We start from the raw sequence: 51370 nt of genomic DNA on the forward strand, positions 1-51370 counted from the left end.
GCGCACACCCCACTCGACAACCCGGCCGCCGTCGCCCAGCTCCTGGACCGGCTGGCCGAGACCGGCGCACACGACCAGGCCGCCACGCTCCTGCGCCGTGACCCCGCCGGTCACGCCGCGCTCGACGACCCGGCGTCCGTCGCGGGGCTCCTCGACGGGCTGCACGCGGCCGGCGCCGACCAGCAGGCCGCCGCGCTCGCCGACCGCGCCGCCGCGCACACCCCACTCGACAACCCGGCCGCCGTCGCCCAGCTCCTGGACCGGCTGGCCGAGACCGGCGCACACGACCAGGCCGCCACGCTCCTGCGCCGCGACCCCGCCCGCCACGCCGCCCTCGACCGTCCCGCCGCGGTGGCCTGGCTGCTGGACAGCCTGGGCAGGGCGGACGCGCACGACCAGGTCACCGCGCTCGCCGAGCACGCCGCCGCCGGCGTCCCGCTCGACCACCCGGCGCTCGTGGCCCGGCTGCTGCAGGCACTCGGCGACGCCGGCGCGGCCGGCCAGGCCGCCGTGCTCGCCGGCCGCGCCGCCGCCGACGCCCCCCTCGACGACCCCGCCGGCGTGGCCCGGCTCCTCGGTGGGTTGCGCGGGTTCGGCGGCACGCCCGGACCGGCCGCGACGCTGCTGCAGCGCCGGCCCGCGGCCCACGTGTCGATCGACGACCCGGCCGCGGTGGCCGGACTGGCGGACAGGCTGCGCGAGGCCGGCGCGCACGACCAGGTCACCCTGCTGGCCGATCGGCTGCCGGCCGAGGGACGGTTCGACCTCCAGCGCGGCGACGGCGCGCAGTACCTGTTCGGGCGCGAGCCCGACGGCCGGCCGGCGGAGCCCTGGGGCTGGGCCGACCTGTACTGACCCCGTGCTGAACCTGGACTGACCTGGGACGACTAGAGCCGCTTTAGTCAGCGACCCCATGCTGGCTGCACGCACCGGATCGCGGCAGAAGGGACGTCCATGGCCGACAGCATCGTCTTCACCGGTCTCACCGAACTGGTCAATCTCCGCTACGAGGGCAACTCCCCGGACACGCCCGAGGTCGGGGACGCCGACTCCTACGACACCGTGCTGCTCGACGGTGAAGGCAACAAGGTCGGCACGCTCTCCGGCCGTGGCAAGGTCGCGTACCAGCGGCCCGGCGACAACCACGTGATGATCCACTACACGGAGGAGCTCGTCCTGGCGGACGGCACCGTTTCCATCGAAGGCTGGATCGACGCCAACGACATCCAGGCGGGCCAGTGGGTCACCCTGGGCGCCACCGGCGCCAGCGGCCCGTACAAGGGCTGGACGGGCGTCCGCATGCTCCGCATCAAGGAGCCGCACAAGGTGATGGACGCCGCCGTCTTCCTGTTCGGCTGAGCCTCCGCCGTCATGTCCGGTCGGTGCGCCCGACCGGCCGGACCGGCTCAGCGTCCATCAGCGCTCACCCTGGTCTTCCGGGCCCGGTGGCGGGCTTCCGCGCGCCCGGCCCATCAGAGGAGGTGCCGCACCATGACCGAAACACTCATGGAGGAGTGCCGTCTCGAAGGCGGCCCGGTCCACCTACCGGACCGCCTTCGCACGGCGCTCGTCCCGGTCGGAGACCTCAAGGTCAAGCTCAGCTTCTCCAACGGCTGGGAGCACTTCGAACGGGTCGCCGAGTTCACCGAGAACGGAGTTCCGATCTTCCGCTGGACCATGTGCACGAAGGTCGCGGAGTAGCCCGCAGCACGCGGCCCGGCAACGGAAAAGGCCGGCACGGAAGGGGATTCCTCTCCGTGCCGGCCTTCGATGCTGTCCGGCCCGCTCGCCGGGTCACCGGCCCGCGCGCGTCACCAGGTGACCGGCAGCGAGGACACGCCGTCGATCGCGCACACGCCGTTGATCGCGACCGTCTCCTTGTAGGGCAGGTCGTCGACGTCGACGGCGAGCCGCAGCGTGGGAATCCGGCGCACCAGCGTGCGGAAGGTGATCTCCAGCTGCGCCCTGGCCAGGTTCTGCCCCAGGCACTGGTGGATGCCGTAGCCGAAGGACACGTGGTGCCGGTCGCCGCGGCGCACGTCGAACTCGTCCGCGTTCGGGAAGGCGTCCTCGTCGCGGTTGGCCGAGGTGAGCGAGAACATCACCCCTTCACCGGCCTTGATGGTGACCCCGCCGATCTCGATGTCCTCCGTGGCGACGCGCGGCAGGCCGTCGGTGGTCGGTTGGAAGCGCAGCATCTCCTCGACCGTCTTGACCACCAGGTCCGGGTCGTCGCGGAGCTCGGCGAACGCGTCCGGGTTGCGCAGCAGGGCGATGGTGCCCAGCGCGATCATGTTCGACACGGTCTCGTGCCCGGCGACGAGCAGGAGCATGGCCATGCCGACCAGCTCCGGGTGGGTGAACACCTCGGTCTCCCGGTTGCGCACGACCAGGCGGCCGAGCAGGTCGTCGCCGGGGTCGCGTTCCTTGCTGGTGACCAGGTCCTCCATGAACTGGTTCAACGCGACGCCCGCCGCGAACTGCTCCTCCGGGGTACTGGTCACCAGCAGCAGCACCGCGGTCTGCGCCTGGAAGTACTTGCGGTCCTCGTCGGGCACGCCGAGCAGCTCACTGATCACCATGGCCGGCACCGGCGCGGCCAGCTCGTGGTACAGGTCGGCCTTGTTGCCGGCGGCGAGCATGGCGTCGATCCGCTCGTCCACGATCTCCTGGATGCGCGGGCGCAGCCCGGTGACCCGCCGCATGGTGAACTCGTTGACCACCATCCGCCGGGGCGCGTTGTGCTCCGGCGGGTCGAGACCGATCAGTGCCTTGCTGGCCCCGGCGAACCCTTCGCGCAGCTGCTGCTGCAGCATCCTGTGCTGCGGGAACTTCGGGTCGAAGCGGTCGGAGCTGAGCCTGGGGTCGGTGAGCAGCGCACGGACGTGCTCGTGCCGGGTGACCAGCCACACCTCCTGCTCGATGCGGTGCAGCATTACCCGGACGATCGGCTCCTCCGCGCGCAGCTGGGCGTACTCCTCCGGCGGGTCGAACGGGCAGCGGCGCGCGATCGGGAACTCCAACGGTTTCGTCATGCATGACCCCTCAGATCGGCAACCAGTACAACGCCGGCAGGGCCGGACGTCTGCGCGGCCCGCATCGCCGAACCGAGCCAGGTCGATGCCCCCCGCGCCGTCAGCATGGTGCGGCCGGCTAAAGCGGCCCTAACCCCGCCGGCTAAAGCGTCCCTAACCCCGCCGGTCCCGAGTGGAGCGCCGCTTTAGCCGACGCTCGCATCCTGGCGACCCGAAACCCCGAGCGCGGGCGGACGAGACGCCGCCCGGGCGAGCCCCGCCGGAGCCGACACGTGATCGAGCAGCTGTTGCCCGCCCCGGTGAGCGCGGCCGAGGCGTTCGGCGACGTCCCCGGCGAGGACCCGTTCCCGGGCGAGGAGTGGCTGGTCGAGCGGGCCGTCGAGGGCCGCCGCCGCGAGTTCGTCACCGCCCGCCGCTGCGCCCGCGAGGCGCTGCGCGGGCTCGGCCTCCCGCCGGCGCCGATCGGGGCGGGTCCGCGACGGGAGCCGCTGTGGCCGGCCGGGGTGGCCGGCGCCATCACGCACTGCACCGGCTACCGGGGCGCCGCGGTCACCCGGATCGGGGACCTCGCCGGCGTCGGCATCGACGCCGAGCCGGACGCGCCGCTGCCGGACGGCGTCGACGAGGCGGTGACCACGGCCGGTGAGCGCAGCATGCTCGCCGCGCTCACCGCGGCCGACCCGACCGTCCACTGGGGACGGTTGCTGTTCAGTGCCAAGGAGTCGGTGTTCAAGGCGTGGTATCCGCTGACCGGCCGGATGCTCGACTTCGTCGAGGCGGCGCTCACCATCGATCCGGTGTCCCGCACGTTCCGGGCGAGGGTGCTGGTCGACGGCCGCCGCACCGACGGCGGACCGCCGCTGATCGACTTCGAGGGACGGTTCCTGGCCGCGCGGGGGCTGCTGCTGACCGCCGTCACCGTCCCGTGAACCGTGCCCCTGCTCACTGTTCCTGGTCGGCCTTCAGGGAGGCGGTGAGGCTGAGCCAGGCGGCCCGCTCGGCGGCCGTCAGGCACCGCTCCGGCCGGTCGTGCTCCGGCGACGCCGGAAACACCGCCGCGTCCCGCGCGCCGTGCCGCGTCTCAGGGCCGGTCCCAGTGTTCGATTCGGCCTCCTGGCGGTGCCACTCCGCCGGCATCCAGATGGACGCGCCGAACAGGCTCAGCGCGGTCACCGCCCACGTCCCGCCACGCCGGATCCACCGCACGGCGGGAGACCTCCAGATCGCGGCGAGCGACGAGCGGATCGATGACATCAGGCGCTCCTGGGGAGGGAGCCCCAGTACAGGGAGCCGCGCTTGAGGAACGCTAAAGCGCCGGCGGCCCGAGGTGCCCGGGGGAGACACCTCGGACCGCCGACGGGTCAGGCGATGCCGGTGCCCGGCACGTCGAACACCCAGCCGTTGTTCCAGAACCAGTGCTTCAGCGAGGCGTCGGTACCGCGGGCGAACACCTGCAGCTTCCCGGCACCGTCCATCGTCACCGCGGGTGTGCCGGTGACCCCCGAGCCCGGCGCGTCGAACACCCAGCCGCCGGACCAGTACCAGTGCTTCAGCGAACCGTCCGTGCCGGCCGCGAACACCTGGACGGCGCCGTTGCCGTCCACCATCGTCGCCGGGGACCCGCCGACACCGGTGCCGGGGACGTCGTGCACCCAGCCGTTGTTCCAGAACCAGTGCTTCAGCGACGAGTCCGTGCCACGGGCGAACACCTGCAGCTTCCCGGCACCGTCCATCGTCACCGCCGGCGTACCAGTGACCCCGAGCCCGGCACGTCGTACTGCCAGCCGTTGCTCCAGTACCAGTGCTTCAGCGAACCGTCCGTGCCGGCCGCGAACACCTGCAGCGCGCCGTTGCCGTCCACCATCGCCGCCGGGGAGCCGGCGATGCCGGTGCCGGGCACGTCGAACACCCAGCCGTTGCTCCAGAACCAGTGCTTCAGCGACGAATCGGTGCCGCGGGCGAAGATGTGCACCGAGCCGTTGCCGTCGACGAGGGTCGACGGGCCCGCGTCCGTCCCGTAGAGCCGGTCGACGATGAGCTGCGCGTCGTGGACCTCGGCGCGGTACGCGGCCGGGAACGCCGAACGCTGCACGCCCTGGCAGATGTCGCCGATGTCGCCGCTCGTCCAGCCGTTGTTCGGGTAGATGCGCAGCATGGCGTCGAGGAACGCGTTCGTGGCGTAGACCGGGTCGATGAGCTGCGCCGGCGTGCCCCAGCCCTGCGACGGGCGCTGCTGGAACAGCCCGAGGCTGTCGTGGTCGACGGCCTGCGTGTAGTTGTGCAGGGTCGTCTCGGTGATGGCGGTGGCGACCGCGATGACCGCCGCGCGAGCGGGAAGGCCACGGCCGCGCACGACGCTGACGATCGCCCGGGCGCACGAGATGTTGTAGCCGTTGACGGCCCCGCCGAGCCGGCTGCCGTTCATCTGCGGGGCGAGCTGCTGGGCGAGGCTCGTGTCGGCCGCGGTCGTTCCTTCCGGGGTGCAGCCGGTGTACGAGGGCGCCGCGAGCCGGCCGGAGACGGGCCCGCCGGCCGGGCCGGGCAGCGCGCCCGGTGGCACCGGGTCGGCGTGTGCGGTGCCGGCGCCGGCGAGGAGCAGGCCGGCGACGACGGCGGCGGCCGCGACCGTTCGCACGGTGCGTCTGACGAGTGTCATGAGGGGTTCCTTCGATGTGTCGGGGCAGGGAACGGCGCGGTCCGAGGTGCTCGAGCTGCACCTCGGACCGCTTGGTGGGTCAGGCGATGCCGGTGCCGGGGACGTCGTGCACCCAGCCGTTGTTCCAGAACCAGTGCTTGAGCGAGGCGTCGGTGCCGGTGGCGAAGACCTGCAGCTTCCCGGCGCCGTCCATGCTCACCGCGGGTGTGCCGGTGATCCCGGTGCCGGGCACGTCGAACTGCCAGCCGTTGGACCAGTACCAGTGCTTCAGCGAACCGTCCGTCCCGGCCGCGAACACCTGCAGCGCGCCGTTGCCGTCCACGAGCGTCGCCGGGGACGCGCCGATGCCGGTGCCGGGCACGTCGTGCACCCAGCCGTTGTTCCAGAACCAGTGCTTCAGCGACGAGTCGGTGCCGCGGGCGAAGATGTGCAGCTTGCCGGCCGGGTCCATCGTCGCGGCAGGCCTGCCGGTGATCCCGGTGCCGGGCACGTCGTACTGCCAGCCGTTGCTCCAGTACCAGTGCTTCAGCGACCCGTCCGTTCCGGTGGCGAACACCTGCAGCGCGCCGTTGCCGTCGACCAGCGTCGCCGGGGAGCCGCCGATGCCGGTGCCGGGCACGTCGAACTGCCAGCCGTTGTTCCAGTACCAGTGCTTGAGCGAGGCGTCGGTGCCGCGGGCGAAGATGTGCAGCTTGCCGGCCGGGTCCGCGATCACCGCGGGCCTGCCGGTGATGCCGGTGCCGAGCACGTCGTACTGCCAGCCGCCGGACCAGTACCAGTGCTTCAGCGACCCGTCCGTGCCGGTCGCGAACACCTGCACGGAGCCGCTGCCGTCCACCATCGCCGCCGGGGAGCCGGCGATGCCGGTGCCGGGCACGTCGAACACCCAGCCGTTGCTCCAGAACCAGTGCTTCAGCGACGAGTCGGTGCCGCGGGCGAACGCGTGGACCGAACCGTTGCCGTCGACCAGCGTCGACGGGCCGATCGCGTCCGGGGCGACGTTGTCGCCGCAGTTCCGGCTCCGCTCCATGTACGAGTTTTCCCGGGCGTCGTCGGTGATGTCGGTCGGGGACCCGTTGATCCAGGCGTGGACCGCCCGCCAGTTCCCTTCGCTGTTCTGGTTCTGCTGCTCGTAGTGCAGGTGCGGGCCGCTGCTCGACTTGCCGGTGTTGCCCGTCCTCGCCACGTACTGGCCCTGCTCGACGCGTTGACCGTCGGCGAACTGGTACGAGTTGACCTGCAGGTGCAGGTACAGGGTGCGCCAGCCGTTGTCGTGCATGATGCTGACCTGGTAACCGCCGGACTCGCTGTGGCCGCGGTAGGCGATCCCGCCGGCGGAGGCCTGGTATTACACCCGCGGCGACCGGGCCGAGCCGGGCGCCGACGAGTGGGACGGCTGGGGGTTCGTGGCCACGGACGACATCCCCCTCGAGGAGCACCCGTCCCCCGTCATGCCGGAGTGCTGGTTCGCCGTGACGCCGAAGGCGTCGCAATAGGGCATCGCGGCTATCGCCGGCGTATGCGAAACCGCATACGCCCGTGCAACGGGTGCCCGGCTTCGATGGCGGTATGACTGAACCTCTGACAGCGCCGTCCCGCCGTACGGGCAGGATCGTGCTGCTGATCCTGGCGGTCGCCGGCCTGGTGTGCGCCGTCTACGCGGCGCGGATGCCGCTCACGATGGCCGCCCCGCGGTGCCTGGCCGGGCAGTGGCACGGGTGCTACGACACGGAGAACGGTGTCGTGCTCATGACGCTGGCCGGGTTGCCGCCCGCCGTCCTGGTGGCGTGGCTGCTGGCGTACCGGCGGCGGGCGCCCGCCGGGACGTCGCCGTGGCGGATGTCGCTGGCCGAGGTGGGCATGGTCTACGGGACGGTGCCGTTCGTGTGGATGACCATGATGCCGGGCCCCGGGGCGGGTGTCGTCCCCGGCCGGGTGAGCCTGGTCCCGCTGCGCGACCTCGTCACGATGGGACCGATCGGCATCGGCGGGAACCTGCTGGTCTTCGCGGCGCTGGGGTGCTTCGCGCCGATGCGGTTCGCGGCCCTCGCCTCCGTGCCGAGGGTCCTGGCGCTCGGGGCGGCCTGCTCGGTCATCGTCGAGACCGCCCAGTTCGTGCTTCGGCTTGACCGGGTGTCCTCGGTGGACGACGTCCTGGTCAACGCGACCGGCGCCGCGCTGGCCGCACTGGTGTCGCGGCCCTGGTGGCGATCTGATTCGCGCGCATCGCGCGGCTTATAGGCTGCCGGCATGCGCGTACTCATCGTGGAGGACGAGCCGTACCTGGCCGAGGCCGTCCGTGACGGTCTGCGGCTGGAGGCGATCGCCGCGGACGTCGCCGGGGACGGCGACACCGCCCTGGAGCTGCTCAGCGTCAACTCCTACGACATCGCGGTCCTGGACCGGGACATCCCCGGCCCGTCCGGCGACGAGGTCGCCCGGCGGATCGTCGCCTCCGGCAGCGGCATCCCGATCCTGATGCTCACCGCCGCCGACCGCCTCGACGACAAGGCGTCCGGGTTCGAGCTCGGCGCCGACGACTACCTCACGAAACCCTTCGCCCTGCAGGAGCTCGTGCTCCGCATCAGGGCGCTGGACCGCAGGCGCGGGCACAGCAGGCCACCGGTGCGGGAGATCGCCGGCCTGCGGGTGGATCCGTTCCGCCGCGAGGTGTACCGCGACGACCGGTACATCGCGCTCACCCGCAAGCAGTTCGCCGTCCTCGAGGTGCTCGTCACCGCCGAAGGGGGCGTCGTCAGCGCCGAGGAGCTGCTGGAGCGCGCCTGGGACGAGCACGCGGACCCGTTCACCAACGCCGTGCGCATCACCGTCTCGGCACTGCGCAAACGGCTCGGCGAGCCCGGGATCATCGCCACGGTCGCCGGGGTCGGGTACCGCATCGACACCGCACGACCGTGAACAGGGCACCGGGCGTGAGCGTCCGCCTCAGACTGACCCTCAGCTACGCGGGATTCCTTTTGCTCGCGGGCGTGCTGCTGCTGGCCACCGTGTGGGTGTTCCTGCTGCGCTACGTGCCCAACCCGTCAGGTGCCGCACCCGGTCCGCGCGTGCCGTTGCTGCGCGGCCCCAGCCGCGACGACCTCCTGGCGGCCTTCGCCCCGCGGGCCGCGCAGGTGCTGGTGTTCCTGCTGGTGTTCGGGCTCGCCGGAGGGTGGTTCCTCGCCGGTCGCATGCTCACCCCGCTCACCCGCATCGCCGACGCCACCCGCAAGGCCACGAACGGCTCGCTGTCCCACCGGATCCGGATGCCCGGCCGCAACGACGAGTTCCGCGAGCTGGCGGACGCCTTCGACACCATGCTCGCCCGGCTCGAGGCGCACGTCGCCGAGCAGCGGCGGTTCGCCGCCAACGCCTCCCACGAGCTGCGCACTCCCCTGGCCATCTCGCAGGCGCTGCTCGACGTGGCCCACAGGGACCCGACGCGGGACCCGGCCGAGCTCGTCGAGCGGCTCCGGGCCGTCAACACCCGGGCGATCAACCTCACCGAGGCGCTGCTGCTGCTCGGCCGCGCCGACCGGCGGTCGTTCCCCCGGGAACCCGTCGACCTGTCCCTCCTGGCGGAGGAGGCGACCGAGACGCTCCTGCCCCTCGCGGAGCGGCACGGCGTCACCGTCGAGACCACCGGCGACGTGGCACCCGCCCTCGGGTCACCCGCGCTGCTGCTGCAGCTGACGACGAACCTCGTCCACAACGCGATCGTGCACAACCTGCCGGAGCGGGGCACCGTGCGGGTGACGACCGGCGTCCTGCCCGGCGCGGTCGTGCTCGCCGTCGAGAACACCGGCGGGACGCTCACCCCGGAGTCGGTGGCCACGTTCGTCGAGCCGTTCCAGCGCGGCACCGAACGCGCGCACACCACGCACGAGGGCGCCGGCCTGGGCCTGGCGATCGTCAGGAGCATCGCCACCGCCCACGACGGCACCCTCACCCTCACCGCCCGCGCCGGCGGCGGCCTCCGCGTCACGGTGCGGCTGCCGCCGGCCGACCGGCCCGAAAGACCCTGACGCGCCGGCGTCAGGCGCGGTACGCGGTAGACCACGCCGTCACCGCCGGGAACGAGCCCCAGTTGTTGCCGGCCGGGACGTGTTGTCGTGCGCGAGCGCCGTCGGCACGATGTCGGCAGCGGTGACCGGAGAGTGCGGCGCCAGAGCGACGCAGGGCTGCATTCACAATATGGAAGCTCCTTGCAGGATCGCCGCGAAGATCTGGAAACTAGCGCATCGGCGGTTGCGCCCCGGTGACCGTTGAGGCTAGATTCGCTTCCGGGATGCCGGATTCAGCTGGCAAAACGGGTTCGTGCACATACTGCAACAACATTGCAGAAGGTGGGGACGGCAGCGGTGAACGGTCCAGCCACGACCGCCGCGATCGAGGCAGTGGCAACCCGCGCGTTGGACCATCCGTACAAGATCTGGGGCTTCGGCGAAGGCATGGCGCTGCTCGGCGTCCTCGGGGCCGGGGAGCGGCTGCGGCGACCGGCGTGGATCGACGCGGTGGCGGACCTGGTCGGTCCTTCGCTCTCCCGGCCGGCCGGGCCCACCGATCACCTGATCCCGGTCGACGTGCTCGTCGAGCTGGCCCGGCTGCGGCCGGCGGTCACCGTGGACGCGGCCCTGCACCGGTTCCGGACCGCGGTGCTCGGCGCCGCGCGGCCCGTGGCCGGCAGGCCTGCCGTGCACCGGCCCGACCTGCCCGGCCTGAGCACGACGATCTGGGTCGACTGCCTGCACACCGACGGTCCCGGGCTCGCCGCGACCGCCGGCCACCGAGTCGCGGCGGAGCAGGTCGAGGACGTCGCGGCGGTGCTGCAGGACGGGACCGGCCTGTTCAGCCACGGCTACGACGCCGGCGACGGCACGGCCAACGGGGTGCACTGGGGCCGCGGGCAGGGCTGGGCACTGCACGGGCTGCTCGCCGCCGGGGCACCGCTGCGGGGCCGGCTCGACCGGCTCCTGACCGCACTGTCCGGCCATGAGCGCGACGGCACGTGGCGCACCATCGTCGACGACCCGGACGCGCCGGTCGAGCTCAGCGTCAGTGCCCTGGTCGCCGCCGGCACGCTGCACGACCCGGCGTGGGCGGCGCTGGGTGCGCGGGCGCTGAACGCCGCCGTCGCCGGGCTCGACGCCGGCGGCGGGCTGCCCGTCTCGGCCGCCACGCCGGTCGGCCCGCCGGCCGTCTACCTGGACCGCGACACCGGCGTCTTCCCGTGGGGTCAGGGACCGCTGCTGCTCGCCCTGCTGTCCGCCGATCAGGAGGCGCGATGAAGATCGAGACGGTGGAGGCGTTCGTCCTGCGGGTCCCGCCCGCCGAGACCTACTGGGGCGCCCGGACGTGGAGCGCCGACCGGGGAGCGGAGCTCGGCACCTATCCCGTCACGGCCCGCCGGCGGTATGCGTACTCCAGCACCATCGACACCGTGCTGGTCCGGGTCGTCACGTCCGACGGCGTCGCCGGCTGGGGCGAGTGCAAGGCGCCGGTGGCCGCCCCGGCGACCGCCGCGCTCGTCACCGAGCTCCTCACGCCGATCGTGGCCGGCAGCCGCGTCGACGAGATCGCAGTCACCTGGGAGCGCATGTACGCGGCGATGCGGGTCCGCGGCCACGACAGCGGCTTCTGGCTCGAGGCGCTGTCCGGGCTGGACATCGCGCTGTGGGACGCGTGGGGGCGGACCCTGCGGCAGCCGGTGCACGCGCTGCTCGGCGGCGCGTTCCGCACGAGCGTGCCGGTGTACGCGTCAGGGATCCCGGCGGGACCCGACACCGGGCGGGTGCGCGCCGAGGCGGACCGGCTCACCGCCGGCGGGTACACCGCGATCAAGGTGGCGATCGGCACCGACCCGGCCGCGGACGTCGCCTGCGTCGCCGCCGTCGCCGAGGCGCTCGGCACCGGTGGCCGCGTGTACGCCGACGCCGCCGGCCAGTACGACCAGCGGCAGGCGCTGCGGGTCGGCCGGGCGCTCGACGAGCTCGGCGCCGGCTTCTTCGAGATGCCGGTCCCGCCCGAGCACATCGACGGCTACCGTGACCTGGCGCTTCGCCTCGACACGCCGCTCGCCCTGGACTCGCTGGCGACCCGGCACCGGGCGCTGGACTTCCTGCGGGTCGGCGCGCTGCACGTCCTGCAGCCCGACGTCTGCCGGGCCGGCGGCATCACCGGCGTGATGCGCATCGCCGCCCTCGCCGACGCGTTCGGCGCGGTCGCCACCCCGCACGTCAGCATCGGCTCCGCGGTGCACTTCGCCGCCAGCCTGCAGTGCGCCGCCGCCATCCCCAACTTCGAGGTCTGCGAGCACTGGATCGGCACCAACCCGCTCGGCGTGCCGGTCGCGCCCGACCTGGACCTGCCCAGCGCCGGTCACCGCACCGTCACCGGCGGCGCCGGTCTGGGCATCACCGTCGACGAGCAGGCCGTGCGCGCGATGGCCCGTCAGGCCAGGTGACTGACCCGGCCCGAGGTGGCGTGCTGCTCGTAGGCGCTCTCGGCGTGGATGACGAGGTCGAGGCCGCCGCGCTCGTGCTCCGGGGCGACGCGGAAGCCGACGGTCCGGTCGATGGCCTTCGCGACCACCCAGGTGACGGCGAACGCGTACACGGCGACGACCAGCACCGCGAGGGACTGCCGGCCCAGCAGGTCCAGCCCGCCGCCGAAGATGAGCCCCTCGTCGCCGCCGGTGACCGTCGCGGTGGCGAGGACGCCGATGAGGACGGTGCCGATGAGGCCGCCGATGCCGTGGACGCCGACGACGTCGAGCGAGTCGTCGTAGCCCATCTTGTACTTGAGGCCGACGGCGTAGCAGCAGGCGACGCCGGCGATGGTGCCGATGGCGAGGGCGCCGAGCGGGTTGACGGCACCGCACGACGGGGTGATCGCGACGAGGCCGGCGACCGCGCCGGAGGCGGCGCCCAGGGTGGTCGGGTGCCCGTCGCGCCAGCGTTCGACGATCAGCCAGCCGCCGACCGCGGCGGCGCCGGCGACCTGCGTGTTGAAGAAGGCGGTGGAGGCGACGCCGCCGGTGGTGAGCGCGGAGCCGGCGTTGAAGCCGAACCAGCCGAACCACAGCAGCCCGGCGCCGAGGATGACCAGCGGCAGGCTGTGCGGCCGCATCGCCTCGGTGCGGAACCCGAGCCGTGGCCCGAGGACGATCGCGAGGGCCAGGGCGGACGCGCCGGAGTTGACCTCGACGACGGTGCCGCCGGCGAGGTCGAGGATGCGCAGGTGGGTGGCGATCCAGCCGCCGCCGAACACCCAGTGCGCGATCGGCACGTACACCACCAGGACCCAGATCGCGACGAACGCGATCCATGAGCCGAACTTCGCGCGGTCGGCGATCGCCCCGCTCAGCAGTGCCGCGGTGATGATGGCGAACATCAGCTGGAACCCGGCGAACGCCATCGTCGGCACCGAGCCGGTGAGGTCCTTCGGCCCGATCCCGGCCATCCCGGCGTGTTCGAGGGAGCCGATCAGGCCGCCGTGGTCCTCGCCGAACGCGAGGGAGTAGCCGGCGAGCAGCCACACGACGGTGACGACGGCGAGGCAGGCGAACGACATCATGAGCATGTTGAGCGCGCTCTTGATCCGCACCATGCCGCCGTAGAACAGTGCCAGGCCCGGCACCATCAGCAGCACCAGTGCCGCGCTCACCAGCAGCCAGGCGGTGTCACCCGCGCTGAACCCCTCCGGCATCCCGGACCCCTCCCCTTCCGCATGTGGTCCGTGATCGCCGTTGATCGCGTGGCATGCAGCGTCGCGGCCCCGCGTTTCACCCGTTGTTCAGCATCGTTTCGAACATGTTTCCTGCGTGACACGCACGACCTGAACGAAACGTCAGGCGACCCGCCGGGTGTACAGGTATCCGTGCAGCTGCCCGGCCAGCTCCCAGGCGAGCGGCTCACAACCGTCGGCGGCCGCGTGCTCGATGACCGCGACGATCTGCGGCAGCTCGGCGTCCAGCCACGCGAGCGCGACCTGGACGTCGCCGCCGAAACACGCGTACTGCACCCCGGGCGCGGCCGGGGCGGCGAGGTCCGGGCGGTGCAGCCGTACCGCGTCCGCGATCCGGATCGCGAAGAACTGCCGCAGCCGGTGCAGCGCCGCGGTGCGCACCTCCGCGGGGTCGGCGGTCCGCGCGCGGTGCCGGCCGAGCTCCCGGGCCGGGGCGAAGAGCCGGTGCCGGCCGGTCGGCGACGTGCGGAGCAGGCCGGCGCCGGTCAGCTCGTCGAGGATCTCGCCGGTCTGGTCCTCGGCGCGGCCGAGCAGCGCGCAGACGGCCGGAAGTGCCAGGTCCGCCTCCGGTGCCAGGGCCAGCAGCCGCAACGCGCGCGCCGCGGGCGGGGAGAGCGTCGCGTAGCCGGCGGCCGGGTCGGCGCCGGGCGACTCCCGCGGCCGCCGCTCGGCGGCCACGGCACGCGCGGCGGCGCCCGCCATCGGACCGGCGGCCCTCGGCCGGGGCACGGCCGGCGCGTCCGGCCTCCCCGGCCGCGTGGACAGCGCCGGGTCGCGGACCCAGTGCTGGCGGAGCACCCGCTGCCGGCTCTCGGCCAGCTCGGGGCCCGGGTCGATGCCCAGGTCCTCGTCGAGGCGCCCGCGGACCACGTCGTACGCGCGCAGCGCCTCGGCCTGCAGTCCGGTGGCGGCGAGCGCCACCACGTAGTGGCCCCACAACGGCTCGTGCAACGGGTGCCGCGTGGTGAAGGCGCGCAGTATCGGCAGCGACCGGTCGTGCCGCCCGGCGGCGTCGGCGAGCGCCGCGTGCCGCAGCACGGCGGCGATCCGCTCGTCGGTCAGCGCGAGCGCGAGGGGGTGCCCGGCCATGGCGGGCACGTCGGCGACCGGATCGCCGCGCCACAGCCGCAGCGCCCGTTCGAGCAGGTCGATCGCCCGCTCTCCAGCGGCGTCCCCAGCGGCGTCCCCAGCGGCGTCTCCCGCGTCGGCGACGAGCCCGCGGAAGCGCAGCAGGTCCAGCTCGTCGCCGCCGGCCCGCAGGACGTAGCCGCCGTACGCGCCGCGGGCGACCTCCAGCGGGCGCAGCGCCGGCCGGAGCCGGGCCACGTAGGTGTGCATGAGGTTCCCGGCCGACGCGGGCTCGCTGCCGCCCCACAGCAGCTCGCTGAGCTCCGCGCGGGACACCACCTCGTTGGGCGTGACCGCGAGCCGGGCGAGGACGGTCCGCTGCCGGTCACCGCCCAGCGGCCGGGTGCCGAGCTCCATCGGGCCGAGCACCCCGAGCACGGGCGCGTCGCCGCCGCGGGCCGGTCCGCCCGGCGGCTCCGGACGCGCCGCGGCGTGGCGGAGCCGGTCGGCGTCGGGTCCGGTGAGGCCGAGCGCGGCGAGCAGCGACCGCACCGAGGCGGGCTGCGGGTGCCGGGTCCTGCCCTGCTCGAGGTCGCGCAGGGCGGCGATGCTGATCCCGGCCTTCGCGGCCAGCTCCCGCTGCGACAGCGCCGCCGCCACCCGGGCGGCGCGCACCAGCTCACCGAATGCCGCCCCCGCCAGATCCCCGACCAAGCAAGCCCCCGTGGTCCGATCGCAGCCGGGCCGATCCTAGTACGGTGCGCCGCCGCGGCGCTGCCCCGTCACAGGCGGTCAGAGCTGGGCGGCGGCGGCCCCACGGTGGGATCACAGTCGATGCGGGCCGGCACGTTTGCTACACAGGTGCCGTGCAGCTTGAGAGGCGGGTGCCCGGCCCGATGGAGGTCCACCGCGGCGGCGGTGCGCGACCGGCTGCCGCCCCCGCGCAGCTGCCGATGGACGTGCACGGGTTCACCGGCCGGGACGCCGCCGTCGCCCGGCTGGACACGCTGCTCCCGCCGCCGGGCTCGCAGCCGACGGCGGTGCGGGTCGGCGCGGTCTGGGGCATGGCCGGCGTCGGCAAGACCGCGCTCGTGCTGCACTGGGCGCACCTGCGGGCCGCCCGGTTCCCCGACGGCCAGCTGTACGTGAACCTGCGCGGCTTCGACCCGGACCGGCCGGCGACCGACCCGGCGGAGGCGGTCCGCGGCTTCCTCGACGCGCTCGGCGCGGCCGCCGGGACGTTGCCGGCCGACCTCGACGGGCAGGCGGCGCTGTTCCGCAGCATGATGGCCGGCCGCCGGATGCTGGTCGTGCTGGACAACGCCCGCGACGCCGAGCACGTGCGGATGCTGCTGCCCGGCTCCCCCGGCTGCGTCGCCCTGGTGACCAGCCGCAACCGGCTGACCGGGCTGGTCGCGTCGCACGGCGCGCTGCCGCTGCCGCTCGGCGTGCTGGACCGCGAGGCCGCGCACCGGCTGCTGACCGACCGCCTCGGCGGCGACCGGGTGGACAGCTGCGCCATCGGGGCCGTCGGGGCCGTCGGGGCCATTGAGGCCATTGAGGCCATGGACGCGATCGTCGACGGCTGCGCCGGGCTGCCGCTCGCGCTGTCCATCGTGGCGGCCCGCGCGGCCGGTGAACCCGGGCTCACCCTGGCCGGGCTCGCCGGGCAGCTGCGGGCCGCCCGCGACCGGCTCGACGCGCTGCGCGAGGACGACGCCGACGTGCGCGCCGCGTTCGCCTGCTCGTTCCAGCGGCTGAGCCCGGCCGCGGCAAGGCTGTTCCGGCTGCTCGGCCGCCATCCCGGGCCGGACGTGACCGTGCACGCCGCGGCCAGCCTCGCCGGCGCCCCGCCCGAGGACGTCCGGCCGCAGCTGGGCGAGCTGTGCCGCGCCAACCTGCTCACCGAGCACACGGCCGGGCGCTACGCGGCCCACGACCTGCTGCACGCCTACGCCGTCGAACTGGCCGCCGAGGACGCGGACGGCGCGCCGGTACAGCGGCTGCTCGACCACTACGTGCACGCGGCCTACGCGGCGGCGGTGCTCATCACCCCGCACCGCGGGAAGTTCACGCTGGACCCGCCGCTGCCGGGCACGCACGTCCCGCGGCTCGCCTCGGCCGAGGAGGCGCTGGCCTGGTTCGCCGCGGAACGCGCCGGGCTCGTCGCCGCGGTCGAGCTGGCCGCCGCCGCCCGGCTCACCCAGCAGACGTGGCGGCTGGCGTGGGCGTCGACCGTGTACTTCTCGCGGCAGGGCCACTGCCACGAGTGGGCGGCGATGCAGCACGCCGCCCTGCGGGTCGCGGTCGAGGCCGGCGACGTCGCCCGGCAGGCCGAGGCGCACCGGGCGCTGCTGCGGGCGTACGGCCGCCTCGGCGTGGACGCCGACGCCGACCGGCACGCCGAGCTGGCCCTGGCCCTGTTCGCGGCGGCCGGCGACCCGACCGGGCAGGCGCACACGCACCTCAACATGGCGACCGTCCTGGGCCGGCGCGGCCTGAACCGGGCGGCGCTGCACCACAACGAGCAGGCCCTGGTCCTGTACCGCGCCGCCGGTGACCTGCTCGGTCAGGCGGAGGCGCTGAACTCGGTCGGATACCAGCACGGCCTGCTCGGCGACCACCGGCGCAACCTCGAGCACGGCCGGGAGGCCCTCGCCCTGCTCCGCCGGATCGGCGCCCCGACCCGCGAGCTCAACACCCTCGACAGCATGGGTCACGCCCACCACCACCTCGGCGACCTGCCGGCGGCCATGGCCTGCTTCCGGGAGGCGCTGGTGCTGATCGAAGCGACCGGCGACCGGGTCAACGAGGCCGAGATCCGCCTGCACCTCGGCGACGCGCTGGACGCCTCCGGTCAGCGGGACGCCGCCCGCGAGGAATGGCGCCGGGCGGTGCACATCCTCGACGCGATCGGCCACGCGGACGCGGCGCTCGGCCGAGCGAGACTCGACCGGGCCACACCGTAGGCCCGCGGCCGGTACGCTGAGGCGCATCGTGACAGTCACCGATGTCCTGGAGCGCCTCGCGCGCCGACGGGTCCGCCGGTATCTGCTGCACGCCCTCGGGCTCATGGAACGCAACGCGTTGCACCGCGACGACGTCGACTGGCCGTCGGCCCGCGCCGACGCCCTCGCCGGTTGCGCCGGGGCGGTCGAGTACGCCGCCACCCACGAGACCCTGCGGCGGGTGCTGCGGCAGGCGGGCGGCCCGCACAGCGGCCTGCGCCCGCCCGGCGCGCACACCACCGGCACGGCGCCGCCCCCGCCGACCGGCGGGCTCGTCGACGGCGTCGCCCACCTGCGCCTGCCCGCGTGCGGCGGCGACTCCCGCGGCTACCGCGACACCGGCAACCAGGTGGTGCGTGAGCTGACCGCCGCCGGGCCCGCCGGGTGGGTCGTGGACCTGCGCGGCAACCAGGGCGGCAACATGTGGCCGATGCTCGCCGTGGCCGTGCCGCTGCTCCCTGACGGCGTCCTCGGCCACTTCGTGCCCCCGCACGGGCCCGACCAGGTATGGGCGCTGCGCCGGGGCCGGATCGTGCTCGCCGGCCGGACCCTCGCCCGCACCGGCAACCCGCCCGTCGACGCGCCGGTCGCGGTCCTCACCGACGGCTCCACGGCAAGCTCCGGCGAGGCCGTCGCGGTCGCCTTCCGCGGCCGCCCCCACGTGCGCACGTTCGGCACCCCGACGCTCGGCATGACCAGCGCCAACGAGACCCACCAGCTGCGCGACGGCACCCGGATGCACCTGACGGCCTCCTACTTCGCCGACCACCACCGCACCGTCCACCGCGGCCCGCTGCAGCCCGACGACCCCGGCGTCCCCGACCCTCTCACCGCCGCCGTGACCTGGCTGCGGCAGGCGCGCGCGTAGCCGGGCGGCAACCCGGTCGCACCGCTCGTGCACCCGGCCGCCCGTCAAACCTCTGACGGCGGCGCCGATAGGGCGTCCATGACCGACTCCGGCCGTCTCCGACGCACCTACCGTGTCCTATCGCTCCTGCTGCTCCTGGTGCAGGGGGCGTTCCTCGCGGTCGGTGTGAAGCCGGCCGGTGCGGCGGGACCGAACGCGGTCGTCACCGACGCCGGGTGTGTCGGCACGTACGCCCCCCGCACCGACGACGGGTCGTCGGGGCCGGTGCCGCTCGGGTTCCCGGTCAACTTCTTCGGCACCACGTACAACGACTTCTACGTCAACAACAACGGCGACGTCACGTTCGGCAGCCCCTACACCGGGTTCTCCGGGTTGAACCTCGCCGCGTTCGGCAGCCCGATCATCGCGGTCGCGTTCTTCGACGTCGACACCCGCCCGGGCGGGACGACGCCGGTGTCGTACGGCCCGATCACGTACGCCGGGCGTCCCGCGTTCTGCGTGAACTGGGTCAACGTCGGCTACTACAGCAACGGCTCGGACCGGCTCAACAGCTCGCAGCTGGTCATCGTCGACCGGTCCGACACCGGCGCCGGCAACTTCGACATCGTCATGAACTACGACCGTCTCGCCTACGAGCCGGCCGGCGGCCTGACCGTCGGCTACTCCAACGGCACGTTCACCTACGTGTACCCGGGTTCCGGGGTCGCGGGCGCGCTCGCCGACGCGAACACCTCCACCGGCCTCGTCCGCAACTCCGGCGCCAGCGCCCAGCTCGGCCGTTACGTGCACCAGGTCCGCGGCGGGCAGCCGAGCGCGCCCGGCGCGCAGAGCATCACGTTCCCGGCGGTCGGCGAGGTCACGTACGGGGTCGCCCCGTTCACCGTCAGCCCCACCGCCTCGTCCGGCCTGACCGTCGCCCTGACCGCGGCCGGCGCGTGCACCGTGTCCGGTTCGACGGTGACCGTCACCGGTGTCGGTTCCTGCACGCTGACCGCCGCCCAGCCCGGCGACGGCACCTACACCGCGGCGGCGCCGGTCTCCAGGACGTTCCAGATCGCCAAGGCACCCGTGTCCGTGTCCCTGTCGGGGCTCGGCCAGACGTACGACGGCACCGAGCGGAAGGTCACCGTCACCGCCGACCCCGACCCGGGCAACGGCACCGTCGCCGTCACCTACGACGGCTCCGCGACCGCGCCGACCAGCGCCGGCAGCTACGCCGTGCAGGCCGCGTACACGTCGCCGACGCACACCGGCACCGCGTCGGGCACCCTCGTCGTCGCCAAGGCGCCGCAGACCATCACGTTCCCGGAGATCGTCGACCGCAGGTACGGCGGCGACCCGATCCACCTCGCCGCGACCAGCGACTCCGGCCTGCCCGTCCAGTACACCGTCACCGGCCCCTGCGCTGCGGACGGCGGCACCCTGACGGTCACCGGCGTCGGCCAGTGCACGGTCACCGCGACCCAGGCCGGCGACGCCGACCGGCTCGCCGCCCCGCCGGTCGCCCGGTCGTTCGCCGTCGCCAAGGGCGCCGTCACCATCACCCTCGGCGGGCTGTCGCAGGTGTACAACGGCACGTCCCGCGCCGTCACCGCGTCCGCCGTGCCCTCGGCCGCCGGCACGGTCCGCGTCACCTACAACGGCTCCGCCACAGCGCCGACCGCGGCCGGCACCTACCAGGTCGTCGCCACCGTCAGCGGCGCCAACTACGAGGGCACGCTCACCGCGACGCTGACCGTCGCGAAGGCCGCCCAGGACGTCGACTTCGCCCAGCCGGACGCGGCGACCTACGGCGACACGCCCCGCGCGCTGCGCGGCACCAGCTCCGCCAAGCTGCCGGTCCGGTTCACCGCCACGGGCAGCTGCGAGGTGCGCTCCGGTGCGCTCGCCTACACCCGCGGCGGCGAGTGCGTCGTCACCGCACACCAGGACGGCGACGCGAACCGGCTCGCCGCCACCGACGTGGTCCGCTCCGTCGAGGTCGCCCGCGCCGTGCAGACCGTGACCCTCACCGCCCCGCGCCGCCTCACCGTCGGCGGCGACGCCGGCACCGTCACCGCCGAGTCGAGCGCCGGGCTGCCGGTCCAGGTCACCGCCGCCGGTACCTGCGAGGTGCGCACCGTCGACGCCGGCACCGCGCTGGCGCCCACCCACGCGGGCACCTGCACCGTCACCGCCGCCCAGGCCGGTGACGAGTCCTACCTGCCGGCGGCCGCCGCGACGGCCACCACGCCCGTCGACCGGGGCGCCGCGACCCTGCACGTGCGGGCCCTGTCCCAGGTCGCCGACGGCGGCCCCCGCGCCGCCGAGGTGAGCACCACCCCGGCCGGGCTGGCCGGCACCGCCGTCACCTACGACACGCGCGGCCAGGCGCCGAAGGCGGCCGGCACGTACCGGGTCGTCGCCACCCTCGACAACCCCGACTGGACCGCCGCGCCCGTCGTCGCGAAGCTGACCGTCGCCCAGGCCGCGGCCGTGCCGGTGAAGGACCCGGCGACCGGCGCCCGCCCGGCGCTCGCCCCGAACACCGCCATGTCCACCGTGGACGGCAGGTCCGCCCCGGTCACGATCGCGCCCGCCACCGGCGGCGGTGTCACGCTCACCGGCGGCGGCTTCACCGCGGCGGTCGCCGCGGTCGGCGCCGACAGCAGCCGGCAGCCGCTCGACGCCGACGGCAAGCTCGTCGTCGACCGCAAGCACCAGGTGGCGGTGTCGATGACCGGGTTCGCCCCGAACACCCGCACCGACGTGTGGCTGTTCTCCGACCCCGTGCTCATCGGCCAGGTCACCACGGACGCGAAGGGCGCCGTGGAGGCGAAGCTGCCCGTCCCGGCGACCCTGCCGACCGGTCAGCACGCGCTGCAGGTCAACGGCGTCACCGCCGACGGTGCGCAGCGGTCCCTGAGCGTCGGTCTCCTGCTCGTCGACGACCCCGCGGCGGCGGCGCCCACGACCGCGCCCACGAAGGGCGCCACCGGCACCACGCCCGGCGGCACCAAGTCCGGCGGCACCGACCGGCCGGCGGTCGCCGCACCGGCCCTGCCGGACGCGGTCGACGCGCTCGCCCAGTTCCCCGCATACATCCCGGCCGCGCACGCCGACGCCGTCGTCACCACCGCGGTCGCCGGCTTCACCCTCCTGGCGATCACCGCCAGCGCGGGCGGCGCCGCCCTCGCCGGCGGCGGGACCACCAGGGCCGGCTCCCGCCAGGGCGGCGGGCAGCGCAAGGCCGGCAAGATCGCGTCCGGGTCGGCGAAGCACTTCAAGGAGAAGTGGGCCGGTGGCGGCTGGGGCGACACCTCGTTCAGCTGGCGGATGCTGCCGACCGGCTGGCTCGACCGGCGCAGCCTCGACCTGCCGCAGCGCGTCGCACCGAGGTCCCCGCTGCTCGCGCGGATCCTGACCGACGGCTCGTACCTGCGCGCGATGCTCGGCGGCGGCTGGTGGGCGATGCCCGCCGGCGGCGCGGCCCTCGGTGTCGCCGCGGCCGTCCAGAGCCACGGCTCGCCCCTGCCCGGCGCCGGGATCATGCTCGCGCTCGTCGTGCTCGGCATCTTCGACGCCTTCGCCGGTCTCGCCGCGGCCCTCGGGTTCGCCACGGTCGTCGTGGCCTCCGGCGGGGTCTCCTCCACCGACACGCTGCGCCTGCTGCTGGGCGTGTGCGCGATGTGGTTCGCGATCGCGTTGCTCGCCGGTGTCGTCCGGCCGTTCCGCCGCCCGACGCCGCAGACGGGGCTGGACTGGTGGACCCGCGGCGCGGACGTGTTCATCGCCTCGCTCATGGGTGGCTGGGCCGTCCAGAAGAGCCTCGGCGCGCTGAGCGGCCTCGCCGGGCACCAGCTGCCGATCGCCGCGCACGCCGACCGGTTCGCGCTCTTCGCGCTCGCCGCCATCGCCGCCCGCATCGTGCTGGAGACCCTGGCCGGCTGGGCCTACCCGGCGCGGCTCGGTGCCGTGCGCCCGGAGAAGCTGCAGAAGGCCGGGAAGGTCCAGCGGCTCTGCGCGATCGGCCTGCGCACCGGCATGTTCATCTTCGTGGCGGTCCCGTTCCTCGGCACCCCGTGGCAGCTGTGGGTCGGCGCGGCGCTGTTCCTCGTGCCGCAGGTCCTCAGCGTCTACGAGGACGCGTTCCCGAACCTGCCGAAGCTGTTCGGGGTCCTGCCGAAGCGGATCGTCAAGACGGTCTTCATGATGCTCGTCGGCACCGTGTCCGGCCTGGCGCTCGCCTGGCTGATCGAGGACCCGGCGTCGCGGATCGTCAACGGCTTCGTCCTGCTGTCCCTGCCCGGTCTGGTGTTCTCCCTCATCGAGCTGTTCGGCCGCGAGGGCGAGGAGCGTTCGCAGAGCTGGCGGCGCGAGCTCGCCGGCGGCGCGGTCGTGGCGGTCGGCATCGCGGCGGCGTTCGGTGTCTTCTCGTGACCCGATATGCTGCGGCCGATGTCCGGGGGGCCGTCGACGCGGTGCCGTCATCCCCGCCGCGCCGAGCCGAAAGCCGGGCCCATGACCGAGTTCCATCCCGTTCCCGAGCCGCGCAAGACCCTGACCCACGCCAACTGTGTGGTGTCGGCACCGTTCGGGTATCGGCCGCTGCACCTCGACCTGCACGTGCCGCCGGGCGACGGCCCGTTCCCCGTCGTGCTGTGGATCCACGGCGGCGCCTGGACGTCCGGCAGCCGGGTGTGGACCGTCGACCAGCGCTTCCACGAGCGCATGGTGGCCCGGGGCTATGCCGTCGCCGACGTCGACTACCGGCTGGCGATGGAGGCCACCTGGCCGGCGCAGCAGGCCGACGTCGACGCCGCGATCCGCTGGCTGCGCCACCACGCCACGGCGCTGCGGCTCGACCCGGCCCGCCTCGCCGTGCTGGGTGAGTCCGCCGGCGGGCAGATCGCCGCGGTCGCCGCGCTGACCGGCACCGGCGACACCGCGGTCCAGGCGGCGATCATCTGGTACGGCCCGGCCGACCTCGCCGGTCTGGCGCGGCAGGAGGACCCGTTCGAGTTCCCGGCGATCCTGCTCGGCGGCCCGATCGCGGAGCGCCGGGCGGTCGCGCGGCTGGCCAGCCCGCTGCACAACGTCCACCGGGACGCGCCGCCGTTCCTGCTCGTGCACGGCACCGAGGACGAGATCGTGCCGTTCGCGGAGGCCGTCCGGTTCGCCGGCGCGCTCCGGTCGGAGGGTGTCCGGTGCGACGTGATCCCCGTCGAGGGCGCCCGGCACGTGTTCGCCGGCGCCGCCGTCGAGGTCGGCAGCCTCACCGAGGCCGGCGCCGACTTCCTCGACGACGTCCTCGGCCGCTGACCCGGTGCCGTCGCTCGCCGGGCAGGTCGCCGCGCTCGTGGGGCGGGCGCCGATGCCCGCGGTCGCGGTGGCGGTCTTCACCCGCGAGCGGCAGCTCGCCGAGGTCGTGCACGGCGTCGCCGACCTCGGCACCGGCCGGCCCGTAACCCCGCGGGACTGGTGGGACCTGGCGAGCCTCACCAAGGTCCTCGTCACGGTCCCCGAGGTCCTCGACCTGGTGGCCGCGCGGCGGATCGGGCTCGACGACCCGCTGCGCGCCGCGTGGCCGGACGCCCGGGCCGCGCCGTTCGCGGACGCGACCGTCGCGCAGCTGCTCAGCCACGACGCCGGCCTGCCCGCCACCGTCCGGTTCTTCGAGCGTCTGACCGGACGGGACCGGATCGTGGACGCGGCGCTGGGCACCCGCCCGGAACGCGCCGCGGGCGCCGGCGCCGTCTACAGCGACGTGGGCTTCGTCGTGCTCGGCGCGATGGTCGAGGCGCTCACCGGGCGGTCCCTGGCCGAGGGGCGGCACGGCCCGCGGTTCGCGCCGCTGCCCGGCCCGGCCGTCGCCACCGAGCGGTGCGGCTGGCGGGGGCGGCTGATCACCGGCGAGGTGCACGACGAGAACGCCGCGGCGATGGGCGGCGTCGCCGGGCACGCGGGCGCGTTCGCGACGATCGGCCAGGTGGCCCGGGCCGGCCAGGACTGGCTCGCGGAGCGGGTCACCACCCCGGCGCTGCACGCGGCCGCGCGCGATCGCTGGTCGTCGAACGAGGACGGGGAGCGCTTCGGCCTCGGCTGGTGGCTCACCCCCACCCGGGGGCTCGGCGGGCCGCGCGCCGGCGCGGACGGCTACGGCATGTCGGGGTTCGTCGGCAACCGGATCTGGCTCGAACCCGGCCGCGGCTACGGCGTCGCCGTCCTCAGCAACCGCGTGCACCCGGCCCGCGGTGACCGGGCGCCGTTCAACGCGTGGTGCGCCCGGCTCCTGACGACCGTCGCGGACGCGCTCCAGCACGACGTCCCGGGTGACGGCTCAGGTGACAGCTCAGGTGACGCTTCAGGGTGACGCCAGGCCGCTCCGGTAGGCGATGACCACGAGCTGGGCCCGGTCGCGGGCGCCGAGCTTGGTCATCGCCCGCTGCACGTGGGTCCGCACGGTGAGGACGCTGAGGTGCAGCTCGCCGGCGATCTCGTCGTTGGACCGGCCGTCGGCGGCCAGCTTCACGACCTCCAGCTCACGGTTGGTCAGGTCGCCGATCCCGGGCGCGGCCGGCAGCGGCGGCGCGGGTCGCGGCGCGGCGAGGAACTGCGCGATGAGTGCCTTCGTCGCGCCCGGGGACAGCAGGCTGTCGCCGGCGGCGACGGTGCGGATCGCCTCGAGGAGGGTGTCGGTGGTGACGTACTTGCCGAGGAAGCCGCTCGCGCCGGCGCGCAGGGCGCGGGCGACGTGCTCGTCGTTCTCGAACGTGGTGAGGATCAGCACCCGGGTGCCGGCCATGCCGGGGTCGGCGCAGATGGTCTCGGTGGCGGTGAGGCCGTCGGTGCCGGGCATCCGCACGTCCATCACCACGACGTCGGGGTGGTGCGCGCGGGCGAGGTCGACGGCCTGCGCGCCGTCCGCGGCCTCGGCGACGACCTCCAGGTCCTCGCACGAGTCGATGAGCAGCCGGAACGTGCCGCGCAGCAGCGCCTGGTCGTCGGCGAGGAGCACGCGGATCGTCACGGCGCCACCCGCGGCGGCAGCGGCAGCGCCGTCACGACCTCGAAGCCGTCGCCGTCGTTGACGCGCAGCTCGCCGCCGACGGCGTGGGCGCGTTCCCGCATCCCGATGATGCCGAAGCCGGACCCGTTCGGCGGTGCCGCGCCGGCTCCGGTGGCGTTGGCGACCGTGATCGTGAGGGTGCCGCCGCCGTACCGCAGCCGCAGCGAGGCCGTCGCGGGCGCGGCGTACTTCGTCGCGTTGGTCAGGGCCTCCTGGATGATCCGGTAGGCGGTCAGGTCGACCCCGGGCGGCAGGTCCCGCGGCTCCCCTTCGGTCGCGAGGTCGACGGCGAGCCCGGCGGACCGGCACCCGTCCAGCAGCTGCGGCAGCTGGGCCAGGCCGGGCGTGGGTTCGAGGGGGTCGGCGTCGCCGCTGTGGCGCAGGACGCCGACGGTGTCGCGCAGCTCCAGCATGACGGCGGAGGTGGTGACCTTCAGGTCGGCGAGCAGCTTCCTGGTCAGGGCCGGGTCCGCGTCGAGGAGGTGGGCGGCGGTGCCGGCCTGGGCGTTGGCGACGGCCATGTGGTGGGCGACGGCGTCGTGCAGGTCGCGGGCGATGCGCATGCGTTCCTCCGTGACCCGCAGCCGGGCCTCCTCCTCGCGGGTCCGCTCGGCGTGCTCGGCGCGGGCGTGGACGGCGTCGAGGTAGGCGCGCCGGAGCCGGGACAGCCGCCCGGTCGCCAGCGGCAGCAGCAGCCAGAGTGCGGGTCCGATGACCCGCAGCACCACGGTCTCGTCGAGGTCGTCGACGCCGACGGCGGCGCACACGACCAGGACGGTGGTGACGCCGCCGTACGCCCACGCCGTCCGCGCCGGGCTCGACGCCGCCAGCCAGTACAGCGCCGCCATCACCGGCGCGAGCAGCAGCGGCGTCAGCAGATAGCCGAGACCGCCCATGACGACGGCGCCGGCCGCCGTCACGACCACGGTGGCCCGCGGGTGCTCGCGCGCCCTGAGCAGCGCCAGGCAGGCGAGTGCCGCGAGGACGTCGGCGATCCACATGTCCTGCGGGCGGCCCTCGCCGGGCCCGACGAGGTGCACCCCGAGGACCGCGCCGACGAGGAGCGCGACCGCGACGGCGGCGTCGGTCAGCCGCGGATGCCGCTCGGCATACTCGAGGCTGACCATCGCGCGCGCTCCCGTCGTGTACCTGCTTGCCAAGGTCGAGTATCTCCCGGTGCGGCCCTCAGCCTTCGCGGCTTCCCACCAGTTCGGGCGGCACCGGGTGCCGGTCGAGGCGCTCACCCTCGACGTCGACCCGGGGCAGGACCCTGTCCAGCCCGCGGGGCAGCCACCAGGCGCGGTGACCGAGGAGCGCCAGGACCGCCGGCACGATCGCCATGCGGACGACGAACGCGTCGAACAGCACGGCGGTGGCCAGGCTGAGGCCGATCATCTTGATGAACTGGTCCTGCTCCGTGATGAACCCGCCGAAGACCGCCATCATGATCAGCGCGGCGGCGACGACGACGCGGGCGCTGTGCCGGAACCCGGACCCGATCGCCTGCCGCGGGTCCTCGCCGTGGACGTACGCCTCCCGCATCCGCGACACGAGGAACACCTCGTAGTCCATGGCCAGCCCGAACACGATCCCGATGAGGAAGATCGGCACGGCGCTCATGACCGGGCCGGTCTGCGCGACGCCGAGCGGTCCCGCGGCGAGGCCTTCCTGGAACACCAGGACGAGGACGCCGAGGGCCGCGAGCACCGAGAGCAGGAACCCCAGCGCCGCCTTGACCGGGACCAGGACCGACCGGAACACGACCAGCAGGACCAGCACGGCGAGCCCGACGATGGTGGCGAGGTACGGCACCAGCGCGCCCTGGATCTTGGCGGCGAGGTCGATGTTGACCGCGGTGGTCCCGCTGACCTGGAACGTCGCGCCGGTGCCGGCGGTCAGCCGGGACCTGGCCGCGCGCAGGTCGCGGACGAGGTCCATGGTCGCGGCGGCGGTGGGCGCGGTGGCCGGGACGGCGTCGAAGATCGCGGTGTCCCCGGCGTCGTTGAAGTGCGGCGGCGACACCGACACCACCCCGGCCGTCCCGGCGACCCGTCCGGCGACGGTGGCGACCGCCGCCTGCGGGTCGGCGGCGCCCTTGACGTCGACGACGAACATCAGCGGGCCGTTGAAGCCCGGCCCGAACGCCGTCGCGAGGGCGTCGTACGCGCGGCGCTGCGTGCTCGACGCCGGCCTGGACTCGTCGCCGGGCATGCCCAGCCGCAGCCCGGCGGCGGGGGCCGCGAGGGCCCCGAGCAGCACCACGCCGAGGATCAGGACGGCGACGGGGCGGCGCAGCACGAACCGCGCCCACCGGGTGCCGCCCTCGCCGGTGGCCTGGTCCGCCGGGGACTTCCGGGCCGCCCGGGACAGGACCCGCTCGGGCGCGTACCCGAGGACCGCCGGCACGAGGGTGAGCGCTACCAGTACCGCCACCACCACGGCGGCGACGGCGGTCAGGCCCATCTTGGTCAGCATCGGGATGCCGACCACCGACAGGCCCGCCAGGGCGATCACCACGGTCAGGCCGGCGAACGCGACGGCCGACCCGGCGGTGCCCACGGCGAGGGACACGGCGTCCTGCGCCGCGAGCCCGCGGGCGCGTTCCTCCCGGTAGCGGGAGACCACGAACAGCGCGTAGTCGATGCCGACGGCCAGGCCCAGCATGAGCGCGAGGGTGCCGGTGGTCGCCGACAGGCCGAACGTGTGGCTCAGCGCGAGGATCGACAGCATGCTCACCGCGACGCCGAGCAGCGCGGTCAGTAGCGACAGGCCCGCGGCGACGAGCGAGCCGAGGGTGATCAGCAGGACGACCGCGGCGAGCGCGACGGCGATCAGCTCGGCGGTGCCGGCCGGGCCGCCGCCGCCTCCCTCGAGGGCGCTGCCGCCGGCGTCGACCGTCAGCCCGGACGTCCTGGCCGCGGCGGTGGCGGCGGTGATCGCGGCGCGGCTGGCGTCGGTGACCGACGTGGCGCCGACGGTGTAGGCGACGTTCACGTAGGCCGCGGACCCGTCGGCGCTGACCCCGTCCTCGGCGAACGGGTCGCCGACCATCGCGACCTGCCCGCCGTCGCCGAGCTTCCGGACGGTCTCCTCGATCGCCGCCCGGTACGGCGCGTCGGTCACCTTCGCGCCGGACGGGGCCACGAACACCACCGTCGCGCCGCCCGCGTCGGCCGTGATCCCGGGGAACCGCTCGCGCAGCACGTCGAACGCGAGCTGCGACTCCACGCCGGGCACCGAGAAGTCGTCGTCGGGGACCGCGGGCGCGTTCAGCGCCGCCACCGTCACCCCCGCGAGGACGGCCAGCCATGCGAGGACCACCGTCCCCCGGCGTCTGGTGCACCACCGGCCGAGCCGAGCCAACATCGCCGCCACGGGACCGTCTCCATTCTGCCGCTGCCGGAAGGCCTCACGGTCCCGCGCGGGACCGTCCCGTGTCGTCGTGCGGGTGCTGGCTCCCGGCTACGTAATCCGAACCTGCCGGCCGGGCGAGCACTCCTGCGGCTGCAGTACGAGCGTTGTCCGACAATTCCGTGCCGGGTTCCGGCATCATTGACACCCGTCAGTGCCACTCGGTAGCGTGTCCGCGACGTAATTCCCATGTGATTTCTCGTCCAGAAACGTTTGCGACGCGTTTTGTGTCATGCGTGGAAACGGAGCGAACCGTTCACATGAACGACGAATGCCACAGGTCCGTAGGCATTGGGCAGCACGAACACGGAATGTCGGGGCCGGTGTTCGCCGTCGGCGGACCGACCGCCTATGACGATGTGGTGCGATTCACCGCCGCGGTCAGGGCGTTGCACCCGTTGCCGGAAATGCCGCACCCGGATTTTCTGCTGTTCCAGACACTGCATCTGACCGCTGAACTGCTCTGGTACAACATGCATTTCGACATCATTCGCGCGGCCGACGACCTGGGCTGCGGCGAACACCGGTCCGCGCACCGTCTGCTGCGCCGCGCCACCGACCTGCAACGGCTCACCGTGACGCATCTCAACCAGGTCCGGACCGGCATTCCGCAGGCGGAGTTCCTGCAGATCCGGGCGAGCCTGCCGGACGGCGGCAGCGGCCTGGACTCCCCCGGCATGCGCAACCTGCAGAAGGCGTGCCGGCACCTGTGGCGCTGCTTCTCCACGGCCCTGTCCGACGCCGGGCTGGCGTCGGAGACGGCACTGCTGGAGGCCGGCTCGACGCACCCGGACCTGCGGGAGATCGCGCTGGAGATGCTGGAGCTCGACGACGCGATACTCGGCTGGCAGCAGGAGCACCAGCGCATGGTGTGGGCCCGCCTCGGCGGCCACCCGACGCTGCGCTCGCTGCCGGTGGACGGCGCTTCCGGCGGGCCGGTCAGCCTGACCGGACGGTCCGTCGACGTGCTCGACCGGTTCGTCGCGCACATGCGGTTCCCGCTGCTGTGGCAGGCGGTGCAGCAGTACCAGGAATCCATGGCCGGGCACAAGGCATAGGAGGACCGATGACCAGCACCGCCTGGCAGCCGCCGCAGGAGCTGCCGTTCCACTGGCACGTCTACGACGTCGGGCACCTGCTGCCCGGCGGCTGGGCCACCGCACTGCTCGACGTGGCCCGCGAGCACGCCGTCCACCGCGTCTTCCGGCCCACCATGACCACCGCCCGGGAGGTCGCCGACGCGCGGATCCCGATGCACAGCGTCGACGGCGAGGTGCTGCGGCGCACGCTGCCGTGGACGTTCGAGCTGTACAGCGGCTGGTTCAAGGAGCTCGCCGAACGCACCGTCGACGAGAAGCTGCAGGAGACCGCCACCGACAACCGCGCCCTGAGCCTGAACATCCAGGACGGGATCACGATGCGCTACCCGTGCCACGTCGACAGCAACCCGATGCAGGGGCTGCTGTACCTGACGACGTGCACCGAGGAGACCGGCGGCGCCCTCGTCGTCGCCCGGGACCGCGCCGCCCGCGACGTCGACGGCGTCGACGCGGACGCCATGCGGATCTACCCGGCGGCCGGGCAGCTGTACTTCTTCGACGCGCGCCGCAACGCCCACTACGTCGAGCCGTTGCGCCGCGACGACGCCATGCGGGCGGTGCTGACGATGAACTACTACTCGCCGTCCTGCCCGGAGACCGCCCGCCCGGCCGGCCTGGACGAGCAACTGTTCGGCACCTGAGCACAGCCACCCTGCCACCGCCGCCCGCTCATGCGCCGGTGACGGCCGCCGATCATGGCAGCTGTACAGCGGGCACGGTGGAGGGACACACATGGCGTACGGACGGCTCTGGCCCCTACGGGCGGCCCGGCCCAGCACGCCGATGCTGGGCTCGATCGCGCTGGCGCTGTTCGCGCTGGCCGTGTTCGCCGCGAACCTGGGCGAGCTGCGGGGCCCGCTGCCGCTGCTGTGGCTGGCCTCGCCGCTGTCGGTGGTCATCCCGACGGCGGTCTCGGCCGGCATCGCCCGGTCCGCCCGCTTCAGCGTCCCCACCCGGCGCTTCTGGCGGCACCTGGCCATCTGCGCGGCCCTCGCCGGCGTCGGCGCCGCCCTCAACGCCCGCGACGCGCTCAGCGCCGACCCCGTCACCCAGGACATGTCGGGGGTCACGGCCGGCGCGTTCAGCGCCGCGGTGCTGGTGCTGCTGTGGGGCCTGTGGCGGCTGCCGCTGGGCACCTCCGGCCGCGGCGACCGGATCCGCATCGGCCTCGACGCCGGCACGGTGCTGCTCGCGGCCGCGGTGTTCATGTGGCACTACCAGGCCCGCCCGCTGCTGGAGGCGAACGGCTACCACACGGCGTCGCTGGTCGCCGCGAGCTCCACCCTCGTCCTGGAACTGGTCGTGGTGTTCGCCATCGCCAAGGTGACCCTCTCCGGGCACGTGTTCGTCGCCCGGGGCGCGTTGCGGCTCTTCGCCTTCGGCATGATCGCGGGCGCGCTCAGCGGCTTCCTGCAGCTGCTCATCCTCGACCAGCCGCACCTGAACCTGACCCAGATCAGCATCCCCGTCGTCATGATCTGCGCCACCGCGGCGGCGCAGGCCCAGTGGCGGACGCTGACCAGCCCCGACACCCGGCGCACCGCCAGCCGGCGGCCGTTCAGCATCCTGCCGTACGCCGCGGTCGGCGCCGTCGACGCGCTGCTGCTGGCCCTGATCGCCACCGGCGACGAAGACCTGCAGGTGGCGGCGATCGTCGCGGTCACACTGACCGTCCTGGTGGTGTGGCGGCAGGTCACCGCGTTCCGGGAGAACACCGAGCTGCTCGCCCGGCTGGACCACAACGCGACCCACGACGCCCTCACCGGGCTGCCCAACCGGGCACTGTTCAACCAGCGGCTGGCCGCCGCGCTCGCCAACCCGGACCGGGAGCGGCACGTCAGCGTCGCCCTCATCGACCTCGACGACTTCAAAATCGTCAACGACACGCTCGGCCACGGCGCCGGCGACGCGCTGCTGGTCGCCGTCGCGCGGCGGCTGGCCGACGCGGTGCGCCCCGGCGACGTCGTCGCCCGGCTCGGCGGCGACGAGTTCGTGGTCCTCTTCGACGGCATCACCCCGGCCGCCGCGCAGCAGATCGCCGAGCGGATGATCGCGGCGCTGGCCGACCCGGTCGTCGCCGACAACCACGAGCTGCTCGTGCGGGCCTCCATCGGCATCGCCGACGGCCGCAGCGGCGACGACGCCGGCGAGCTGCTGCGGATGGCCGACATCGCCATGTACGCGGCGAAGCACGACGGCGGCAGCGGCTGCGTTCGGTACACCGCGGGTCTCGGCGGCGCGGTCGCCGGCTCCGCCGCGCTCGGCGCGCAACTGCGGCACGCCATCCAGGACGGCGAGCTGTTCCTGGAGTACCAGCCGATCGTGGACCTGCACGACGGGCGGCTCACCGGGGTCGAGGCCCTCGTGCGGTGGGCCCACCCGACCCGCGGGACGCTGCCGCCGGTGGAGTTCATCCCCGTCGCGGAGCGCACCGGCCTGATCGTCCCGCTCGGCGACTGGGTGCTGCGCGAGGCGTGCCGGCAGCTGGCGGCCTGGACCGCCGTGCACGGCCCGGCCGCACCCGCCTCGATGAACGTCAACGTCTCCGCGCGGCAGCTGGCCGACCCCGGGTTCGCCGACCGCGTCGCCGCCGTCCTCGCCGACGCCCGCATCGCCCCGCACCGCCTCACCGTGGAGATCACCGAGACCACGGCGGTGGCGCTCGGCGAGGCCACCCACCACCTGCAGGCCCTGCGCCGCGCCGGGGTCAGGGTCGCCCTGGACGACTTCGGCACCGACCGCTCGTCGCTGACCCTGCTGCAGGACCTGCCCGTCGACGAGATCAAGCTGGACCGCTCGTTCGTGCAGCGCACCGGCGAGGGCCGGCGCGGCGCGATGCCCTCCGCGGTCATCGCCCTCGCGCAGGCCGTCGGCCTGGACGTCGTCGCGGAGGGCGTGGAGTTCCCCGAGCAGGCCCAGCGCCTCGCCGCACTGGGCTACCGCACCGCGCAGGGCTACCACTTCGCCCGCCCGATGCCGGCGACCGGCATCGTGCGGATGCTCGCCCCCGCCCCGCTCACCACCGCGGCGGCCTGAGCGCTCACGCGTCCGGTGCGGGTCCCCGGCGGCAGATCCAGTAGCCGTCCCCGACGTGCCGGGTGACGTGCCCGTCAGGCCGGCTGACGCACAACGCGTCACCCTCGACCCAGACACGCTCGCCCACACGCAGGAAGACGGGCCGCGCGAGCTCCACGGCCCAGTCGCCGGCCTCGACCACGGTGACGACCGTCAACCTGGCCACCGGGACCGGCTGCGTCCGGATCACCCCTGCGGAGTCACCGCCGCTGCCGAGCCGCATGCGTCGAGCCTACCCGCCGGACCGGCCCGCGCCCTGCGATCCTTGTCAGGCTGCGACAACCGGCCCGGGCGGTCGGGGCGTTGTCATGGTCGGTGGTGCTGCTCCGATGATCCGCCGCCGCACCGGAGCCCCGGGCACCAGGCGCAGGCAGTCCGCGGACAGCCCGGCGTAGCGCGGGCCCGTACGCGGCAACGCGACACCTGCTGGAGCCGCGAGGCCGGCTGCACCCGGCGCGACAGACCGACCTGCGGCAGGGCGGCGCGATATGGAAGCGGTGCACCGCGGCGACCGCGGGCCGGGCGATGCGGATCAGCCCTTCGGCCCGCGGCGCGACAATGCGCTCTCCCGCACCGCCGGCGGGTGATGGACGCATGCGCCTCCGCGACGGCCAAGGCATCCTTCCGGGACGTTGCGTGCGGTGTTCAGCAGTGCACGGTCGCCGCGTGGTGATGTTCGAGGATGTGGTCGGCGAACAGTCTGGCGACGAGTTCGCCACGGCTGGTCACCGCGCACTTGGCGAAGATCGTTTTGATGTGGTCGTTGACGGTGTGACGCGAGATGCACATCTCGGCGGCGATCTCTTTGGTCGACAGTCCCCGGGCAAGCAGTGGCACCACTTCGGACTCGCGTTGGGTGAGGCCGTAGGACTCGATGACGATGGAGACGAGGTCGGCCGGACCGGCTGGCTCGACGATGACGGCGACCTGGCGGTCGTCGAGCGGGGCGGCGTGGAGGCGGAACCAGCGGCCGGAGTTGCCGCGGGCGCGCATCGAGATCCCGGTGGCGTTCTTCAGGTTCTTGGCTCGTCGCGCTGCGGCCAGAGCGACCGTCGGCACGTCGACGTCGACGCCCTGGGTGGCGAGATCGGCCAGCACGTCCGCCGCGCCGGTGTTGCCGCGACGAGTGACGCGTCGCCGCCGATGACGAGCATCGTCGGCGCCTGATCGGCCGTGGCCCGGTCGCGGCGCATCACGGCGGAGCGAATCGCCCGGGCGGCGACAGGGACGAGCTCGAGCACCCCGTGCGGTTCCTCGGCGGGGAACGGTCCCAGTTCGGCGCTGCGGACCAGGGCGGCGACGGCCCAGCACGATGTGCCGGTGGTGAAGGCCACCCGGATCTCGTCGCCACCGCCCGCGGGCTCATACAGTTTGCGGTAACGCGGGCTGCGAGCAAGGTCACCGTCGGTCAGCTGCGACAGCGTGGCGACGGGTTCGGCGCTCCGTGCCAGCGACGTGAACTTGGCGAAGTCCGGGTCGAGCAGCTCGTTGTCCCAGAACGGCGTGCACTGGGAAGGGGCGAGCCCCTCGACGAGACCACCGAAAGGCAGCATCGATTCGGTGTCGGTCAGCAGCAGCGCCGCGACCGAGAACGCGGCGACGCCGTGCAGTGCCTCGAGCACGTCGCTGAGCAGTTCGGTCGGCGGGCGCTCGGCAGCGTCGGCAGCGAGGACGCGGTCCCGCGCGGCGATGACCTGGTCGATACCCACTTGATACAGCCTACGACGGGTCGGCGGTCCGGGCATCCCCCTCGTTCGTGGGGGTCACCCCCCGCCGATTACCCCGGTGGAACCCCAGACCACGGGATTCACCGGCGCGTCGATGCATACGTACGTTGGTCGTACATGGCCTACGACGGATCAGGCCGTCGATCTGAGCGGTGCGCGCAGGTCACTCGATGACGGAGGCGGCTTTCGCAGCGTTCGTCATCGGTGGCGCCGGCCGCGATGTCCACGTGACAGCCGGGGCTGAGCAACACGCGAACGCAGCATCCCGGCACGAGGCCTCGGACCGACCGTCCACATTCGACGATGCCGGTCCGGTACACCGACAGCAAGGAGGAGCAACATCATGCAGCGCCACGCACGAAACGGAGCAGATGTTCGACACGCACGGGCCGGTAACGACCGGCGACGCCCGCGGATGCTCGGCTTGCGCTCTGCTGCGCTGGCCATGACGCTGGCCGCGGCGACCCTCGCGCTCCCGGCGGCAGCGGCGCAGGCCTCCGAAGGCGCGGCCGCTGCCACCAGCGCCGAGCCGGCGGCGACCTGCCATTACCGCGTCAACCACGCCGGCGGCATCCGCGTCTACAAGCAGCCGGCGGTCGGCGCCGCCTGGACAAGTTTTGCCAACGGAGCCACGTTCTACGCCACCTGCGGCAACGGTGGCGGCGCCTTCTACACCGACTGCCCCGGTGGACTCGTCTCGAGCCAGTGGAAGACGGTCAACGCGGGCAGTGGCCGTACGGGATACGTCAAAACCAAGTGCCTGGTCCGGATCTGAAATCCGCACGAACCGGATGGCCGATCACGCACGGGCACACAGTCGCCGGGCCGGCGCTCTCTCGGACGCCGGCCCGGCGATGGCGCTCAACCGAGACGCGGTCCACCCGATGTGGTCGCGGCAGGTCCGTCCGGGTGCCCGCTACGGCGCCCCTGGTCCGCGGCTGGTGCAGTCGCGTACCTCGCGCCTCTGAGCGGATGCCCTGCGTCTGCGGCGTCCAGCCTCAGTCGGTGTCGGTGTCGCGACGTCGATCGATCACGCTCAGGTCGACGTCGCCCGGCAAGGGCCGTTGCGCGGAGGGTTTGGACAGCAGTTCAGCCACATCGAGGGGCAGGCGTGCGCGGGGACCGAAGTATGCGCCGTCAAGGTGGGCCAGGACCCGGGTGCCGTGTTCCTCAGTTTCGCCGAGCACCTGCAGTTGCGGGGGTGGAAATCGCCAGTCCGCCCATTGCCGATAGTGCCGGCCGTCCCGCCAGACATCCGCGACGACCGCGGTGCACAGGGCCGTCACAACGGCCAGGCCCGTGCCTGCCGGGCTCGGCCCGTGACCGGCGAACAAGCCGGTCAACGCCTCGGCCACCCACGGCTCCCGCTGCGGCCGGATCCGATCCACGGCAAGACCCGCACCGTTGTCCCGCACAGAGAACACCAGATCTGATTCGATGACGACCTCGACCCGGGAGACCAGACGCTGCGGATCGGCCGCGGCCAGCTGGACCGCCCGACGCAGGACCCGTCCGGGCGGCGCCGGGTCGTGCCGATCGACCCCCAGGTACATCAGCGGACGCCGGCGCACGGCCATCAACGGCGGGCACACCGTGATGTCACCGATCGTCGACCGGCCTCCGTCCTGACCGTTCACCACACCATCATCCCGGCGCTGTCTTCGACGTTGCCCACTTCCGGCCCCGGCGCTCAGCATTGCGGTTCGAGCGTCCGGATCGATGATCCACCGCGGTCCTGGTAGACGGCCGCGACGATGTCGCCGCTGGGTGACAGCGCGGCGGCGGACCACGCGCCGGAGGCGAGCCGGCACCACGGCCCACGCCCCGGCGCGCCGTGCGGCGGACGTGTTACGACGCGTCATCCAGGTCCCTCACCGGCTGCCGCACACCGCGATGATCCAGCCAGGCCGGACCTTCCGCCGGCCCGCAACCGGTTCGACGAGGTCGTGCACGACGGAATGTTCAAAGGCGTCAGGCGAAGTACAGCAGGTAGGTGAGCGTGCTCTCGCCGACGACGGCGATCGTGAGCAGCGCGACGAAGCCCGACCCGTCCGGCAGCTGGGCATCATCGCCGGCCACCTGGTGAAACAGCACCAGCGTGATGGGGATGAGCGGCAGGCCCCCGAGCAGGGCCACGAACAGCGCGATGGCGGCGACGACCGTGCACTGCACCCACGAGGGCTGATACGCCGTCCCGTCCACCACGTGTGCGCTGACGGGAGTTCCGGGCGGCAGCTCGCCGTCGGTGCCCTCCACGACGACCTGCCGCGCCGGCGTGGAGCCGTCGGCCGCGGTGAAGGTGCCGGTGCAGTCGGCCAACCTGGTGTTGGTCTCGACGTCGATGGTCTCGGTGCGGCAGTCGGCGATGACGACGGTGCCGTCCGCCCCGATCAGTCCGCCCCGCGCCAGCGCCTCCCTGGTCGCGGCCCGCACGCCGAGCGCACCGACCCACATCCATGCGACCGCGACGGCCCCGATGCCGAGCCAGAGGACCGCGCGCGTCAACCGGTGTCCGACGGCCCGCGCCACGCTCACCCGATCGATCCTGCCAGCCGGCTCCGCCGTCCACAACGGCGCAGGGCACTACAGGTCTTGAACGGTCAGACCGCCACCATCCGGATACCGCATCCCATCGCCATACCCACCCGACGACGCCAGTCGAACCCACCCTTCAAGATCTGTACTGTACGGGCATGGGCACCTTCCCGGTCGATGACGTGGTGCCCGCCGGCTCTCCGCTGCCGACGCGGCCGCTCGGCGGGCTGTTTCCTGACGCGCTGGCGTTCGGGGGTGACCCGGGGCTGCCGGTGCTCGAGCCGGACGGGGTGCATCCGCTGTTCAGTGCCGTCGTCCGGGCGTTCGCCGAACACCGGCCGCTGGTGCTGTCGCCCGACGCGGTGTGGCTGACCATCGCGCAGGGCGTCGCGCAGCATGTCCGGCTCCACTCCGAGCAGGTGCGGACGCGGCTGGTCCGGCACACCGGCAAGCGGCGGCTCACCGTGACCGTGGACGGGGCGGTGCCGCACGACGCCGCGTCGTGGGCGCACCTGACCGAGGCGTTCGCGAAGCTGCTCGCCGCCGAGATCGACGACGCGGACCTGTTCGAGTGTGACTTCTCCACGAGCACGGACGTGGAGCGGACGGCCGGGCGGGTGGTGCTGCTCGACGTGTATTCGCCGTACTTCTCGCTGTGGCTGGTGACCGTGTGCGGCATCCCTTCCGTGACGTTGACCGGCACGGTCGAGGACTGGCGTCGCATCCGCGCGCGGGTCGACGCGATCGCCGGCTTCGGCCTGGAGACCTGGTGCCGGTCGCTCGCGCCGATCGCCGACGAGTTCGTCCGGGCCGCTGCCGGTGACCCTGATCCGCAGTTCTGGCGGCGGATCTGCAACCCGGCCGACGCGTACGGCGGCGACGTGATCACCGGCTGGGTGGCCCGTTTCTACCCGTACCTCCAGGGCGCCACGGTCGACGTGCCGAACACCCTGCTGGAGCTCCCGATCGGCGAGCCGCGCGACGTGACCGTGGCGCCCCGCAGCTTCTACACCGGTCCAGGCGTCCAGAGTTCCTCGGTCCGCGCCACGCTGTCACGCGTGGTCGTCAACGTCAACGATCGGGTCGGCGGCGACAACCGGGCGGTGGCGCTGCACGCCGGTCTCGTCGGCGTCGCCCAGGACCCTGACGGCGCACTGCGGCCGGTCGCGGGGTGGCACCTGGCGCCGGCGGTCATCGAGCTGGACGACGTGATCGACCGGCTCGTGCGTGAGCACGACACCACCCCGGCGCAGGACCGGCCCGGTGACGCGCCTGTCGAGGTCATCGCGCTGTACCACCGCATCGGCTCCGCGACCATGTTCGGCGGCAGCTGGCGGCTGGTGCCGGCGAACGAGCGCCGCTACGTCGACATCGACCTCCTGGGCGGGTGGGCCGAGACGCTCATCGAGCTGGCCGACGGCCGGACCATCGTCTCGGTCACCGACTTCTCCACCACCATGACCACGTACTGGGTGCTGTGCCGGGTGGCGGACGTCGAGGTCCACCTTCCGAGAGGGTCCCAGACCCTGCTGCGCCTGGCCGACGACCCGGCCGACGTCCCGGTGCTCGGCACCTCCCTCGCCATGCTGCTCGACGCCGCCCTCGACTCCGGCGGCGACGTCGCGCACCTGGAGACCGGCCGGCTCGACCAGCTCGAGCCGATGACCGGCTGACCAGCACCGCTGAGCGTCCCGCTGTGAGCGGGGCGCCGGGGATCGGCGACGATGGTGTCATGCGGATGGTCCGGATGGCGGCGGTCGCCGTGTTCGCCTACGGGACCGTCGTGCACCTCGTGCAGCTGGCGACCGGCGGGTACCCGTGGGCGCCGGACTGGCTGGCCGGATATTTCATCGCCCTGACCGCCCTGGACCCGCTCGCCGCGGTGCTGCTGGCGCTGCGCCGGCCCGCCGGGCTGCACCTGGGGATCGCCGTGCTGGTCAGCGACGCCGCCGCGAACGCCTACGCCACCTACGTCCTCGATGCCGGCGGAGGTGTCGCGGCGCGGGTCGCCCAGGCGGTGATCACGGTGGTCGCGGCGGGACTGATCGCGGTCTCGCCGGCGCTGCTGCGATCCTTGCGTGCCGCGGCACCGGGCGACGGCCCCGGCCCGGCGACCTGAAGCCGTACGATGCTCAGGTGCTGCTGACCGACCACGTGATCACGGTCCCGCTCGACCACGACCGCCCGGACGGGCCGACCATCGAGGTGTATGCGCGGGAGATCGCCGCCGCGGACGGCCGGGACCGGCCGTATCTGGTATATCTGCAGGGCGGTCCCGGTTTCGAGGCGCCCCGGCCGTCGACCTTGCCGTCGTCGCCGGCCTGGCTCGAGCGGGCCCTGCGGGACTTCCGGGTCATCATGCTCGACCAGCGGGGCACCGGACGCTCCACCCCCTACGGCGATCCCGGTCCGGACGCCGCCGCGGACGCGCAGCGGCTCACGCATTTCCGCGCCGACGCCATCGTGCGGGACGCCGAATGCCTGCGGGAGCATCTGGGCGCCCGGCAGTGGAGCCTGCTCGGCCAGTCGTTCGGCGGGTTCTGCGCCCTGCACTACCTGTGCGTCGCGCCGGACAGCATCCGCGAGGCGCTGTTCACCGGCGGCCTTCCGCCGGTGGGCCGGCCGGTCGACGACGTCTACTCCGCCACCTTCGACGTGATGCGCGTGCTGAACCGGCGCTACCACCGCAGGTATCCGCAGGACGCGGCCCGGCTGCGGGAACTGCTCGACCGCTGCGACGCCGGTGACGTCCGGGGCGCCGACGGCGAACCGATCTCCCGGCGGCTGCTGCGCACCATCGGTCACCAGCTCGGCACGGACGGCGGGGCGGAGAACGTCCACCACGTCCTGGAGCTGGACTTCACGTCGCCCGCCTTCCGGCACGACGTCGCCGCGCTGCTGCCGTTCGACGCCCGCAACCCGATGTATTCGGTCCTGCACGAGTCGAGCTACGCCGACGGCGGCGCGACCCGGTGGTCGTCCGACCGCGTCCAGCCCGACGACTTCGCCGGCGACTCCCTGCTGTTCACCGCCGAGCACCTCTACTCCTGGCACTTCGAGGACACGCCGGGCCTGCGGCCGTACCGCGACGTCGCCGCCATCCTCGCGGAGCACCAGTGGCCGCGCCTCTACGACGCCGACGTGCTGGCGCGGGTCGACGTGCCGTGCGCGGCGGTCATCTACGCCGACGACCCGTTCGTGATCCGGCGGTTCTCGGAGGAGACGGCCGACCTGCTGCCCGGCATGCGCCGGTGGCTCACCGACGAGTACCTGCACAACGGCGTGCGCACGGACGGCGGCCGGGTCCTCGACCGCCTGCTCACCCTCGCCCGCGGCTGAGCCTGCCCAGCACCCGCACATGCCGGCGGTCTGGTCGCGGACCGACGGCCCGGCCCTCGCGAGGGCCGGGCCGTCACACGGTCAAACGGGGTAGGTGACCCGCTGGGCGTTCGTCGCGTTGCAGTCCCACAGCTGCAGCTGCGTGCCGTTCGTCGTGCTGCTCTGCGGGTCGTCCACGCACCGCCCCGACTGTGGGTTGCGCAGTGCCTGGGTGGCGGGCACGTAGGACCACTGCTGCCCGCCGGCGCCGTTGCAGTCGTACAGCTGCAGCTTGGTGCCGTTGCCGGTGCCGCCGCCGGCCGCGTCCAGGCACTTGCCGAGGGCCCGGAGCGTCCCGTCGCCGGGGACCGTCCACTGCTGCGCGTTGGTGCCGTTGCAACCCCAGATCTGGATCTTCGTGCCGTTGGCGGTGCCGGAGTTGCTGACGTCCAGGCACTTGTCGAGCTGCACGAGCGTGACCGGGCCGGTGCCGGTGCGGTCCGGCGGGCGGTTGGCGGTCGCCGTGCCCCACGACGACGCCGTGGCGCCCATCGTCAGCGACAGGGTGCCGCCGGTACGGATGAACGACTCCGGCAGCCAGGAGCGGGTCAGCGCCGACCCGTCGAGGGCGGCGGACTGCACGTACTGGTTGGCGTCGGTGGTGGCCGGGGCGTCGACGGTGAGCACGACGCCGTTGTCGCGGGTCACCTTCACGTTCGGGAACAGCGGGCTGCCGACGAGCAGCTCGGCGCGGCCGACGACCTGAGGGAAGACGCCGATGGCGGCGAAGACGTACCAGGCGGACATGGTGCCGAGGTCGTCGTTGCCGGGCAGGCCGCTGGGGCCGGTGCCGTAGACGGTGTCGACGATCTCGCGGGTGGTCGCCTGGGTCTTGGCCGGCTGCCCGAACGCGTTGTACAGCCACGGTGCGTGCAGGCCCGGCTCGTTGCCGGGATCGTAGCGCTGCGCGTTGCCGCCCTTGACCGCCCAGTTGCCGGCGGCGTCGTGGAAGAACGCGTCCAGGCGCTGCACGGCCGGCGCGGTGCCACCCATCGCCTGGGCGAGCCCGGTGGCGTTCTGCGGGACCATCCAGGTGTAGGTCGCGGAGGTACCCTGGGCGAACCCGACGTCGGTGGAGGGCGAGAACCCGCCGACCCAGCTGCCGTCGGCGTTGCGGGCCTGCTGGTAGCCGCCCGTCGAGGTCGCCGCCGGGTTGAACGTGTTGCGCCACCAGTTGGCGCGGGCGGCCATGGTCGCCTGGTCGGCGGTGCGGCCCAGGCGCTGGGCCCACATGCCGAGGGAGAAGTCGGCGAGCGAGTTCTCCAGCGTCTCGGCGGCGCCGCCCCAGCAGTGGCAGGCGTTCTGCGGTGCGTAGCGGGAGGCGAGGTACTGGTTGAGCGCCGGGCGCTGGCCGGTGCACTGGCCGGGGCAGCCGCCGTCGTTGAGCGCGTCGGCGTTCTGGACGGTGGCCTGCCGGTACAGGGAGGCGTAGGCGCCGGCGGTGTCGAAGTGGTCGGCGCCCATCGCGACGAACGTGGCCAGGGTCGGCGCGGCCGGGTCGCCGGTCATCACGTGGGTGGGGCCGTTGTTGTGCAGCCAGCGGTCCCAGATCCCGCGGTTCTGCTGCGCGAACTGGTACATGGACTGCGCGTAGTCGCCGGCGACGGAGGGTTTGAGCAGCGCGAGGAGCTGGATCTGGGCCCGGTACTGGTCCCAGCCGGAGAACGTGCCGTACTGCGCGCCCTGCCCGGCGGTGACGGTGTGCACGGCCCGGTCGCTGCCGAGGTAGCGGCCGTCCACATCGGACACCAGGTTGGGCTGCAGGAGGCTGTGGTAGAGCGCGGTGTAGAACGCGGTCCGCTGGGCGGTGCTGCCGCCGGTCACCTGCACCGAGCCGAGCTGCCGCTTCCAGTCGTCGTAGCCCTGCGCGGCGACCGCCGGCACGTCCACGCCGGCGGCGAGCTCGGTGTCGCGGTTGCGTTCGGCCCCGGCGAGGCTGACGTACGAGATGCCGATCCGCATCCGGACGTTCGCGCCGGACGCGAAGCCGACCCAGCCGCCGGAGCCGCGGCCCGCCCGGTCGCGTACCCCTCGCCGCCGGTGGCCCGGGTGCCGCCCGGGGTCAGGGTGCCGTTGACCCAGGTGCCGGTCGAGGCGACCGGGGCGTCGAAGGTCGCGGAGAAGTACAGCCGGTAGTAGGTCTTGCGGTTGTTGGTGCCGCCGTTGGCCCGCCGCCCGCAGAACGCGCCGGTCAGCACCGAACCGGTCACCTTGCGGTTCGCCGCGTCGATGGTGATCTCGGCGTCCTCGCTGCCGTTGAGCGAGTTCGAGGTGCGGAACAGCAGGTTCGCGGGGCGGCCGGCAGGGAACGTGAACTGCCCGACGCCCGCGCGGGCCGTGACGGCGAGGTCGGCGCGGACGCCGTCGGCGAGTCTCACGGTGTACCGGCCGGGCTTGGCGCTCTCGTCGGCGTGGCTGAAGTTGGTGGCGTACCTGGCGTCGGCGCTGTCGGCGCTCGGCGATGAGTCCACAGTGGACGCGAACGGCATGATGGGCACGTCGCCGGCGGCGCCCGGGTTGCAGCCGGCGCCGTTGAGGTGGGTGAGACTCAGCCCGCGGATGCGGGTGACGTCGTACTGGTAGCCGTTGGCGGCGCCGGTGCTGGTCTGGTCGCCGCGGGTGCTGGTCGGGCTCCACGACAGCATCCCGTACGGGCGCACCGCCCCGGGCCAGGTGTTGCCGTCGTGCGCCGTGCCGATGAACGGGTCGACATAGGCGGCCGGGTCGGTGACCGTGTCGGCCGCGGCCGGCAGGGCGGGCGCGACCACCAGCCCAGCCGCCGCGATGACGACCGCGCACAGCGCCTGCTTACGTTGCTTCAAGGCATCGCCCATTCGTTCAGAGTTGTCGCAAATCGGCGTTGTAGTCGTACAGGGACCGGTAGAGCGGCCGGGTGGACGTCGACGGGGCGCGGTCGGAACTGGAGGTGAACAGTGGGTGGTGCCAGTAGGCGACGGTGCAGGGCTTGGTGCCGGTCCTAGGCTCGCGGGGCGCCGCTCATCGCCGGCTCGTCCGCCGGGGGCGCGGCCGGGGGCAGGGTCAGCTCCTTCAGGCCGATCCGCTGGTGCAGGCGGCGCAGCGGGGCGGGCGCCCACCAGTTCCACCGGCCGAGCAGCGTCATCGTGGCCGGGACGAGCAGGCACCGCACGACGGTGGCGTCGATGAGGACGGCCACGGTCAGGCCGAGCCCGATCTGCTCGATGCTGCCCATCTGCGCGGCGGCGAAGCAGCCGAAGACGATGACCATGAGCAGCGCGGCCGAGGTGATGACCCGGCCGGTGTGCTGCAGCCCGCGCCGGACGGCGGTGTCCGTGTCGTCGCCGCCGTCGACGTACTCCTTGATCCGGCCGAGCAGGAACACCTCGTAGTCCATGGACAGCGCGAACGCGAACCCGAAGAGGATGACCACGACGAACGGGTCCAGCCCGCCGACGGTGAGCGTGCCGAGCACCCCGGACAGCCAGCCGTGCTCGAACACGGCGACCATCACGCCGAGCGTGGCGCCGAGCGAGACGACGTTGGCCAGGATCGCCTTCACCGGCACCACCAGCGAACCCGTCATCGCGAACAGCAGCACGAGCATCGCGGTCAGCGTGATGCCGAGCGCGAGGGGCAGGTCGTCGATGATCAGGTCGATGAGGTCGACCAGTACCGCGGCGTCACCGGTCACCCAGGACTGCACCCCGGCCGGCCGGTCCGCCCGGATCCGGCCGACGAGGTCCTGGGCGGCGTCGTCCTGCGCCCCGCCGCGGAGGCTCAGCTCCACGGCGGCGAGACCGGACCCGACGGGTTTCGCCGGCTGCACCTTGCCGACCGCCGGGTCGTCCGCCCAGCGGGCCGCGTACGCGTCGAGGGTCGCCGCGTCGGTCCGCGCGATGAGCGTCACCGCCGGCGCGAACGACCGGCCGAAGCGGGTCTTCAGCTCGTCGGCGACCCGGACCGACTCGATGCCGCGCGGGATGCCGTCCTGCCCGGGCAGCTTCACCGTCGCTGACAGCAGCGGCAGCCCGGCGGCGAGCAGCAGCGCCGCGGTGGCCACGGCGACGAGCGCGGCGCGGCGCTGTACCAGCGCGGCGAGGGCGGCGAAGAAGCCCTTTCCGGCCTCGTCCTCGGCGGCGGACCTGCGGGCCGGTTTGAGCCGGCGGCGGGCCAGCCCGATGAGCGCGGCGGTGAACGTCAGCGACACCAGCATCGCGACGAGGGCGATCGACACCCCGGCGGCGCCGAGCGCGGTCAGCTGCCGCACCGAGAACGCCAGCAGACCGGCGAGCGCCGCGGCGACGGTGAGGGCGCTGAACAGGATCGTGCGCCCGGCGGTCGCCCACGCCCGGCCGATGGCGACCTCGGGGGCGAACCCGGCGGCGAGCTCCTCGCGGTAGCGGGCGACGAGCAGCAGCCCGTAGTCGACGGACAGTCCCAGCCCGAGCAGCGACGCGACGGTCAGCGCGTTGGAGTCGACGTCGGTGAACGTGGTGAACGCGTACAGGACCGGGAAGACGGACGCGACGGACACGACCGCGGCGAGGACCGGCACGCCGGCCGCGATGAGGCCGCCGAACACGATGACGAGCACGACGAGGGTCAGCGGCAGCGACAGCAGCTCGGCCCGGTTCCGGTCCTCGGCCAGGGTCCGCCCGGCGTCGCGGCTGACCGTGGCGGAGCCACCGACGCGGACGCCGGCACCCGCCGGCAGCTCGCCCTCGAGGCGGTCGAGCTCGGCCTCGACCCGGTCGACCGCGTCGTTGCGGGTCGGCTTGTCGACCTTCTCCAGGGTCGCCACGACGAGCAGCGCGCGGCCGTCGGCGGACACTGCGGTCGCCTCGACCCGCCGGACGTGTTCGACGCCGCGCAGCCGGGCGGTGGCCGCGTCGACGGCGGCCCGGACGTCCGCGGCCGCCGGGTCGACGCCGTCCACCAGGCCGACGACCTGCCCGGCGGAGTCCTCGGCGGTGCTGATCAGGTCGTACGCCTCGATCGACTCGACCTTCTTGCGGACCGAGTTGCCTTCGGAGATGGCGTCGAGCAGGGGCCCGGCGGCCAGGACGCCACCGATGACCGCGACCAGCCACACGCCGAGCACCCACCAGCGGCGCCGGAAACACCAGCCGCCGACCCGCGCCATGAACCCGTCAGCCATCGCGTCCCGCCCTCCCCGTTCCAGTGGGGACCAACCTGCCAGACGCGGCCTCAGGTCGCTGCCCCGGGGCGGCTCAGTCGCCGGCGGGGTCTCCTCGGCGCGCACGACCGTGAAGTGCCCGGCAGGCGAACCTTCGGGGTCAGTCGTCCAGAGCCACCAGGCCGCTGCGGTACGCGAGGATGACCGCCTGCACCCGGTCACGCAGGTCGAGCTTGGTGAAGATCCGCGACACGTAGGTCTTCACGGTCTCGGTGCTGATCACGAGCGCCGCGGCGATCTCGGCGTTGGAGCGGCCCCGCGCGATGAGCCGCAGGACCTCCAGCTCGCGCGGGGCGAGCGTGCCGACCCGCTCGTCCCGCGGCGGACCCGGACGGACCCGTTCGGCGTAGCGGCCGATGAGCTGCCGGGTCACCTGCGGCGCGAGCAGCGTGTCACCGGCCGCGACCGCCCGCACGCCGTCGACGAGCTGGGCGGGGTGCGTGTCCTTGAGCAGGAAGCCGCTCGCGCCGGCCTTGAGCGCCTCGTACACGTACTCGTCGAGGTTGAACGTCGTCACGACCAGCACCTTGACCGGGTCCGGCACACCGGGACCGGCGAGCTGCCGGGTCGCCTCGATGCCGTCGAGCACCGGCATCCGCACGTCCATGACCACGACGTCGGGCCGCTCGCGGCGGGCGAGCCGGACCGCTTCGGCGCCGTCGGCGGCCTGCCCGACCACGCTCAGCCCGGGTTGCGCCGCGAAGATGGTGGCGTACCCGGTGCGCACCAGCGCCTGGTCGTCGCAGATCGCGACCCGGATCGTGCCGTTCAACCGCCGCCTCCCAGTGGAATCGTGCCATGCACGACGAACCGGCCGGCGTCGGCACCGGCGGTCAGCTCGCCGCCGAACACGGCGAGCCGTTCGTGGAGGCCGGCGAGCCCTCGCCCACCGTCCACCGTGGATGGTGCGGGGACGGCGCCCTCGGTCGTCACGCGGACCTCGATGGTGTCGCCGGTGTGCCGGACGTCGACGAGGGTGGGCCGGCCCGGGGCGTGTTTGAGTGCGTTCGTGAGCGCCTCCTGGACCAGCCGGTACGCGGCCAGCTCCGGCCCTCCGCGCACCGGGCGCGGGGTGCCCGACTCGAACAGCTCGACCGGCTGCCCGGCGGCCCGGGTCCGCTCCACCAGGTCCTGGATCTCGCCCGGCACCGGCCGGTGCGTCGCGGCGGGCCGGCGGCCGGCCGGGTCGAGGACGCCGAGCAGATGCCGCAGCTCGCTGAGCGCGTGCCGCCCGGTGTCGCTGACCGCGTCGAGGCCGGCGGCGACGTCCCGCGCGGCGGGGTCGAGCAGGAACTTCGCCGCGTCCGCCTGCACGACCATCGCGGTGACGTGGTGGGTCACGACGTCGTGCAGCTCGCGGGCGATCCGGGCGCGCTCCTCGGCGAGCGCCTCCGCCGCCGCCCGCCCCCGCCGCTCGGCCTCGAGCTGCCGCTGCCGGCGCATCCACGCGCCGCCGGCCCAGCACGCGCACAGCGTGACGTAGAACGTGGTGAAGCCGAACCAGCCCTCCGCCGAACCGGCGGCGTCCAGCCCGACGGCCAGCGCGGCATACCCGGCCGTCGCCACGACCGCCAGCCGGCGCCGCGCCCGGGCCGCGTCGACCCGTCCGCCCGCGTACGCTCCGGCGCTGTAGAGGGCGATGAGCAGCGCCTGACCGGCGAACGTGGAGTATCCGCGCAGCTGCTGCACCGCGAAGCCGGCCTCGACGACCAGCAGGCACAGGGCGGGCAGCCGGCGCCGCACCGCGAGCGGCACGCACTGCGCGACCACGGCGGCGACGGCGAGCGCGTCGGACGGGCGGACCGGCAGCTCGCCGACCCCGGTGCTGTACCTCGTCAGCGGCGGCAGCAGCGCGACCAGGAGCAGCGCACCGGCCAGCACCCCGTCCCGGGCGACGACCGGCAGCGCCCGCCACCGGGCAAGCCCGGGTGCCATCCGGGCGGCCGTCAAGGGCATGCCGGACAGCCTAGCCATCGACGGCCGGCCGGAGCTGGGCCGGCTCGTCCCGGCGCCGGGCGTCCCGGCGCTTCGCGAGCAGCAGCAGGACGGCGGTCGCGGCCGCGCCGGCCACGACCGACACGATGCTCGCCTCGGGCCCGAACGCGCCGCCGCTCACCACGTCGGCGCCTTGCGCGACGCCGCGCAGCAGCCCGGCCGGACCGCCCTCGGTGCCGGAGACCGTCGCGCCGAACAGGCCGGCCTCGGCGAAGTTCCACCCGAAGTGCAGCCCGATCGGCAGCCACAGCGAGCGCGTGACCAGGTATGCGCTGCCGAGCATCAGGCCCGCCTCGACGGCGATCGCGGTCGCGCCCCACAGTGTGGCACCGGGGTTGACCAGGTGCAGGCCGCCGAAGACGGCCGCGGACACGGCGAGCGCGACCGGCGCGCCGAACCGCTCCAGCAGCAGGCGGAACAGCACACCCCGGAACAGCACCTCCTCGGCGACGGCGGCGACCGCCATCACGCCGGCCAGCGTCACCGCGCCGCCGGCCGATCCCCAACCGCCGACCCGGTAGCCGCCGAGCGCGGCGATGACCGCGATGACGGCCGTGAACAGCACCGCCCCGGCCGCGGCGCCGGCCCCGGTCTCGGGCACGGCCCGCGCCCGGGCCAGCTCGGTGACCGGCCGCCGCCGCTCGAGGAGGCGGACCGCCAGGGCGTAGGCCGCCAACGTGAGGGCCGCGCAGCCGAGGCCGACCAGCAGCGCACCGACCGGCGAGCCGTCCGCGGCGCCGACCGCGACCTGTCCGAGCACGAGAACACCCAGGAACACCACGAGCAGGACCGGCAACCTGACCCAGACCGACATCTTCGACTCCTCCGTGACCCAGCGAACGAACGTCGCTGCGTACACGGGCAATGCTAGGGAAATCGACGGTCGCCGACGTCACCGTGCGGTGGACACCGCGTGTGGCTCGCCCGGGGGACAGGCTCGTGAAGCTTTCATCCCGGGCAGGCGTGCTGAGCAGCGCGTTCATGCCGCCGCGGCGGCGGGGACCGGCGGGGCGGGGCGGCCGCGGCCTAGCGTCGGAGCCCCCTGCCGCCGAGGAGGCACACCCGGATGCGCCGCTCCGCCATCACCGTCGCCGTGACCTGTGCGCTGGTCGCCGCGGGCATGACCGCTGCCAGGGCGGCGACGGCCGCCGCGCCGTACGAGGACCCGGCGCTGCCGGTCGCCACCCGGCTCGCGGACCTGCTGTCGAGGATGACGCTCGACGAGAAGATCGGGCAGATGACGCAGGCCGAGCGGGCGTCGATCACGCCGGCCGAGGTCACCCAGTACAAGATCGGCTCGATCCTGTCCGGGGGCGGTTCGGCGCCGTCGCCGAACACGGCCACCGGCTGGGCGGACATGGTCGACCGGTTCCAGGCCGGGGCCCTCGCGACGCCGCTGCGGATCCCGCTGGTCTACGGGTCCGACGCCGTGCACGGGCACAACAACCTCGCCGGCGCGACGATCTTCCCGCACAACATCGGCCTGGGCGCGACCCGCGACCCGGCGCTGGTGCGGCAGGTCGGCGCGGCCACCGCCGAGGAGGTGCAGGGCAGCGGCGTGGACTGGACGTTCTCGCCCTGCCTGTGCGTGGCCCGCAACGACCGGTGGGGCCGCACCTACGAGTCGTTCGGGGAGAAGCCCGAGCTGCCGGTACAGCTGGCGACCGTCATCGACGGCTACCAGGGCAAGGGCGTGCTGGCCACGGCCAAGCACTACGTCGGTGACGGCGGCACGACCGGCGGTGTCGACCAGGGCGACACCCAGCTGTCCGAGGCGGAGCTGCGGGCGGTGCACCTGCCGCCGTTCGCCGAGGCCGTGCGGCGCGACGTCGCGTCGGTGATGGTGTCGTACTCCTCCTGGAACGGCCAGAAGCTGCACGGCAACGACTACCTGCTCAACACGGTCCTCAAGGGCGAGCTGGGCTTCAAGGGTTTCGTCGTGTCCGACTGGAACGGCATCGACCAGATCGAGGGCGGCGCGGGGTTCACCGCTTCGGAGGTCCGCCGCGCGGTCAACGCCGGCATCGACATGGTCATGGTGCCCACCGAGTGGAAGACGTTCGTCGCCACGCTGCGCGCCGAGGTGCAGGCCGGCCGGGTGACGATGGCCCGCATCGACGACGCCAACCGGCGGATCCTGACCAGGAAGTTCGAGTACGGACTGTTGGAGAAGCCGCTGGCCGACCGCTCGTACACGGCGACGGTCGGCAGCGCCGCGCACCGTGCCGTGGCCCGCCAGGCGGTGCGCGAGTCACAGGTGCTGCTCAAGAACACCGGCGACGTGCTGCCGCTGGCGAAGAGCGGCGGGCGGTACTTCGTGGCCGGCAAGAGCGCCGACAACATCGGCAACCAGAGCGGCGGCTGGACGATCAGCTGGCAGGGCGCGAGCGGCCAGACCACCGCCGGCACCACGATCCTGCAGGGCATCCGCGCCGCCGCGCCCGGCTCGACCGTGCAGTACAACGCGACCGGCGCCGGCATCGACGGCTCCTACACGGCCGCGATCGCGGTCGTCGGCGAGACCCCGTACGCGGAGGGCCAGGGCGACCGGCCCGGCTCCCTCGGCCTGGACGCGACCGACCTGCAGACTCTCAGCACGCTCAAGGCCTCGGGCGTGCCGGTCGTGGTCGTCCTCGTCTCCGGCCGCCCGCTCGACATCGCCGCGCAGCTGCCGGACTGGCGCGCGCTGCTCGCCGCGTGGCTGCCCGGCACCGAGGGCGCGGGCGTCGCCGACGTGCTCTTCGGCGACCACAACCCCAGCGGCAAGCTGCCGGTGACCTGGATGCAGTCCGCGTCCCAGCAGCCCGTCAACGACGGCGACGGCAAGACCCCGCTGTTCCCGTTCGGGTTCGGCTTGACCTACGCCGGCACCGCCGGGTCGCCCGGCACGCCGGTCGCGTCGGCGGTCACCTCGACGTCGGCGACCCTGACCTGGACGGCGCCGGCGACCGGCAGCACGCCGACCGGCTACCGCGTCTACCGCGACAGCACCCTGCTGGCCACCGTCACCGGCCTGTCCTACCAGCTCACCGGCCTCACCCCGGGCACGACGACCCGCTACACGGTCGTCGCCGTCGATGCCGCCGGCCGGACCGGGCCCGCCTCGGCCGCCGCGACGGTCACCACGCCCGGCGGCACCGACCCGGGCGCGGCGTGCGCGGTGACGTACTCGGTGAACGACTGGGGCGGCGGCGGGTTCGGCGGCGCGGTGACGATCCGCAACTCCGGCGGCACCGCGCTGTCCGGCTGGACCCTGGGCTTCACGTTCCCCGGCAGTCAGCGCGTCACCCAGGGCTGGTCGGCCGTCTGGTCGCAGAGCGGCGCGGCGGTCACCGCCCGCAACGAGTCCTACAACGGCGCGGTCCCGGCCGGCGGGTCCGTGTCGATCGGCTTCAACGGCTCGTACACCGGCGCGAACCCCCGCCCGACAGCCTTCACGGTGAACGGCTCGGCCTGCACGGCCGGCTGAGCGCGGCGGGGGGGGGGGGGGGGGGGGGGGAGGAGGGAGGGGGGGGGGGGGGGGGGGGGGGGGGGGGGGGAGATG

General features: G+C 73.8%; 42 protein-coding genes and 2 pseudogenes. 22 read left to right on the top strand and 22 right to left on the bottom strand.

Features of this window, described 5'->3' with window-relative positions:
* From ACZ6TV_RS30225 to ACZ6TV_RS30235, 3 genes are all read left to right on the top strand, one after another.
* Positions 1 to 855 (top strand): hypothetical protein (locus ACZ6TV_RS30225; protein ID WP_465300685.1); only part of this gene is annotated, 855 nt, incomplete at its 5' end.
* A gap of 99 nt (positions 856 to 954) precedes the next feature.
* Entirely contained in the window at positions 955 to 1359 is a 405-nt protein-coding gene (locus ACZ6TV_RS30230; RefSeq protein ID WP_465300686.1) for an allene oxide cyclase barrel-like domain-containing protein, read from the top strand.
* A 132-nt stretch (positions 1360 to 1491) separates the two neighbouring features.
* Complete coding sequence (locus ACZ6TV_RS30235; RefSeq protein ID WP_465300687.1) at positions 1492 to 1701, top strand: DUF5988 family protein; 210 nt, start codon at positions 1492 to 1494, stop codon at positions 1699 to 1701.
* Between the two features lie 110 nt (positions 1702 to 1811).
* Here the strand turns inward: ACZ6TV_RS30235 and ACZ6TV_RS30240 are convergent, their stop codons facing one another.
* Positions 1812 to 3035, bottom strand: coding sequence for a cytochrome P450 (locus ACZ6TV_RS30240; protein ID WP_465300688.1), 1224 nt, complete (start codon positions 3033 to 3035; stop codon positions 1812 to 1814).
* 272 nt (positions 3036 to 3307) lie between these two features.
* Here ACZ6TV_RS30240 and ACZ6TV_RS30245 point away from each other — a divergent pair, with 272 nt between their 5' ends.
* Positions 3308 to 3964 carry a 4'-phosphopantetheinyl transferase family protein gene (locus ACZ6TV_RS30245; RefSeq protein WP_465300689.1) on the top strand — a complete coding sequence of 219 codons (657 nt, stop codon included), beginning with the start codon at positions 3308 to 3310 and terminating at the stop codon, positions 3962 to 3964.
* Positions 3965 to 3977: 13 nt separating this feature from the next.
* Here the strand turns inward: ACZ6TV_RS30245 and ACZ6TV_RS30250 are convergent, their stop codons facing one another.
* From ACZ6TV_RS30250 to ACZ6TV_RS30270, 5 genes and pseudogenes are all read right to left on the bottom strand, one after another.
* Positions 3978 to 4289: a hypothetical protein gene (locus ACZ6TV_RS30250; RefSeq protein WP_465300690.1), complete on the bottom strand. Its 312-nt coding sequence runs from the start codon at positions 4287 to 4289 to the stop codon at positions 3978 to 3980.
* 107 nt (positions 4290 to 4396) lie between these two features.
* Positions 4397 to 4768 (bottom strand): DUF8189 domain-containing protein, encoded by a 372-nt coding sequence (locus ACZ6TV_RS30255; protein ID WP_465300843.1) that lies wholly within the window; start codon positions 4766 to 4768, stop codon positions 4397 to 4399.
* A 2-nt stretch (positions 4769 to 4770) separates the two neighbouring features.
* Positions 4771 to 5691, bottom strand: coding sequence for a hypothetical protein (locus ACZ6TV_RS30260; protein WP_465300691.1), 921 nt, complete (start codon positions 5689 to 5691; stop codon positions 4771 to 4773).
* Between the two features lie 79 nt (positions 5692 to 5770).
* Positions 5771 to 6721: a DUF8189 domain-containing protein gene (locus ACZ6TV_RS30265; protein WP_465300844.1), complete on the bottom strand. Its 951-nt coding sequence runs from the start codon at positions 6719 to 6721 to the stop codon at positions 5771 to 5773.
* Between the two features lie 93 nt (positions 6722 to 6814).
* A pseudogene (locus ACZ6TV_RS30270) lies at positions 6815 to 7021 on the bottom strand (M23 family metallopeptidase); the annotation flags it as partial.
* Between the two features lie 239 nt (positions 7022 to 7260).
* Between ACZ6TV_RS30270 and ACZ6TV_RS30275 the strand changes: the two are divergent.
* From ACZ6TV_RS30275 to ACZ6TV_RS30295, 5 genes are all read left to right on the top strand, one after another.
* Entirely contained in the window at positions 7261 to 7932 is a 672-nt protein-coding gene (locus tag ACZ6TV_RS30275) for a VanZ family protein (RefSeq protein WP_465300692.1), read from the top strand.
* Positions 7933 to 7941: 9 nt separating this feature from the next.
* Entirely contained in the window at positions 7942 to 8610 is a 669-nt protein-coding gene (locus ACZ6TV_RS30280; protein ID WP_465300693.1) for a response regulator transcription factor, read from the top strand.
* Positions 8611 to 8624: 14 nt separating this feature from the next.
* Positions 8625 to 9716 carry a sensor histidine kinase gene (locus ACZ6TV_RS30285; protein WP_465300694.1) on the top strand — a complete coding sequence of 364 codons (1092 nt, stop codon included), beginning with the start codon at positions 8625 to 8627 and terminating at the stop codon, positions 9714 to 9716.
* A 336-nt stretch (positions 9717 to 10052) separates the two neighbouring features.
* The gene (locus ACZ6TV_RS30290) at positions 10053 to 10979 is read left to right on the top strand and encodes a glycoside hydrolase family 88 protein (protein WP_465300695.1); all 927 of its coding nucleotides are present in this window, start codon (positions 10053 to 10055) and stop codon (positions 10977 to 10979) included.
* A complete protein-coding gene (locus tag ACZ6TV_RS30295; RefSeq protein ID WP_465300696.1) occupies positions 10976 to 12154 on the top strand; it encodes a mandelate racemase/muconate lactonizing enzyme family protein in 1179 nt (392 codons plus the stop codon). The genes ACZ6TV_RS30290 and ACZ6TV_RS30295 overlap by 4 nt, the downstream gene beginning before the upstream one ends.
* On the opposite strand, the gene ACZ6TV_RS30300 is transcribed toward ACZ6TV_RS30295, so the two are convergent.
* Entirely contained in the window at positions 12142 to 13398 is a 1257-nt protein-coding gene (locus ACZ6TV_RS30300; RefSeq protein WP_465300697.1) for an ammonium transporter, read from the bottom strand. The two genes, ACZ6TV_RS30295 and ACZ6TV_RS30300, sit on opposite strands and share 13 nt — an antisense overlap.
* Positions 13399 to 13539: 141 nt before the next feature.
* Entirely contained in the window at positions 13540 to 15219 is a 1680-nt protein-coding gene (locus ACZ6TV_RS30305; RefSeq protein WP_465300698.1) for a BTAD domain-containing putative transcriptional regulator, read from the bottom strand.
* A gap of 152 nt (positions 15220 to 15371) precedes the next feature.
* Between ACZ6TV_RS30305 and ACZ6TV_RS30310 the strand changes: the two genes are divergently transcribed.
* The 5 genes from ACZ6TV_RS30310 to ACZ6TV_RS30330 all read left to right on the top strand — a co-directional run bounded on the left by ACZ6TV_RS30310 (position 15372) and on the right by ACZ6TV_RS30330 (position 24733).
* Entirely contained in the window at positions 15372 to 17474 is a 2103-nt protein-coding gene (locus ACZ6TV_RS30310; protein ID WP_465300699.1) for an ATP-binding protein, read from the top strand.
* 28 nt (positions 17475 to 17502) lie between these two features.
* Positions 17503 to 18381, top strand: coding sequence for a S41 family peptidase (locus ACZ6TV_RS30315; RefSeq protein WP_465300700.1), 879 nt, complete (start codon positions 17503 to 17505; stop codon positions 18379 to 18381).
* 78 nt (positions 18382 to 18459) lie between these two features.
* Positions 18460 to 22800, top strand: a complete 4341-nt coding sequence (locus ACZ6TV_RS30320) for an MBG domain-containing protein (RefSeq protein WP_465300701.1) — start codon at positions 18460 to 18462, stop codon at positions 22798 to 22800.
* A gap of 81 nt (positions 22801 to 22881) precedes the next feature.
* Positions 22882 to 23682: an alpha/beta hydrolase fold domain-containing protein gene (locus tag ACZ6TV_RS30325; RefSeq protein ID WP_465300702.1), complete on the top strand. Its 801-nt coding sequence runs from the start codon at positions 22882 to 22884 to the stop codon at positions 23680 to 23682.
* A 4-nt stretch (positions 23683 to 23686) separates the two neighbouring features.
* Complete coding sequence (locus ACZ6TV_RS30330; RefSeq protein ID WP_465300703.1) at positions 23687 to 24733, top strand: serine hydrolase domain-containing protein; 1047 nt, start codon at positions 23687 to 23689, stop codon at positions 24731 to 24733.
* Here the strand turns inward: ACZ6TV_RS30330 and ACZ6TV_RS30335 are convergent.
* The 3 genes from ACZ6TV_RS30335 to ACZ6TV_RS30345 are packed head-to-tail and all read right to left on the bottom strand — an operon-like array spanning position 24725 to position 28795.
* On the bottom strand, positions 24725 to 25390 hold the full coding sequence (locus ACZ6TV_RS30335; protein ID WP_465300704.1) for a response regulator transcription factor: 666 nt from the start codon (positions 25388 to 25390) through the stop codon (positions 24725 to 24727). The genes ACZ6TV_RS30330 and ACZ6TV_RS30335 overlap by 9 nt on opposite strands.
* Entirely contained in the window at positions 25387 to 26556 is a 1170-nt protein-coding gene (locus tag ACZ6TV_RS30340; protein ID WP_465300705.1) for a sensor histidine kinase, read from the bottom strand. The genes ACZ6TV_RS30335 and ACZ6TV_RS30340 overlap by 4 nt, the downstream gene beginning before the upstream one ends.
* A gap of 58 nt (positions 26557 to 26614) precedes the next feature.
* Complete coding sequence (locus ACZ6TV_RS30345) at positions 26615 to 28795, bottom strand: MMPL family transporter (protein ID WP_465300845.1); 2181 nt, start codon at positions 28793 to 28795, stop codon at positions 26615 to 26617.
* Between the two features lie 152 nt (positions 28796 to 28947).
* Between ACZ6TV_RS30345 and ACZ6TV_RS30350 the strand changes: the two genes are divergently transcribed.
* The 3 genes from ACZ6TV_RS30350 (at position 28948) to ACZ6TV_RS30360 (ending at position 32976) form a co-directional block, all read left to right on the top strand.
* Positions 28948 to 29898, top strand: a complete 951-nt coding sequence (locus ACZ6TV_RS30350; protein ID WP_465300706.1) for a tryptophan 2,3-dioxygenase — start codon at positions 28948 to 28950, stop codon at positions 29896 to 29898.
* 8 nt (positions 29899 to 29906) lie between these two features.
* The gene (locus ACZ6TV_RS30355) at positions 29907 to 30581 is read left to right on the top strand and encodes a 2OG-Fe(II) oxygenase (RefSeq protein ID WP_465300707.1); all 675 of its coding nucleotides are present in this window, start codon (positions 29907 to 29909) and stop codon (positions 30579 to 30581) included.
* A gap of 91 nt (positions 30582 to 30672) precedes the next feature.
* Positions 30673 to 32976 carry a putative bifunctional diguanylate cyclase/phosphodiesterase gene (locus tag ACZ6TV_RS30360; RefSeq protein ID WP_465300708.1) on the top strand — a complete coding sequence of 768 codons (2304 nt, stop codon included), beginning with the start codon at positions 30673 to 30675 and terminating at the stop codon, positions 32974 to 32976.
* 4 nt (positions 32977 to 32980) lie between these two features.
* On the opposite strand, the gene ACZ6TV_RS30365 is transcribed toward ACZ6TV_RS30360, so the two are convergent.
* The 3 genes from ACZ6TV_RS30365 to ACZ6TV_RS30375 form a co-directional block, all read right to left on the bottom strand.
* The gene (locus tag ACZ6TV_RS30365; RefSeq protein WP_465300709.1) at positions 32981 to 33238 is read right to left on the bottom strand and encodes a hypothetical protein; all 258 of its coding nucleotides are present in this window, start codon (positions 33236 to 33238) and stop codon (positions 32981 to 32983) included.
* A 422-nt stretch (positions 33239 to 33660) separates the two neighbouring features.
* The gene (locus tag ACZ6TV_RS30370; protein ID WP_465300710.1) at positions 33661 to 34113 is read right to left on the bottom strand and encodes a helix-turn-helix transcriptional regulator; all 453 of its coding nucleotides are present in this window, start codon (positions 34111 to 34113) and stop codon (positions 33661 to 33663) included.
* Positions 34029 to 34724, bottom strand: coding sequence for a hypothetical protein (locus tag ACZ6TV_RS30375; RefSeq protein ID WP_465300711.1), 696 nt, complete (start codon positions 34722 to 34724; stop codon positions 34029 to 34031). The genes ACZ6TV_RS30370 and ACZ6TV_RS30375 overlap by 85 nt, the downstream gene beginning before the upstream one ends.
* A gap of 442 nt (positions 34725 to 35166) precedes the next feature.
* On the opposite strand from ACZ6TV_RS30375, the gene ACZ6TV_RS30380 reads away from it, so the two are divergent.
* Positions 35167 to 35517, top strand: coding sequence for a hypothetical protein (locus ACZ6TV_RS30380; RefSeq protein ID WP_465300712.1), 351 nt, complete (start codon positions 35167 to 35169; stop codon positions 35515 to 35517).
* A 223-nt stretch (positions 35518 to 35740) separates the two neighbouring features.
* Here ACZ6TV_RS30380 and ACZ6TV_RS30385 read toward each other — a convergent pair whose 3' ends face one another.
* Positions 35741 to 36379: an ATP-binding protein gene (locus tag ACZ6TV_RS30385; RefSeq protein ID WP_465300713.1), complete on the bottom strand. Its 639-nt coding sequence runs from the start codon at positions 36377 to 36379 to the stop codon at positions 35741 to 35743.
* Between the two features lie 334 nt (positions 36380 to 36713).
* Complete coding sequence (locus ACZ6TV_RS30390) at positions 36714 to 37277, bottom strand: hypothetical protein (RefSeq protein ID WP_465300714.1); 564 nt, start codon at positions 37275 to 37277, stop codon at positions 36714 to 36716.
* A gap of 158 nt (positions 37278 to 37435) precedes the next feature.
* Here ACZ6TV_RS30390 and ACZ6TV_RS30395 point away from each other — a divergent pair, with 158 nt between their 5' ends.
* The 3 genes from ACZ6TV_RS30395 to ACZ6TV_RS30405 are packed head-to-tail and all read left to right on the top strand — an operon-like array spanning position 37436 to position 40616.
* Positions 37436 to 38950: a DUF4419 domain-containing protein gene (locus tag ACZ6TV_RS30395; RefSeq protein ID WP_465300715.1), complete on the top strand. Its 1515-nt coding sequence runs from the start codon at positions 37436 to 37438 to the stop codon at positions 38948 to 38950.
* 59 nt (positions 38951 to 39009) lie between these two features.
* Entirely contained in the window at positions 39010 to 39396 is a 387-nt protein-coding gene (locus tag ACZ6TV_RS30400) for a hypothetical protein (RefSeq protein ID WP_465300716.1), read from the top strand.
* Positions 39397 to 39413: 17 nt separating this feature from the next.
* Positions 39414 to 40616, top strand: a complete 1203-nt coding sequence (locus tag ACZ6TV_RS30405; RefSeq protein WP_465300717.1) for an alpha/beta fold hydrolase — start codon at positions 39414 to 39416, stop codon at positions 40614 to 40616.
* Between the two features lie 81 nt (positions 40617 to 40697).
* On the opposite strand, the gene ACZ6TV_RS30410 is transcribed toward ACZ6TV_RS30405, so the two are convergent.
* The 6 genes and pseudogenes from ACZ6TV_RS30410 to ACZ6TV_RS30435 form a co-directional block, all read right to left on the bottom strand.
* Entirely contained in the window at positions 40698 to 42617 is a 1920-nt protein-coding gene (locus tag ACZ6TV_RS30410; RefSeq protein WP_465300718.1) for a GH92 family glycosyl hydrolase, read from the bottom strand.
* Between the two features lie 80 nt (positions 42618 to 42697).
* A pseudogene (locus ACZ6TV_RS30415) lies at positions 42698 to 43489 on the bottom strand (GH92 family glycosyl hydrolase); the annotation flags it as partial.
* Positions 43490 to 43632: 143 nt separating this feature from the next.
* Positions 43633 to 45792, bottom strand: coding sequence for an MMPL family transporter (locus ACZ6TV_RS30420; protein WP_465300719.1), 2160 nt, complete (start codon positions 45790 to 45792; stop codon positions 43633 to 43635).
* A 139-nt stretch (positions 45793 to 45931) separates the two neighbouring features.
* Positions 45932 to 46603: a response regulator gene (locus ACZ6TV_RS30425; RefSeq protein ID WP_465300720.1), complete on the bottom strand. Its 672-nt coding sequence runs from the start codon at positions 46601 to 46603 to the stop codon at positions 45932 to 45934.
* Positions 46600 to 47787, bottom strand: a complete 1188-nt coding sequence (locus tag ACZ6TV_RS30430) for a sensor histidine kinase (RefSeq protein WP_465300721.1) — start codon at positions 47785 to 47787, stop codon at positions 46600 to 46602. Before ACZ6TV_RS30430 ends, ACZ6TV_RS30425 begins: the two co-directional genes overlap by 4 nt.
* 10 nt (positions 47788 to 47797) lie before the next feature.
* Positions 47798 to 48640, bottom strand: a complete 843-nt coding sequence (locus ACZ6TV_RS30435; protein WP_465300722.1) for a lysostaphin resistance A-like protein — start codon at positions 48638 to 48640, stop codon at positions 47798 to 47800.
* A 252-nt stretch (positions 48641 to 48892) separates the two neighbouring features.
* On the opposite strand from ACZ6TV_RS30435, the gene ACZ6TV_RS30440 reads away from it, so the two are divergent.
* Positions 48893 to 51295 (top strand): glycoside hydrolase family 3 N-terminal domain-containing protein, encoded by a 2403-nt coding sequence (locus ACZ6TV_RS30440; RefSeq protein WP_465300723.1) that lies wholly within the window; start codon positions 48893 to 48895, stop codon positions 51293 to 51295.
* Positions 51296 to 51370: the final 75 nt, after the last annotated feature.

This window comes from Dactylosporangium sp. NPDC051087 (assembly GCF_055586325.1).

Excerpts from the sequence above, each read along its gene's own strand:
- ACZ6TV_RS30435 (WP_465300722.1), bottom strand. The coding sequence starts at position 48,640 with ATGTCGGTCTGGGTCAGGTTGCCGGTCCTGCTCGTGGTGTTCCTGGGT.
- ACZ6TV_RS30300 (WP_465300697.1), bottom strand. The coding sequence starts at position 13,398 with ATGCCGGAGGGGTTCAGCGCGGGTGACACCGCCTGGCTGCTGGTGAGC.
- ACZ6TV_RS30325 (WP_465300702.1), top strand. The coding sequence starts at position 22,882 with ATGACCGAGTTCCATCCCGTTCCCGAGCCGCGCAAGACCCTGACCCAC.
- ACZ6TV_RS30250 (WP_465300690.1), bottom strand. The coding sequence starts at position 4,289 with ATGTCATCGATCCGCTCGTCGCTCGCCGCGATCTGGAGGTCTCCCGCC.
- ACZ6TV_RS30430 (WP_465300721.1), bottom strand. The coding sequence starts at position 47,787 with ATGCCCTTGACGGCCGCCCGGATGGCACCCGGGCTTGCCCGGTGGCGG.
- ACZ6TV_RS30235 (WP_465300687.1), top strand. The coding sequence starts at position 1,492 with ATGACCGAAACACTCATGGAGGAGTGCCGTCTCGAAGGCGGCCCGGTC.
- ACZ6TV_RS30400 (WP_465300716.1), top strand. The coding sequence starts at position 39,010 with ATGCGGATGGTCCGGATGGCGGCGGTCGCCGTGTTCGCCTACGGGACC.
- ACZ6TV_RS30440 (WP_465300723.1), top strand. The coding sequence starts at position 48,893 with ATGCGCCGCTCCGCCATCACCGTCGCCGTGACCTGTGCGCTGGTCGCC.
- ACZ6TV_RS30320 (WP_465300701.1), top strand. The coding sequence starts at position 18,460 with ATGACCGACTCCGGCCGTCTCCGACGCACCTACCGTGTCCTATCGCTC.
- ACZ6TV_RS30255 (WP_465300843.1), bottom strand. The coding sequence starts at position 4,768 with ATGGACGGTGCCGGGAAGCTGCAGGTGTTCGCCCGTGGCACGGACTCG.
- ACZ6TV_RS30410 (WP_465300718.1), bottom strand. The coding sequence starts at position 42,617 with ATGCGGATCGGCATCTCGTACGTCAGCCTCGCCGGGGCCGAACGCAAC.
- ACZ6TV_RS30295 (WP_465300696.1), top strand. The coding sequence starts at position 10,976 with ATGAAGATCGAGACGGTGGAGGCGTTCGTCCTGCGGGTCCCGCCCGCC.
- ACZ6TV_RS30280 (WP_465300693.1), top strand. The coding sequence starts at position 7,942 with ATGCGCGTACTCATCGTGGAGGACGAGCCGTACCTGGCCGAGGCCGTC.
- ACZ6TV_RS30260 (WP_465300691.1), bottom strand. The coding sequence starts at position 5,691 with ATGACACTCGTCAGACGCACCGTGCGAACGGTCGCGGCCGCCGCCGTC.
- ACZ6TV_RS30360 (WP_465300708.1), top strand. The coding sequence starts at position 30,673 with ATGGCGTACGGACGGCTCTGGCCCCTACGGGCGGCCCGGCCCAGCACG.
- ACZ6TV_RS30275 (WP_465300692.1), top strand. The coding sequence starts at position 7,261 with ATGACTGAACCTCTGACAGCGCCGTCCCGCCGTACGGGCAGGATCGTG.
- ACZ6TV_RS30230 (WP_465300686.1), top strand. The coding sequence starts at position 955 with ATGGCCGACAGCATCGTCTTCACCGGTCTCACCGAACTGGTCAATCTC.
- ACZ6TV_RS30265 (WP_465300844.1), bottom strand. The coding sequence starts at position 6,721 with ATGGAGCGGAGCCGGAACTGCGGCGACAACGTCGCCCCGGACGCGATC.
- ACZ6TV_RS30395 (WP_465300715.1), top strand. The coding sequence starts at position 37,436 with ATGGGCACCTTCCCGGTCGATGACGTGGTGCCCGCCGGCTCTCCGCTG.
- ACZ6TV_RS30340 (WP_465300705.1), bottom strand. The coding sequence starts at position 26,556 with ATGGTCAGCCTCGAGTATGCCGAGCGGCATCCGCGGCTGACCGACGCC.
- ACZ6TV_RS30365 (WP_465300709.1), bottom strand. The coding sequence starts at position 33,238 with ATGCGGCTCGGCAGCGGCGGTGACTCCGCAGGGGTGATCCGGACGCAG.
- ACZ6TV_RS30355 (WP_465300707.1), top strand. The coding sequence starts at position 29,907 with ATGACCAGCACCGCCTGGCAGCCGCCGCAGGAGCTGCCGTTCCACTGG.
- ACZ6TV_RS30240 (WP_465300688.1), bottom strand. The coding sequence starts at position 3,035 with ATGACGAAACCGTTGGAGTTCCCGATCGCGCGCCGCTGCCCGTTCGAC.
- ACZ6TV_RS30345 (WP_465300845.1), bottom strand. The coding sequence starts at position 28,795 with ATGTTGGCTCGGCTCGGCCGGTGGTGCACCAGACGCCGGGGGACGGTG.
- ACZ6TV_RS30420 (WP_465300719.1), bottom strand. The coding sequence starts at position 45,792 with ATGGCTGACGGGTTCATGGCGCGGGTCGGCGGCTGGTGTTTCCGGCGC.